This is a genomic window from Pseudoalteromonas arctica, from assembly GCF_012927645.1.
GTDB lineage: Bacteria > Pseudomonadota > Gammaproteobacteria > Enterobacterales > Alteromonadaceae > Pseudoalteromonas > Pseudoalteromonas arctica_A.
This window is the reverse complement of the sequence record NZ_JABBMT010000005.1, coordinates 1-57,671: the sequence shown is the minus strand read 5'-3', so window position 1 is coordinate 57,671 and position 57,671 is coordinate 1. Positions and strand designations below refer to the sequence as shown.

Sequence of the window (57,671 nt, the reverse complement as noted above, 5' to 3'; positions counted from 1 at the left end):
TAACCCCCACTTCTTAACGATAGAAGAAATAGCAGCTTTTAATATTCAGGCACTTTTATGATCCCATATGGAAAGCAATCTATTGACCAAGCAGATATTGATGCGGTACTCAATGTCTTACAATCTGACTGGCTCACGCAAGGTTCTAAAGTACCTGCATTTGAAGATGCTGTTGCTAGTTATTGTAAGGCAGAGCATGGTGTAGCTGTTAATAGTGCAACATCAGCATTACACATAGCTTGTTTAGCGCTTGACGTTGGTAGTAACGATATAGTGTGGACATCCCCTATTTCATTTGTTGCTTCAGCAAACTGCGCTTTGTATTGCGGAGCTAAAATTGATTTTGTTGATATTGACTTAAACACTGGCAATATGTCAGTTTTTGAGCTTGAAAAAAAATTGCTTCTAGCAGAACAAAACAATTGCTTACCTAAGGTAGTGATCCCCGTTCATTTAGCGGGTCAATCATGCGATATGCAAGCCATTCATCAGCTCGCTACTAAATATGATTTTAAAATTATCGAAGATGCCTCTCACGCCATTGGTGCTAAATATTTAGATAAACCTGTTGGTAATTGTGAGTTTTCAGATATTTGCGTATTCAGCTTTCATCCTGTGAAAATCATCACGTCAGCTGAAGGCGGTATGGCGGTTACAAATGATGATAATTTAGCAAAGCATTTAAAACGATTAAGAAGCCATGGGATCACATCAGATAAAAGTGAAATGACCGATGCAAGCCATGGACCTTGGTACTATCAGCAAATCGAGCTTGGCTTTAATTATCGTATGACTGATTTACACGCAGCGTTAGGGCTTAGCCAACTAACTAAAGTTGACGAATTTGTTAAGCAGCGACATCACCTTGCTAAAATATATGATACACATCTTGATTTAAATTTGGTTCGTCCATTACAGAAAATTTATACCTGTTATTCCGCTTATCACCTGTACATAATTCAACTTAATAATAGCGATACAACTCGTCATAAAAACGCTGTAACTCAGCTTCGAGCAGCTGGGATCATTGGCCACGTTCATTATATTCCAATACATTTACAGCCATACTATCAAGCTCTAGGCTTTAAGGTTGGTGATTTCCCTAATGCTGAAAAATATTATCAAGGTGCTATCACCCTTCCTCTTCATCCATCGTTGAAAGAGCAAGAAGTGCATTTTGTACTAAACACTCTACAACAAATCTTAAATTAAAGTTTTCAACTTTTTTGACGATATAAACATATTATTTAATGAACCTTGAGGCAACTATGTTACAAACTCACCCGACTTTCAAACTTGCTTTTATTGGCGGGGGTAACACGTCAGCTGTTGGTTATGTGCACTTTTGCGCAGCTCACATGGATAATAAATTTCAAGTTGTTGCCGGTGCCTTTTGTCGTAATCAAGAAAATAATCAAGCTACAGGTATTCATTGGGGGATCCCAGCAGAACGTGTTTACGATGATTGGAAGCACATGGTCGAAGCTGAAAAGGGTCACATTGATGCTTTTGTAGTGCTCACTCCAACACCGCATCATTTAGAAGTTTTACAGTATTTATTCGAAAAAAAATTACCCGTAATTTGTGAAAAAGCCATGGTTTGTGGACCACGAGAAATTGCAACTCTTCGCCCTTATTATGATCCAAAGAAACAATTTTTAGCTGTTACTTTTAACTACAGTGGCTATGCAATGGTACGTGAGTTAAAGCATTTAATAAATTCAGGAAAGCTGGGAACAATTCAAAAAATTCACTTAGAAATGCCGCAAGAAGGCTTTCGCCGCCCCCCCGATATCGCGGGAAAAACATCACAACCGCAGGCGTGGCGTCTGCGAGATGCTGAAGTACCAACCATTTGCTTAGATTTAGGTGTTCACCTTCATCACCTAAGTAGCTTTTTATTGGGTGAGGAACCAACTCACACATTAGCTGAATTTAGTAACCACTCTCAATATGCTAATTTAGTCGATGACGTACAAATGCTAGTAAAGTATGCCAGTGGCGTCAAAGGCAGCATGTGGATGTCAAAAACGGCTATTGGTCATCGTAACGGTTTACAGATCAGAGTGTATGGAGATACCGGAAGTGCTAAATGGTTACAGCTCAACCCCGATGAGTTAGAACTAAATTTTAATGATGGTAGGCGAGAGATATTAGACCGAGCGGGTCAGTGCGACTACGCCCATCAATTTAGATATAACCGCATGAAACCAGGCCACCCCACTGGTTTTGTAGAAGCATTTGCAAACTTATACAGCGACATCGCTGAAGATTTACAATGTTTTCAACTAGGGCAAGAAAATAACCAACCATACGTATTTGGTTTAGAACACGCCGCAGATGGCTTAAAGTTATTTGCTGCTGCTAAACGTTCGACACAAACACTTGGCTGGGAAAGCGTGTAATACGCTTAATTACAACTCTCTAGATATGCCTGCTTGATACTCGGTTTATGGATTTTACCCATTTCGGTTTTTGGCAGTCTTTTCATCTCAAACAAAATTCGCGGTTGCTGATAGTCAGTAAGTTCTTTGAATAAATGCATTTGCAACTGCATTTTTGCATTCACTGGCGCAGTATCATTACAAACAAAAGATAATAAAATGACTTCTCCAAATTTATCATCACTTACTCCAAAAGCCGCACACTCAGCAATCCAAGGTAAGTAATTAGTTACCAACTCAATATCGCTCGGGTAAACATTGATCCCGCCCGATTTAATAACTTCTTTTGTTCGACCAACATAATAAAGATAATTATCATCATCCAAATAACCAAGGTCACCAGTAAAAAAATAACCATCACTGTCGTAACTCTGCGCAGTTTGCTCTGGTAAGTTATAATATTGTGCAAACGCAGTTGGTGAGCGACAAGCTATTTCACCGATATTACCATTAGACAAAGTATTACGTTCAGCATCACATATTTTTATTTTCAGATTTGGTAAAGGCTTACCTACACTATTGATCGGTACATTCGGCTCGGTTATATCAAAATCACTGATCACCCCCATTTCTGATGCCCCATAACATTCATGGAAACGGCAATTCAAGGCTAATAACAGTGACTTTTTGTCGTCGCTTTCAAGCGTTGCAGAAGATGATACAACACACTTCAAGCTTGTTAACTGCGCTTTTGCTAACTCTGGGATCAAGGCTTTTAGTTGGCTTGAAACAGCAAATAAAAAACTAATCTTATGAGTATTGATTGCATCAAGCCAAGCATTAACTGAGAACTTGGGTAAAATAACTACACTTGCGCCCAACATTAGTGGCATCAGTAAAGAGCGCTGTGCAAGTGAATGGTATAAAGGTGTTGAAACCAACACCACATCGCTTTTATCTAATTGGTAATACTGAGCCGTCGCATCAAATGCGCGAACAATTTTAGTCGCTTGAGTAAATACTATTGGCTTAGGTTGACCAGTAGAACCTGAAGTCATGGTAAGAATATAAGGTAAATTGATATTTTCTACTGGAAACTCATCATATTGCGCCGTGGATGCAGACATTACATTGACCAAATCAATCAAGTTATCACTATTGCCACCTATCGTAATTATATTGTCGGTAGCTAAAACATCATTATTAACAAGTTGTTCAGCCACACTTATCCATGCTATAGCATACTCGCAATCAGCTACTTGTAACGCTTTTGATAAAGCCTGTCCTTTGAGAGTTAGTGGTAATGGCGCAAGCGCAATACCCAGTTTAGCCGCAGCTAATAAACAATATGTAAACTCGAGGTTATTTGGACAAAATAACGCAACTTTATGTCCTTGCTTAATTCCTAACTGAGTCAGGCCAGCAGCTAAAGAATCAACCTTATTTATTAGTTGTTGGTAGTTAATTTGGATCTGTTGATATATACACGCAATTTTCTCAGGTTGAGTAACCGTATGTGATTGAACAAGCTGGTATATATTTTTATTGTGCATTTGGGTCCCACATTACAAAATTAAACTTCTCATCGGCCAAAGGAAATAACTGTTGCGTTACTTTATATTCTTTTGAATGTATTGGTATTGCCACAAATCCCATATAGCGATTTAGCAAATTTACAAATTTGTTGTCTTTGTGGATCACCGCAAGCCAAATAGCATTGGGATGACTCGCTTTACAAAACTCAAGTTGCCATTGTAAGGCGATCATAGCTATGGGCAAGGAAAGATCTTGATTACAAGAAAACCAGCCGCCATATAAATACTTATCTTTATATAAATTATGCCAGATATACAAACTTTGAGATTGCCTACTGCCTTCTCGCTCTGTAATCACAAAGTTAAAACGTGATTGATTAAACCACCATAAATAATGTTCCAATGGCTTAATAGCATTCTGCACAGTCATTCTCACGCTATTGCTAGGTAAGTTTCTAGCCGATAAATAACTATTTATATGGGTATCATCAACTTGGCAAACAACCAAATTATCTGTTAATTCAGTCTTTACTTCGCAGTGCTGCTCAGCAATAGCAAAACAATTTGTTGATATCTTCTCACCGACAAGAGCTTTAGCTATTCGCCGTGCCCCCTCGCCATCAACCGATACTTTTCTTTTGGCTACCAGCAATTGTAATCTTGGTAATTGACTAAGAGCGATATCAATTAACTCTCCTAATCGCAAAAAATCATCAATAGAAACATCATTAATATGGAGGTAGTGACCTAACCACTCCAAGATATCAATATCATTAGTCTGGTTATCCTCAAGAGAAAAAGTAATCGCTGGTGTTTTAGTCGCAGCACATTCATAAAAAGAGGTGCCTAATGCACCCACAAAAAGTGAGGCTCTTTCATAATACTCTTTCAGGCAAGTTACATTCTCTAAAATATTAATATTTGGAAACTCTTGCCCAATAGCATACATAGTATCTTTATTCGTTGCATAGGGACCTACCACTATATCAAAAAGAACATTTGCTTGAATGGCTCTTGGTAATCCATCAAAGATTCTTTTTAGAATAAAAAGATCACCACCGCCACCTAATGAAAATAAAACTCGAACGGGAAGATCTGACTCCGAAGAGTGCTTTTCAACGGTGCGATATGTGGGATCTAAAATACAATAATTCGGGCCTAAAAGACGAACGCAATCAGTCGGTACTAGCGATTCATAACGACTCTTTGTATTCGGTCCTACCCATTTATAATCAATCAAAAAATCGCAAGTATGTTGTCGCTCGTTATCATCAATAACGGTTAAGGTAAAACCGGATTTCTTTATCAACTGCTCGTATTCGTGCGGTAAAGTATAACTATCAACTATTAAATGCGATAAACTATTCTGATGCATATAATTAATTGTTAAAAGTGCGTCCTCTTCATAATTTTGCCAATGAACATCAGCCACTTTAAAATCTGCATACAGCGTTTGGCTAAACTGACATAAATCATCAAGAATTATGTGGACACCTAATTGATGCTGTTTTAATGCAGAAGCCAAATGTTTCATTCGCATTAAATGACCAATGCCATTGTCTTGCTTATTAGTGATACGAATTGCAAACATAATTATTGCTTTGCCATAACCATATCAACAAATCCACTCACATAATTCGTCTTTGGATCAAGCAATTCCTGAGGTTCAATTTTTATACCGAAAGTCAATTCAATCTGCATTACTAATGTCAGAATCTCAAATGAATCCAAAGCTATATCATCCTTGAATGAAAGCTCTAAAATATTATCAATATCAACAGCGCAACCTCTGTCTGTAAAAAACTGATATAAAAAGTTAATAAGTTGATTTTTCATTAATGAGAACCTTTTGGAATACAATACAAAACGGTGCTTAACCCTAAATGTTCATGTACTCGTAAATACATATCGTAATTAGGCTGCAATTGATCAATAAATTGAGGGAGTTCCCATAAATCTTTCGGTTTATGGTAAACACAAATAGCTAGCACAGGCTGTTGGGTTTGAATTAAACTTTTGGCACCTTCAAGAGCAGCTAATTCGGCCCCCTCTATGTCCATTTTTATATAGTTTATATCCATAGCTTGACAAGTTGAGTCTAAATCAACAACAGATACTGAAGAATCATTTATAACTTCACTTTGTATAATATTGCTGGAGCTTGTTTGCCCTTGATTAAAATTAAGTAAATCAACACATTTCCAAACCCCCGAAGGGAATGCTTGAAAAGAAATTTCAGGATTATTTTTCTTTAGCCTGTTTTGTGTATTTGTAAGTGTTTGATAATTATTTGTATCGGGTTCAAATGAGGAAATATGCTCAAGTGTTATAATATTTTTTTTATGAAGTTCTACAAACGCCTCTACTGTATCCCCAGTATAAGCACCACAATCGATAAAACGAATTGGTGATTGAAAATTGAAAGGTATATCATCTGGGAAGTACTCAATTTTTCTATCCGGTTCAGGGTAGTCATCAATAGAAAGGGATGCCCTAAAAGCACACAATTTATCTAATATATTTTTACTTTTATCATCCCCCAAACGCGCTCGTAACCACTTAATACTTGGTAAATTCAACATATCATGATGACTTGTGCGCATCCATAAATGCTCTAGCTGTGCATATTCCTTAAACACTTCTGGGAACTCTCGTGCAGCCTCAAAAAAGCCAAGAACATTATTATAACCGAGCCCTTGTAGGCGCTCTTTGATTTGCCCTCTATTAGAGTTAACTAACGGCGTAACAGCAACAATGACTGTCATATTACGATCAGCTGTATGCTCATCAAAAATAGGTAAACTATACTTCATCTGGCTAACTAAACGTTGATCGATCCACCCATTAACTTGTAGCTTTTGCTTTACTAAAATTCTATAAAAACATTCTCCAAAATGACCAGCTCCGTAAATTAGATAGTTCATTTAATCGCTCCAACGTGATGCCAAGTCAAAGGCATACCTTTTTTAATCGCTTTCGTTGCGAGTCTGCCCGTTATAAATCCTAAATCCTTTGGCATCAGCTCACCTACACCAGGCCTTAGATTGACCACATTCTCTTTGTTCAAAACTTCACCAGCAGCAATATCCCTCACTGCAAATAGGCAACGCCTTGCTTTACTGGGCTCACTAGGGAAATGTACACTGCCAATAGCCAACTCAACTTGCCTGACTCCTTGAACTAAATCTTCAAGTTCATCTGGTGTCATGGAAAAAAAGCTATCAGCCGTTTCATCTTCTTTACTCATCACAAAATGCTTTTCTATAATTGTCCCCCCCATAGCTACAGAGGCGACAGGTATATGGTTACCTAATGTGTGATCCGATAAGCCTATTGGTACTTTAAAAACATCTGCTAAATGAGGGATTGTTTTTAAATTAATGCTTTGCGGGGGAGCTGGGTAGCTACTTGTACATTTCAATATAGCTAAATCTGTTACTCCTGCTTGGTGAGCAACTTTCACAGCTTCGTCAATCTCAGCAAGCGTTGCTCCACCTGTTGACATAATCACCGGCTTTCCAGTCGCAGCAACTTTTCGAATGAGGTCATGATCGATCAACTCTGGAGAAGCTATTTTATATGCAGGTGAATCAAAAGATTCCAATAAATCGACTGCAGAATCATCAAATGGTGAAGAAAAAATAGTGATACCGATTTCATTCGCCAGCTGAATTAAAGGGGCGTGAAAATCCCATGGCATATATGCCCCTTCGTATAAATCATATAAATATTGTCCTTGCCATGGACCTGTTGCTTCAAAATGCGGTAATTTACAATCCATTGTTAAAGTATCTGCGCGGTAAGTTTGTAACTTTATCGCATCAGCTCCGGCCTCTTTAGCAGCTCTAACTAACGCTTTCGCCTGCTCTAAATTTTGACCATGGTTTGCTGACATTTCGGCAATAATATACACAGGATGACCTGGCCCAATTTTTCTACCATCGATGGTAATTTCAGAATTAAACGCCATTTGCGCCCCTTAAATTGCACTGTCAAAAAATCATTAAATCAAAGCAAATTTCATACCTAATTATCTACAATAGCTTACAATTTGATAAACTATATTGATCCAAAAGGATTTTAACTTTTAAGTTATGTGCAAGAGTGTAATGATTTGCTATATTTATCTCAATAATAATTACGATTACCAGTGACCATGTCTGATGTATTAATAATAATTCAAGCACGTATGACATCAACCAGATTGCCTGCCAAAGTGATGTTGCCGCTGTGTGGCAAACCAGTGTTACAAATTATGCTTGAACGCTTACCAAACTGGCACGATCAAATCATTGTCGCAACAACTAATGATGGCACTGAGCAGCCTATCTTGGATTTATGCACACAGCTGAATATTAAAACCTACCAAGGGGATACACAAGACGTACTAAGCCGCTATTATCTGGCTGCTAAACATTATAATGCTCAATCATCTACAACCATAGTTAGGCTAACGAGTGATTGTCCACTGATTGATGAAGAGCTATGTAACAAAGTGATTAATGAAAGAGTGACTCAAACCTATGACATGGTTAATTTAGGTCCTCATAGTGGTTACCCTAGAGGACTTGACTGCTGCGCATTTTCATTTGATTTACTAGAGAATACCCATCTAAAAGCAACATCACCGGACGATCGTGAGCATGTTACGTTAGGCATGGCAAAATTTAATACTATAACGACTCACACATTCAGTGCGTATGAAGATTATAGCCACTTTCGCCTAACACTTGATGAACCAGACGATTACAAAGCAATTACCGCTGTTTATGAGCATTTTTTGAATAAAGTAGATTTTTCCTATAATGATTTAATAAAAACATTAAAGGAAAACCCTCACATCACCGATATAAATAAACATGTAGAGCAAAAATCTACTTAAGTTAGGCATAATAATTGTATGTCATTGAACATTATATTTATGACTACCAAAGAATTAGAGAATATTAAATGAATCCAAAAACAATATTAGTTACCGGTGCAACTGGCTATAAAGGAACTGTACTGGTTCCAAAACTACTGGCTTTAGGCCATCGCGTAATCGCGTTTGACATCCAATGGTTTGGTAATTTTTTGCCCTCTCATGACAACCTCTCAGTCATTAAAGGTGACGTACGCGACACTGATACGATTAACTTAGACGGTGTGGATTCTATTATTCATCTTGCTTCTATCGCAAACGATCCCTGTGGTGATTTAAACCCTAAATTAACATGGGAAGTGAGTGCGTTAGCAACTATGCGCTTAGCCGATAAAGCAAAGCGCTGTGGAATAAAACAGTTTATTTATGCGTCATCGGGTAGCGTATACGGCGTTAAAGATGAAGAGCAAGTAACTGAGGACTTAACGCTTGAGCCTATTTCTGAATACAACAAAACGAAAATGGTTGCAGAGCGTGTACTTCTTAGTTATGCCGACGACATGGCGGTACAAATTGTACGCCCAGCAACTGTATGCGGTTTATCTAAACGAATGCGCTTAGATGTTTCTGTCAATATGCTGACAATGCAAGCTCTAAAAAATGGAAAAATCACAGTGTTTGGCGGCGATCAAGTCAGACCAAATATTCATATTGACGATATTACTGATCTCTATATTTATATGCTGGATAATCCAGAGAAAGTCTCTGGTGTCTTTAATGCAGGGTTTGAAAATATCTCAATTATGGATATAGCAAAAATGGTACAGGCTAAAATAGCATGTGAGATTGAGGTTACTCCTTCAAATGACCCTCGTTGTTACCGTATTAATTCAGATAAGTTACTATCTACCGGTTTTACACCCAATAAAAATGTCGACACAGCCATTACCGAAATTATTACAGCTTACAAACAAGACTTACTTAAAGATGAAGACCATTTTTACAACCTTAAATGGATGCAAAGAGAAGTTTTATGACTAACAACCAATCTGCAACCACTATAGCCAAGGATTCAGTGAAAAACCTGACAACAAACTATGTGAACACCCTAACGGATGTATTAAAACAGTTAGATAGTGAACAAGTTAAGAGTCTTGTTGATACCTTACTTACTATGAAGGCAAATAACGGCACTTTATATTTATGTGGCAATGGCGGCTCAGCAGCAAATGCAATCCACCTTGCAAATGACTTTACATTTGGTATTAGCCCAGAAGGTAATGCATTAAAAGTTGAAGCATTACCAGCAAACAGCTCTGTTTTAACTTGCCTAGGCAATGACATTGGTTATGAAAATATTTTTGCACATCAGCTAAAAGTTAAAGCAAACAGCAATGATATTTTACTTGTTTTATCTGGTAGCGGTAACTCTGAAAATATAATTAGAGCGACTCAACAAGCACTCGACATTGGCATGAAAACAGTGGGCATTTTAGGATTTTCTGGCGGTAAAGTTAAGCCGATGCTTGACCAAGTTTTCCATTTCGAAGTCCAAGATATGCAGATATCAGAAGATACTCAAGTTATTGTCGGGCATATCTTAATGAAAGCTCTATACAATGCATTACGTGAGGCTAATTAATGACCACCATTGTCTACGGAATTACAGCCTCAACAGAAATGTTTATCCGATCAGAATATAATACTGACAATAATATTTTTGCTTGTACAAATGGTGGCGAATCATACAAAGGCACGCCTGCAAAATCATTAGAAGAATTATCAAAACTAGAAAAAAAACAAACGCTCCAAGTAGTAATTTGTTCTGAATTTGTCTTTGATATCTTACAATCTTTAAATAAAATTGGTATTACCACTAATCAATGTTCTTTTTTTAACCACATGAGCGGTAAGCTCATTCCTTGTATACAAATGCAATTTGATATTGATACTAAATCAACGTTATATGCTTTTTATGATCTCTCTTATAATTTGCCCTGCTTTGATGTAACTACTTTTATCGTTTTAGCTGAAATAGAACGAAAAAAACAAAATAAAAAAAATATTCAATTTGTAATTATCCCTAGCCATAGTGACGATACTCCAGGATTAAATGTATATCACGATAACGTTGATGCTAAATGGCGTATCGAAAAGGTTATTAAACCCATGTTTAATTGTCTTGCCTCATGCATAGGTATTGATCAGCCGATTTCGCAAAGTAGCCTTGTATACTATAAAAGCTTGAACCCTAGCATATATCCAAATAACTACTTTCAAAACCCTAGACAAGCAGCTGGAGATTTTAAATTATTAAAATCTTATGCCGAGCAAAATATTAAATTAAGTAACTTAGCACCTCCACAACAAGCTTATACTATTGTTAATGACTTCATAAGACATTACGTGGGCAAAAAAAAGCTAATAACAATTACATTGAGAGAATATTGGGCAAATTCCGAGCACAGAAATAGCAATACAACGGCATGGCTTGATTTTGCATTATCACTAGACCTCAATGAATACTTTCCGCTAATTATTAGAGATACTTATAAAGTAAGTGAGCCCCTTGAAGAAAAATATCAATCGCTTACAACGTATCCCCTTGCAGCTGTAGATTTAAGTATCAGGCTCGCCTTATACCATGAAGCGTATATAAATATGGGTGTTGACAGTGGTCCTCTTTATCCGATTAGCTATCTTGAAGGGGCTCGCTCAATCATTTTTAGATGGTGTTCGAATGATATTCCAAATCTATCAGACAGAACAAATAGCATGCACGGCTTTGAAGTTGGAAAAAATCATTACTTTAATGATAATGAATTTCAAATAAATGCATGGATGGATGATTCATTTGAAAATATTCAAACTCAATTTTCTGTTCTTGAGAATAAAATAAATAAGGCGGCAATCTAAACTATGAATGACTCATCAATTTTAGTTTTAGGAAGCAATTCATTTTCAGGGGCATCATTTTGTGCGCATATGCTTAAAAATGATCAGCAAATTGTTGCTGTTAGTCGCTCATCAGAACCTAATTCAGCATTACTACCATATAGTTGGCAAAAAAATGCAGATAAATTGCAATTTAGCCAACTGGATATAAATCATCATCTGCAAAAAATTATTGATATTGTTAAACAGAAAAAAATTAAAAAAATTTATAACTTTGCTGCACAAAGCATGGTTGGTCAAAGCTGGCAACATCCTGAACATTGGTTTATGACTAACACTGTTTCAACGATCAAGTTACACAATTCTCTCCGACAATTAGATTTCCTTGAAAAATACATCCATATATCAACTCCCGAAGTTTATGGTAGTTGTAACGGATTAGTACCAGAGCATACTAATTATCAACCCAGTACACCATATGCAGTCTCCCGTGCTGCTGCAGATATGAGTCTACATACATTTGCAGATGTTTATGACTTTCCAGTGGTATTTACACGAGCTGCCAATGTTTATGGTGAAGGCCAACAGCTTTATCGCATAATCCCTCGTACTATTTTATATGCCCTACTAGGCAAAAAATTACAGCTGCATGGCGGAGGGCATTCAACACGATCATTTATACATATTGACGATGTATCTTCAGCGACACAACTTATTGGCGAAAAGGGTAAAAATGGTGATATTTACCATATTTCAACAGATCAAATGATCTCTATTCGAGTACTCGTTGAAACAATCTGCAATATGCTTAAGCTCCCATTTGAACAAGTGTGCCAATCGACTGAAGATCGATTAGGAAAAGATGCAGCATATTTATTAGACACAAAAAAAATTCGCTCCGAGCTAAATTGGCAAGACTCTATTTCATTAGAAAACGGCTTAGAACGTACAATTTATTGGATGAAGCAAAATTTAGATGTACTCGCCAAGCAAGAACATGACTATATTCACAAACCTTGAGGCAATCATGATAGGACAAGAAATAGATTTACTAAAAAATTACCCTAAGTCTAAGCGTGATCTTTCTGGTAGATTAGAAGCCAAAAGTGAAGCAGTTAGAGCAATAGCGCGCCAATTTGACAAGGAATTCTTTGATGCTGATAGAGAGCACGGCTATGGTGGTTTTAACTATCATTCAAGATTTTGGCAGCCAGTCGTGCCTGACTTTATTACGCACTTTGGCCTACAAGAAAATAGCAGTTTATTAGACGTAGGCTGTGCAAAAGGATTTATGCTTTATGATATTTTACAACAGCTACCAACAATGACATTAAGTGGAATAGATATATCCCATTACGCATTAGACAATGCCAAACAGGAAGTAAAGCACTTATTACAACAAGGTTGCGCTACTAAATTACCTTTCGAAGACAATAGTTTTGATACTGTCATATCAATTAACACTATTCATAATTTAGACCTTAATAAATGTGCAAAAGCACTGCAAGAAATAGAGCGAGTTTCTAAAGCTAACGCATTTATTACTGTTGATGCATATAGAAATGAACAAGAAAAAGAACGTATGGAAGCCTGGAATCTAACAGCCAAAACAATGATGCATGTTGATCAGTGGAAAGAGTTTTTCAAAGATACAGGCTACACTGGCGATTTTTATTGGTTTATACCCTAATGAAAAAACTTGATGCATATTTCGAATCATTAAGAATTCGAAAAATAGAAGAAATGATAGCCTTACGCTACCCTGAGCAAGAAATGAGATGCCCGACACATCTGTCAATAGGTCAAGAGCTAGTACCTGTCGTTGTTTCTAATTTTTTATCTAAAGATGATAAGGCTTTCAGTTCACATAGAGCACATGCCCACTATCTAGCCAAAGGCGGATCATTAAAGAAAATGATAGCTGAATTATATGGCAAGGCGACAGGCTGCACAGGTGGCAGAGGTGGCTCTATGCACTTAACAGACTTGGATTGCGGTTTTATAGCTAGCACTGCAATTGTGGGTAATAGTATACCACTGGCGGTTGGCAGTGCGCTAAGTCAAAAACTACAAAATAGCAATTTTTTGACCGTAAGTTATTTTGGTGACGGTGCAACGGAAGAAGGCGCTTTTTACGAGTCGTTAAATTTTGCAGCAGTTAAATCTCTTCCTATATTATTCATATGTGAGAATAACCGCTATTCAGTGTATAGCCCATTAGAAGTTCGCCAGCCGGTTAATAGAAGCATTACGGATTTATCGCAATCAATTGGAGTTGAAAGCTTTCACGCTGATGGAAATCTTTTAATACCACTAACCCATGCCGTTGAGAGTGCTATTGAATATATTAGAAAGAATAATGCCCCAGCACTCTTAGAGCTTGATACATATCGTCACAGAGAGCATTGCGGTCCTAATTTTGATGATGACTTAAACTACAGAGCCGCAGGTGAAGTCAAAACATGGCTTGAAAAAGATCCGTTAAAATTATTATTCGCGGAACTATCAGCAGATCAACATTTCGAGAAAACTCATAACGAAATGATTATCAAAATAAAAAATGAAATAGAAGATGCTTTTCTTTTTGCTGAAAATAGCCCTTTTCCAAATCCACAGTTAAACGAAGAGTTTCTTTATGCAAAATAAAACAACAACATTCGCTGAAGAAATAAACCAAGCACAGCACTGTGCCATGGCTGAAGACGATAACATGATTTGTATGGGATTAGGTATTAATGATCCAAAAGCTATTTTTGGTACAACTACAGGCTTACAATCAAAGTTTGGCTCAGACCGTGTCTTTGATATGCCAACATCTGAAAATGCAATGACGGGTGTGGGGATTGGCGCAGCTATTACTGGCACACGTGTATTAATGACCCATCAACGAGTCGATTTTTTCTTGCTTGCCATGGACCAACTTGTAAATAATGCCGCTAAGTGGCACTACATGTTTAATGGGCAAATGACTGTACCTTTAACAATACGTTTAATCATAGGTAGGGGTTGGGGTCAAGGACCCACTCATCAACAAAGCTTGCAATCATGGTTTGCACATATCCCTGGACTTAAAGTTGTTACTCCAAGCTTAACTGATAATGTAGGACAGCTACTTTATCAAAGTATAATGGATAATAATCCAACTATTTTCCTTGAACATCGATGGCTGCATAACCAAAACATCGACAAAGAAACGTGCGTCGATTACAACTCAAACATGCAAACAACGAGAGTCATCAAAGAAGGTGAAGATGTCACTATCATCGCTAATAGCTATATGCTCCTAGAAGCCATACACTGCCACAACTTCCTAAAAAAACAAGGTGTTAACTGCGAGGTAATTGAGGTATCTGAACCGACAAATATTGATTGGCAAACTATTTATAACTCGGTCAATAAGACTCAAACCTGCATATGCACTGATATAGGACATAACTCATTTTCTGTCTCTAGTGAAATTTCAGCAAAAATATATGAAGCATGCTTTACTTCCTTAAAAAAACCAATAAAACGAATAGCACTCCCCTCTTACCCTGAACCTACGAGCTTTGGATTAACAAAAAAATACTACAAAACCAGAACTGAGATTACTAAAGCTGTATCTGAACTCCTTGATAGGGAAATATTTATGACCGAAGATGTAGAATTTCCTCACGATGTTCCTGGTAACTGGTTTAAAGGCCCGTTTTAATGAATCGAGTATTAATTACAGGAATAAATAGTGGTATTGGGCAAGCACTTGCTGAGCGCTTAAGCCAAAATACGATTATTCACGGTACTTATCGAGGGCGAAAATCAAACTTAGATTTTGCTGAACTAACAAAAGTTGATTTTAGCTCACAAAAAAACGTTGACGATTGGTGCCATAAAACGAACTTTTCAATATATGATAGTATAATTTTTGTTCATGGCACACTCGAGCCAATCGGTTCTCTATCAGATTGCTCTTATGACGATTGGGAAAATGCATATAGAATTAATTACTTATCTATAGTGCAAGTGTTAAGTTCAGCAGTTCTAAAAATGAAATCAAACTGCAAAATCCTGACCTTTGCTGGCGGAGGCGTCAATAGCGCCCCGACGAAGTTCAACTCTTATATAAATGCGAAAGTAGCATTAATAAAAATGACTGAAGTTTTAGCTGCTGAATATCCCGATTTAATCTTTCTAAATGTTGGTCCTGGCTGGGTAGATACACCTATTCACCAACAAACACTCCACGCAAAAGAAATAGTGCCGGAAGCATATAAGGAAACAGCCAGAAGATATGAGGAAAATGACTTTGTGTCTATGCAACTGGTCATCGACTCCTTAATTTTTCTTCTTGATAATGCAAATAGTAAGTTTAGTGGACGAAACTATAGCATTGCATCCAAAGAAATTTTTCATGAGGATTTTTTGGAGTCTCTTGAAAACCCAAATATCTACAAATTGCGTAGACTCAATAAAGAGCATACATAAATGAAACTAACGGATTATATTGCATCTTACCTTGCTCAATTAGATATCAAGCATGTATTTGTTCTGCAAGGCGGTGCTGCTTTACATTTAATTGACTCAATTGAAAAACACCCTTCGCTTTCAGCTATTGCAATGCAACATGAGCAATCATGTGCGATGGCTGCTGATAGTTATGCAAAAACACACCATGTACTAGGCGTGACTATAGCCACATCAGGCCCAGGCGCTACAAATTTATTAACAGGTATCGCAAGCTCCTACTTTGACTCTGTAGCTACTTTACATATAACTGGAAATGTAGCTTCATTTAGGCAATCGCATAAATTAGGGGTTCGCCAATATGGTTTCCAAGAAACCGATATTGTTTCTATGGCAAAGCCAATAACAAAGTACGCAATACAATTAAAAAGACCTAATGACATTATCACTGTATTACCTGAAGCTATAAAAGCAGCATTAAGTGGCCGGCCAGGGCCTGTGTTAATAGATATTCCTGATGACTTTCAGCGAGAGATATTAGATATAAAAAAAATACCATTTGAAGCTTTTAATCAATCAACTGTAAACCATAAAGTAATTCAAGAAAACATATTTAATAACTTCATAGTGTCATTAAAACAAGCGAAAAAACCTTTATTTATTCTTGGTGCTGGGTGCCATAACTCAGCAGAACGGTTAATTTCACTTGCAACAAAACTAAAAATCCCCTTTCTATCAACTTGGCCGCTCAAAGGGATTGCAAATCATGATGACGAGCTAAATCTAGGGAATTTTGGAACTCATTCTTTACGTGGGAATAATATCGTTTTACAAAATTGTGATTTTATAATTTCTATTGGGTGCAGACTAGATTCAAAAGCCACAGCAAAATTAGATACTTTTGCACGTGAAGCTAAAATCGCAATGGTGGATATTGACCATAATGAAATAGAGAAATTTGCCCAATTAGGCAAAGTAATCAACTATCAATTTCCTGTATCTGTTCAAGTTTTTTTAGATGCTTTTTCACTGCATTGTGAAGATTTAATTGAAATATTTAAAAATAACGATGTGTGGCTAAATTATATTACGGATGTCACACAAGAGTTTAACTACATACCTGAATATAATTACGGTGGTGTAAACCCATATTTAGCTGTTGAGTTGTTTAGTGGTGCTTTCTGTGATGACCAAAATATATGTGTGGATACAGGTACTTGCTTACCTTTAACTCTTGTCTACGGTAAAGAGAAAAAAGGCCAGCAGTATATTTCTTCATATAATAATACCCCCATGGGCTATGCTTTACCTGCATCGATTGGTGTTGCCCTAGCAAAAGAAAAAGAAGTATTTTGTATAGTTGGCGATGGTGGTTTGCAAATGAATATCCAAGAACTTTCAACGTTAAATCACTTGAAACTTCCAGTCATTATTATTGTATTTAACAATAGTGGTCATTGTATGATAAAACAAACCCAAGATGATTGGCTAGACTCAAATTATTTTTCTGCTGATTGTAATAATGGCTTGCCTCACATAAATTTTTCTGAAGTTGCTAAAGCTTATGGGATCGACTCTGAAAAAGTTGAAAATAATGAGCAATTAAAATTATTAGTAGAACGTTTACACCTTCGCATGGATCAAGAAGGGCCAAAGCTTATCGAATTAGTAATTAACCCAAACTTTAGATATGAACCGATTATCAAGTATGGCAATCCATTAGAGAATATGAGCCCTGAACTTGCTTACATAAAACAAAAAAAAGCTATGCTTATACCCAGTTTGAAGGAAAATCTATAATGATAAACTTACACCAAGAGCTGGTTATGCTAGCTAGGAATACACAATCACACGTACAATCAAGCAGTGATTACCAGCTTCTTAACAAAAAACTATCAAAAGTAATTGCCAGCGCTTATAACACGACATCAACACCAACATTTTTATTAACGGATAATATTACATTTTCTCTTCCGTATTACGATATGGGCAATATTAATACGACTCATTTGTTTGGTATTGATGAGCTAATCATTTTAAGCTTTTACTTGAAAAATAAAAATAACTATAAGAATGTGTTAGATCTTGGCGCTAATATCGGTCTGCATTCAATAGTGCTGAGCTTATTAGATTATCAAGTTACATGTTTTGAAGCTGACCCTGAAACATTCCGCGTTTTAAAACAAAACCTAGAATTAAATAATTGTAAAAAGATTAAGCCAATAAATGAAGCCGCGGCAAGTTTTGATGGCAAAGCTGAATTTACACGAGTATGTGGAAACTTAACTGGAAGTCATTTGAGCGGCGCAAAAAGTAATCCCTATGGAGAGCTAGATAAATTTGAAGTTAAAGTTAATAACATAGGTAATATAGCTAAAGAATTTGACTTAATTAAAATTGATATTGAAGGTCAAGAAGCAGATGTATTAACTTCAATTTCTTCGGAGGACGCTTTAAAAATTGATTTTATGATGGAAATTAATGGCGAAAAAAATGCAAAAACTATTTTCGACTACAGTTTACAAGTCGGCTTAAATATTTTTCTTCAAAAAAATGATTGGAAAAAAGTGAACTCTCTTGCCGAATTACCCCTAAGTCATAGAGAAGGTAGTGTTTTCCTTTCTAGTAAAAATAAGATGCCTTGGTAAAATATGAATATTCCAACTTATTTTAAAGCAGGTGTATTAATAGATATAGAGCAGCCCCTTCAACTACTCGATTTAAAAATACCGTATTTGAAAGATAATCAAGTTCTGGTGAAAATGCATATGGCTGGCTTGTGTAGAAGCCAGCTGATGGAGAGTAAAGGCCTTAGAGGAGAAGACAAGTATTTGCCCCACTTAATGGGTCATGAAGGTGTAGGTGAAGTAATAGCAGTTGGCAATAGTGTTACCAAGGTTAAACAAGGAAATCGTGTCGTTCTTGGTTGGCTAAAAGGCAGTGGAATCGATTCCGGTGGGACACATCTAATTAGCAAAGAGGGTCAAATTATCAATGCAGGTCCAGTTACGACTTTTTCAGAGTACTCTGTTATATCTGAGAATAGAGTAACCATTTGCCCTGAAGGTATTTCAAATGAGTTAGCTGTTTTACTCGGTTGCGCCCTCCCCACAGGAGCCGGTATGGTTCTTAACCAGATACAACCACACTCTAATAGTAATGTGATATTAATCGGACTAGGTGGTATAGGCATAAGTGCACTATTAATGCTTAAACATTTCAGACCAAAAAAAATCATAGTTGTAGATATTGAACAATCTAAATGTGACTTAGCACTACAACTAGGCGCCGATGAAGCTTATTTATATGAAGAAGCAAGCCTAGCTTTACTCAAAGAGCAACACCCTAACGGCTTTGATTATGCTATTGAGAGTGCTGGACTATGTGAAACCATAGAATTCGCTTTTAATAATATACATAACAGCGGTAAATGCTATTTTGCCTCACATCCAAAAACTGGCGATTTTATAAAGTTAGATCCTCATCAACTAATTTGTGGAAAGCAAATTTTTGGAACTTGGGGAGGTAATTGTAATCCAGACAAAGATTTAAAATCGATTGCAGATATTATTCAAAAACTTGAAATATCTATTAATTCTTTGATAAGCCATCGCTATTCTTTGAATCAAATCAATGAAGCAATATCGGCGCTCGAACGAAGAGAAATTACCAGAGCCATCATTACTTTTGAGAATATTGAAGTATGAATAAGCAAGTCCTTGTTCAAGGAAATTTTGACATTTTACACCCTGGCCACATTCGCTTACTTCGTTTTGCAAAAGAGTGTGGTGATAAACTAATTGTTGCTGTTAACAGCGACAAATCTATGGGGTTAAAGAGTCGGGTAAACGAACAACATCGCCTAGAGATGGTTCAATCCCTCGAATGTGTGAATGAAGCATTTTTATCAGATTTAACTCCAGCAGAAACCGTAAAGAGCCTCAAGCCTCATATTGTCGTGAAAGGTAAAGAGTTTGAAAGTAGGCACAATCCTGAGCATGCTCTTGTTGAAATGTACGGAGGAAAGCTTATTTTTGGCTCTGGTGAGTTCGAATCTAATTCCGAACAATATATTACAAGAACAATAAGCCATGGTCATAACTTTGATTACAAAAAATGCCAAAGTTATGCAACAAGGCATCAGTTTGATTATCAATCAATCAACACGGTATTTTCTCAATTTAGTGAAAACCGTGTTGCTGTAATTGGCGAAATAATCGTCGATGAATATATCCAAGGTACTGCGGTAGGCTTATCTCAGGAGGATCCTACCATAGTGATGACACCAGATAGAACGGATACATTTTTAGGCGGAGCAGCAATTACAGCAGGTCATATAAAAGGGCTAGGAGCTAATCAAGTTACGCTTTTCTCGGTACTTGGCAAAGATGATAAAGCTGATTACGTAAAAAATCATATTAACGCATACAATATTGATACTATACTTTTCGATGATGGCAGTCGCCCTACACCATTAAAATCACGATATAGAGCTGGGAATAAAACACTTCTAAGGGTCAATCAAGTTCGACAGCATAAAATTTCTAAAGAAATTCAAACCGATTTATACTTGCAACTTGAAAGTAGTATTAACAACTTCGATTTACTGGTATTTTCTGATTTTAATTATGGATTATTACCTCAAACTCTGGTCGATAAAGTCATTGCTTTATGCAAAGAAAACAATGTACGTGTTGTCGCAGACAGCCAAACCTCTTCTCAAGTTGGTGACATTGCCCGTTATAAAGATATGATGCTAATAACACCAACAGAAAAAGAAGTCCGTGTTGCTCTGAATAACATTGATGATGGTCTACCTATTTTAGCGCAAAAACTGTGTGAAAAAGCTAATCCGATGTCGTTGGTTATTACCCTTGCGGGAGAAGGTATTTTTATCCATCTACCAGATCAAAATGGCCAATGGGAAAATGATATGCTTCCTGCGATTAACCGTAATGCGGTTGATCCTGCGGGAGCTGGTGATTGCTTCTTAGCTGCCAGTAGCCTTGCTTTGTGCTCAGGTGCAACACCGTGGCAGGCATTTTATATTGCAAGTATTGCAGCCGCTTGCCAAGTAGATACACTAGGAAATCAGCCACTGTCTTTTAACACGCTCCAGCAACGAGTACTGGAGTCATTCAAAAATATATGAAAGCGATATTGCTAGCAGCAGGATTAGGCACTCGGTTAAAACCTTTGACTAATACAATTCCAAAATGTTTAGTGCCTATTAATGGCAAGCCTTTATTGGCTTATTGGTTAGAAAAACTCGATAAACTTGGTGTCAGCGACATACTCATTAATGTACATTATTTCGCTGAACAAGTTGAAGAATTTGTATCAACATCCGAATATCGTAATAAAATAACACTCGTTAGAGAGACTAAATTACTCGGTACTGGCGGAACTTTGATTAGTAATAAAGGGTTTTGGCGAAGTAGTCCCACAATAGTCATTCATGCTGATAACTATTGTGAAGATAACCTCACTCGTTTTTTAGAAGTCCATAACAAAAGGCCGAAAAAATGTGATGCAACTCTTCTACTATTCGAAACACAAACACCTTCCCAATGTGGTATCGTTGAATTAGATTCATCGGGTGTGATACACAGTTTTCATGAAAAAGTATCTAACCCACCAAGTAATCTAGCAAGCGGTGCATTGTTTTTATTCTCCGAAGGAGTGTATGAAAAATACTTTGCACACTTTAAACAGAAAAACTTCTATGAGATAAGCCTCGACATGGTGCCTTTATTAGTGGGCAGTCTTTATAGCTATAAAACCCCCCTGAGATATATCGATATTGGCACACCCGAAGCTTATAATAAACTCCAAACTGAGTTGCTTGCTATCAACAAACCTGCTTAATAGTAAGATAAATAAAAACTAGGATATAATGTGAAGTTATCAGAACAACTTAACAATAGCATAGTAAGTTATGCAAACCTTCCTGCACTTTTTGTTGATAATAAGTTCATTACCTATAAAAAACTTGCAAATTACGCTAAGAATATTAACACGAGTGCAATCAGTGAAGCTGAGCAAATTGGTATTTTAAGTTACCGAGATACTCACTATTATAGCGCTGTACTTGCCTGTGCTTTGGATTCACGAACATTTATACCGCTTGGAGTAAAACTCCCAATAGCAAGATTGCTCTCTATCATAGAGCAAAGCAATTTACAGTATGTTTTATACAGTACAAAATATCTATCAATTAGCCAGCAATTAAAAAGCGCTCTCCCCAATATATTATTTTTATGCCTTGAGGATTTAGTTTATAAAGACACTGTACCAACTGAACAATTACAAACTCGCTACCGCCCCTCCTGTATTGCTTATATTTTATTTACTTCTGGCTCAACAGGCGCACCAAAAGGCGTACCTATTACTCAAGCAAACCTTGAGTGTTATGTTCGCACTATGTGTGAACATTTACCGCTAACCAACACTGATAAGGTAAGCCAAGTATTTGATCCTACGTTTGATCTTAGCATGCATGATATTTTTGTTACTTGGCTGCAAGGTGCTTGTCTTTATGTCTTACCTGAAGCAGCTTTATTTGCTCCTGGTAAATTCATCAGACAACACGGGCTTACAGTGTGGTTTAGTGTACCTTCTACTGTATCAATTATGGCTAAATTAGGCATGCTCAAAAGTGATGCCTATCCAAGCCTCCGTGTGAGCCAGTTTTGTGGCGAAGCATTACCACGAACACTAGCTGCTCAGTGGCAAAAAGCAGCACCAAACAGTCAGATTATTAATCTTTATGGGCCAACTGAAGCAACAATTGCCTGTAGTCGATATGTGTTTGATTGTAACGATAGTAGCGGTAGTAATTTCATCCCTCTGGGTAAGGCTTTAAAATATATGGACTTTAAAATTGATCCGCAAGGTGAATTATTAATTTCAGGTCCACAAGTATTTTCTGGTTATTTGAATGATAGTATTAAAACTCAGCAATGCTTACTTACAACAAATAATATTACCTATTATCGTAGTGGTGATCTGGTAAAGTGTGATGATAAGGGGATATTCCATTATATCAGCCGTGTAGATGACCAGGTTAAAATTCAGGGATACCGTGTTGAGTTATCTGAAGTAAATACATTAGCACAAGACTTTTTATCAAACCCTTTAGTACACACTATCGCAACTCCGAGGCAACAACCTCAAAGTTTGACTTTATTTATTTGTAATCCAGCCGATAAAGAAGTTGAACAAACACTGATTGATTACTTAAAGCAACAGCTGCCACTTTATATGGTGCCCAAAAAGATTATATGGATCGATTCCATGCCACTAAATAGTAATGGTAAAATTGATAAAAGCGCCCTACATACCATGATGGAGAAATAATGAGCTTAACAAATTCGATTGAACAAGCTATCAATAATAAATTAATAGAAAAGCATGGTCAGGACATACTCATATCATTAGATAAAAAAAATAGTTTAATAAGTTTAGGTCTTTTAGACTCGCTTGATTTTATTAGTATGTTAATGGAAATAGAAAACAGCTTAAACCTTGATATTGATTTCGAAGAAGCTGACCCTGTGCAATTTACATCTTACAGTGGCCTAATAAAGCTACTTAGTGAGTCTACTAATGCCTAACAAAGTGAATTGGCAAGAAATATATAATACGGAATATGTGAATGCCCCTGAGTGTTGGAAAACATGCGGTGGCTACTGTTGTAAAAATTTTTACGGAGAGCATTTTAATATCCTAGACAAAAGTGGTGTATCTTTACCTCTTCTCGAAAATGAGTATGAGTACTATAAATCTATTGGTGGTATTAAAAATATTACTACACCAGCTAAAAAGCGTACATTTACGCTTTCAAACGGTAAAAGCTTCAGTATCTATTTGCTCTCTTGCCAATGTGGTGGTTTATGCGAACCCCATGGACACAGACCCTTAGTTTGCAGAATATATCCCTATTTCCCTATAGTAGATGCGTTTGGTACTGTTATTGATTTTGAGTACTCCGCTTTAATGGATCTTTTTTACCGTGATCCAGATAATAACCATAAATGTACGCTAGTTAGAGAGCAAGCCATAAAGTTGAAACGTGAACTTACAGTTTCTATGAAACCATTGTTACGTGATCCTGAAGTTGTGTTTATCTTTAGATGTTTAAAGGAACTTGTAGACCGCCTCAAAGAAAAAATGGGGGGCTTCATTGATACCTTAGATGAATCACAGAAAAAAAAGTTTATTGCTAAATATGAATGGATGATTCTATCAGGCAAGCCGTGGAAAGATCCCGCTTTTTCAAAAAGAATTGATACTATCTACGACGAAGTTAAAGCAGCTTTCGGTAATGAGGACTTTTTGTGAGAAGTATCAGCCAAGAACAAATTATCGCAACATTACATTCAGTTGGTATCAACATGAATGACAGTGTGTTTATACACTCTTCATTATTTACACTTGGCGCTATAGAAAATCACTCAGTAAAAGAAGTGCCTAAGGCGCTCCTAAACTGCTTTAAAACTGCAGTTGGTGATAACGGTAATATATTTATGCCAGCGTTTAATTATCAATTTCCACGCAGTCGCAAAGAAGATTTACGCTCACAAAAATGTGTCTTAGGGTATTGGCCTGAGTGGTTTAGACAACAAAAAAATGTAGTACGCTCTGGACACCCTTTGTTCTCTATATGCGGTTTAGGCCCTGATGCGGCAAAAATTTGTTTACCCAAAAAGCCTGAATATTATGCCTTTGCAGAGCACTCAACGTTTAGTAGGTTAATAGAACAAGATACAGTGCTTGTACTGCAAGGCATTGGTCTTAGAGTCGCCACGGTGATTGTTCAAATAGAAGCAATGTTAGGTTTGAACTATCGTTTTAATAAGCCCTTTACCGGTGTGACAACACTCACAAATGGAGAAGAAGCAAACGGTACTTTTTACCACTTTTGCTTCCCTATAAATAATGCCTATAGGGAAGACTATTCCAAATTAGAAGCTGCATTATTAAAATCAGGGGTTATGAAACAAGCCCAACTTGGAAGATCATTTATCTATACAATAAAAATGAAAGAACTTTATCATTTTGTAAAAGACTTTGTTGCTGATAACCAATTTGCATTGCTCAACTGTAACCCATCTGAACTATATCGTTTTGATAATGGAAAAGAAGTCTCTTATTCTGTCGATAAATAATTGTTTATATCGTTATATGCGGCAACAAGTACATCAGCTTGTCGCCATTGTTTACCGCCTGATCTGCCTGAAATAATTATATTATCGACACTGTTTTTTAATGTATCAAAATTAGCTTGATTATTTTTTTCAAATTCTAAAGTTGGCACAGGAAAAGTGCCATGTATGACCTGTTTAATATGACTGATACATGTAGCATCTTGGCCGACAACTTGCATTTTCTTTAATGTATTCACAATTTCATCCACGTCATACTGCTCCACCTCTTCTGGCCTGCATAATATTTCTGCCGACAAGTTCGCATGCTGACTTTTAGTGCTGAGGTTAGGGTATAACGTCAACCTAAATATATCCGTTTGATGATCCCACACCCATAAATAATGCGATTTTTGGTCAAGTAAAAGCAAGTCAAAATTCAGATGAAATACAATAGCAGTTCTAAGTTCTGGCTTGTTATAAATTAAAGGTAAGCCTAATGCTTTTAAAGCAATAAATGGAGGGGCACTCCAAAATAACAACTGACAATCAAGGACTTCTGTTTTATTAATAAGCTTCACTCCCGTGATCTGCCGCCCATTAGTTTCTATCTTCTCTATTGATGAAGAAAGTACAATCTCAACTCCAGCGCTTTTAAGTTTAGTTACTAAATACTCAACCCAAGCCTCAATCCCTTTATTTTCTAATGGATAAAAGTAATTTGGGGTTTTAGAGTTGTCTTTAGTTTGTCGTTCATGAAAATGCGCTAGCGTTTGATATCCAATTTTAGCGTCAAAAATAGGGATATTTTTCAGTGCATTTGCAACATCTGGTTCAAAAGCAAGTATGCGAGTAAAGCCAAACAGTCCTGCAGCGACCGTTAATGTATTTAAATCTGTATGTTTACCATAGAGCTTATACAGAATTGGTTTGATTATATGCTGGGTAAACGTCTTACCTAATGTTTCTTCGCAATAAGGGAGTATAAGCGAACTGCCACTAGAAGAGGTTGCTTGAATAAGCTCAGCACAACCTTGATAATACTCTTCGCTTGGCAGTTTGTGACTATCTGGAAACGGAGAGTTTAAATCCCATTCACCGGCGAAGTAATTACCTGATTGCAGTTTTTCTATTACGTGCCAATAGTAATCACGATTTTCTAGCTCGCCAAATAACAGAGTATCAAGCGCTTCTATGCCCGTTGCGTTCGGTATATGTGATCCCATATCATAATATGCACCTAACTCATCTTTTATAGAACAAAATAATCCCCCAACACGCTCACTTTGCTCAATTATTGTAACTTTTTTAAAAGACTGTTTGAGTAGTAATGCCGCCATTAAACCACATACCCCACCACCAACAACGATAGCTGAATTTCGCATAATAATTCTCCAGAAACTAGTAAGTAGTAGCTATATGATAACCACTCATGATTACGTAATTTGAGCAATAGGTGATTTATATGCAACGATACTTCTTTGTGCAGAAGTGATCTTATCGTTCTGATCATAAGAAACATCATACGATTGCTGCGTTATTGCAAATTTACTGAATAGTTCGCAAACATCTGCTTTAGAAGCAAAAAATAGGCCATCAATGTCAGAGAAATAATCCGGCGAAAATTGTCGCGCAAACCCATCATGCTGATATCCTGAGTTTATAAATGCAGGATGAGTATCAGCATACATAATAGAAAATATACAACCGCCTGGTTTTAACACTCGGTAAGATTCACTAAGGGCAACTAAAATATCTGAGCGAGGAACACAGTTTAAAGCGCTTCTGTCTATCACTAAGTCGAACGAATTATCTTGCCAAGGTAACTGAGTAAAATGACCATTAACTAAATCAGCTTTAAGTTGTAACCTTGTTAGACGCTCTTGAGCAAAATCTAAAGCAACTGAAGATATATCAATACCAGCAACATCAACTCCCTCTTCAGCCATAAAAACGATATTATTTCCAGCACCACAGCCTAACTCTAATGCGCTTAAACTTGAATTAGTGTGCCTTAATCGCATCACCAATGATACGATTGCATCATAAGGGTATTTATTTAATTGCCTGCCCTGCTGATAAATATTCTGCCAATTACCCATTTCACTTCATGACCAAGAGTGTTTGTTGCTCTAGCTTGTCAATTGCAGACGCCATATCTAAAACACTGCATCCATATTTATCCGCAATATCAATAGAGTCGTGCTCTCCATCACTATAATTTAATAACATCTTAATGTGATTAAGCTCATCGAGTTGGCTTACACGCTCTTTACTAAAAAAACTTAACGTTGGATACAACCCTTTACTACCTAAGTTAGGTTCACCAAAAGGTAGTGTATTCTCAAAAGTCGCAGCTTGTTCAAACGCCAAAAATATTTTCTCTAATTGATCAATACTATCAAGCAGTGGTTTTATTCCCATAAACGCTTTAGTATCAAGGGAAGTATGATACTGGTGGTAGCCAGAATGAAAACTACGGCTGACACAGCACACTGGCAATTGAAAGCCGGGAGAATTATATTGCCTTTCATCAGAACCACTTAAAGGACTAAATTGTATGTTTTCATGGTTATAATCATGTTGATTTAGATGATATAAAAGTTTATCTAGCATACCATTATCATTCCGACTATGTTTAAAAACTAATTTTTCAGGTTCTCCACCCATACAATTAATAACCAGTCCAGAAACCATGTTTGCAGTAAAATGCTCCCCCATTAAATGAAGCAATCCTAAACTACCTATTGTTTCAGGGTGTAATGCAAAACGGTAGGAGTAACGACGTTTTGGCCATTTTTTAATACGATTAAATAAGCCTAAAAGAACTAAAGGGCCGCTCAGCTCATTATTCGCCATTGATGGATGACATAGATATGAACTTAGTAATACTTCTTGTTTTGATTCACCATTTAAAACTGATTGGGCGATATCCAACGAACCATCTACAAACTGACTCTTAATTACAGCTTTGTATGTTCCCTCTTTAAGTTGTTCACGTATTTCATGAGCGATACAAAAACCCCAACGCTTTTTATAGTAGCTAGTAACATAAGGGATTGCCGTTGGCTGCTCAGGTAGGCTATATAAGTGCTTTTGAAGCTCTTCAAGGCTAAGCTCTATTTCTACAGATTCTGAGTAATTAACGACCTCAATATTCAATCGCTGCATATCAGCAATTTTCTCTCCATCAGGCCCTAATAAATAAGCATCTTCACAATGCCACTCCTTAGGTACAGTCCAATCAAATATTTTTTCACCAGAAGCAATAGAAGAAATATTAAGTGGCATATACCGCGAGAGAATACTATAACTTTGTCGTAAGCCTGGACCTGTTATAGAACGAAGAATAGGGAAAAGCTCATCAAATAACTCACTGTAGAAAGCCTCTGATTCTTGGTAATCTGTCACTATTATTCCTTTCCTAAGTCACATTTTTCATCATAGTGGATTTTATAATCAGCCATTATCTCTTGGATATAACATTTCCATAACTTATTTAGCTGTTTATATTTTTCTAAACAAAATACTTCGTCTTCATATTGATACAAAAGCGTAATCATCGGGCAGTGATAATATAACAGTGAGCCTTTTATAATGTGAAAAATGTGCCCAAGAGTAGTGCCTTTTAACGAATAAACATATCTTGCTTGACGCTGTAGCTGTTTCGCCGCAGTGGCACGTTCAGTAATATTCTCATCAATAATTGATAATAAATGTTCACAGATCTCTTCAAGCTTATCAATAGCAATGAACCTATCTTCAACATCATCGATTGGCAATTCTGTAAAAAAATCATTCTTTATATTGCTTATAGCCAGATCTTTATCTATCTCTCTTTCTATATCTATCAAATGTTCTACCGCTGTCGGAATAGCCCCTTGAAGCTTGGCACCATGACCAACATTAATACAGCTTGTTACTTTATAATGTGCTAACAATTTCTCCAATTGCACATGAGCCACAAAAAACAAATCATTTGTTATTACACTCTCACTTAGGTTCCCTTTCAACACTCTTCCATCGAACTCTAAGCATGTATACCCTAGCGTATCATCATCGTTATTTACTTTATAGATGCTATCTTTACTATGATGAGAACCAGATAACTGTTTGCCGTTATCAACACCAAACAGATAAATATTACGAAACCCCATGTGTAAAAAAAATGAAAGAGCTGCATTTGCCACAACAGGGTTGCAAAAAGGAATTAGCGGCAAGCCTTGATATATATGGGTAAGACATAAAACTTCCATTAAACATGTCCCCGCCTCATTACCTTTTCCCGCTATTCCTGCCCATTTATAACGTTTATTAGTATCGGGATATAAGGTATTCAGACCCAACAAATTCACTTTTTTATATTCATCAGCAGGGAAAATATCACCAAAAATTTTGTAGTTCGAATATGGCCGTTCAACTAATACGTGGAAGTCAACTGGGATACCCTTATTATATAATGACGCTATGGCCGTTCCCGCAGCAATTACGATCCCTTTTTGATGGTTATTTTTTAAAAAAACTTCAGCCTCATCCAGTGATGGACCATTACCAACGATAAATATAGGCGTATCAAAGTCCATTTCCTGGGTCGTCTTCGTTAGTAACGCAGCTTTATTTCGAATATGGTGGATACAATGGGCTAGACCTGTTATTGCATCGTTATAGAAACCATGACCAAACTGAAAACGAAAGTAATCATTACTCCATTGCTTAATTAAATCGTTTAATTCAACCCCAGGTGTATGTTGATAACAAAAGCTACGAACTAAGGAAAACGCCCCGATATCTTCAGCTATTTTTTCAATATCCGTTATAAAGGATTCATGATCTACACCTAAGTGAAAAAATAGACATCCCCCATCAGTATTGACTTTATTTATAACTTCAAACCAATCAGTGCAAAATAAACTCGCAAAAAATTGTTCAAAATCTGGTTCAACTAAAAAGGTATAATCAAATTGAGTTTGCTCCAAAAGAAGCGGAACATGATAACCGAGTCCGATACCAAAAATAATAGCAGAAGGAAACGAAGAGGGTAATTTACCTAGTCGAGGCTTATCTTCAGCCCTAACATTTTTCATAAATTGAGTTAATTTGGTCATGTATCGAATATGAATACGAGTATCATCATCGTTTTCTGGATAGCCCGTGTAATCAGTAAAACTGAACGCGGGGTTTGAAGTTTGCATATGTATTTGTTTTTTAGTTTGGGCCATTGGGTCTTGTGAATAAAGTAAAGTACTTCCACCACTTGGTATAAAATTACCATGCCCGGACTCTGTAACATGTAAGCAAAAGTCATCTTTGGTTTTAAAGTTTTTTATTGCTATTGCTATATCAGGGAAAAATTCAGCAAAACACTCAAAATTCTTTTCAAATCGCTCATTTGCTTCTGTAGAAAAAATCGCCTCTCTTTCTTGATGTTTAATAGTTTTTTCAAGTTTTTCTGAGATGTGCTCAAGCTCGTTATTAATATCTATATTCTTTATCATGTCGGTTACCTACTTGATATTTTTATACACATTTATTTTTTTTTGCGTATTAATATGAACACCAAGTTCTTTTGCAGCCTGCTGTTTTTTGAGGCTTATTTCTAATACCGTAGTATTCAATTTGATTGAAAAATCCGATAAAAATAACACATCGTTTTCGCTGAGATTCTCAGGTGAGGCAAAGAGTGCTTTCAATGTTCTATCAATTGATAGTAACTTACTTTGAGCTGACTCTATATCACCTTCAGCTAAATATTGATTAATTACAGACAAATCGGGGGCTAACTGAGACAATAAACTAGCCGACATTAGCATCTATACCATTTTCACTAAGTGTTTTTTCTCGAACGTCGTGAGGAATAGCATCCCAAGCAGACTTTATTTCTTTCAATAAATTAGATACTTCTTCAACAATTGCAGGATCATTTTTTATTGTTGCATCAACTAAGCGATCTATCATATAAGAATAAAGTGCATATAAATTATCAGTCACTTCACCACCAACTTTAAAATCTAAACAGCCCCTTAAGGCTTCAATAATAGCAGTCGCTTTAGATAAATGTTCGGCCTTCGCTTCCATATGTTTTCTTTCAATAGCAACTTTAGACATCACCATTTTTTCAATCGCACCCGCCATTAACATTTGAATTATTTCATAGCGATCAGCACCGGCAACACGGGTCTTGAGTGCTTCTTTCTGATAATTTTTTACTTTGGCGTTATACATATTAAAACCCTTTTAAATCAAAATTCATTTATGATTTGTTTCTTGTAAATCCAGGTAAGCTCGCAAGCTGCGCTCCTAAGTACTGTTGTGTTGATTGCATTTGCGCCAGTAACACATCTAAACCCGCATATTGCTTTCTAAGCCTACTTTCTAATTCGGTCATTCTAAATTCATGCTTTAGCACATCATCTTCTAAATCAGTGACCTGTGTATTTAAATTATCTTCTCTTTGCTTTAAAATGCCTTTTGAACTTACGTAATTATCTAAAAAAGATTCGAACTGTTTAGCAACACCATTTTCACCAGCAAAAGCCTTTCCGATATCATCAAAATTTTCATCCATTGCTGTATTTAAACTGCGGACTAAAGTTGATTTTTCTAGATAACCTTTCTTATCAACACCCAAGCCAATATCGAAAATACTTGTGAAAGGCCCTGCATCCGTTAAATTTGTAGAAAGCATATTGACCATTTGCGAGCTCAAAGTACGAATGGTTGCATCGCTATTTAAAGGTTTACCGACTCTCGATTGCAGACCTAACTGCCCTATAGCATTGTTATAATTAGCAATAAATTCATCAATTAATGTTGTAACGCTCTCACGGTCATAGCTAACAGCCAACTTTGCCGTCTCTCCATCAACGCTTTGTCGTTTAGCGGTGATCGTCATATCTTGTACAGCATCTTTAAACGTATTGGTGTCATTGGTAATCTCAATACCATCAACTTTAATTACTGCGCTTTTTGCTTTATTTTCATCTGCTATACCAATACCACCGCTATTAGGAGCTCCACCATTAGCATCAGTGGATACATTATCAAGCTCAGCATTATCATTGGTGATTACCAAGTCATTATTAGCGCCACTTACACTTGAAGTAAGAACCAACTTTGACTCTGTACCAGTATTTATTATATTTGCTGTTACACCAAAATTATCATCCGAGTCATTAATTGCGTCACGCAAATCAGCTAATGTCGCACCTGCATCGAGAGTTAGGTCAAAGCTTTTGTCTCCAGCAGCAAATGACAAGGTGCCTCCAGAAGCAGTAACCACATCATCCGTTGCCGTAAACAAACCAGCATTTGATGTCGCGCGACTGCCTTGAGCAAGTGCTAAAACTTCAATTTTAAAATTACCAGGCGTAATATCTTTTGTCGGTGTAACAGCAATTAAATCGCCGTCGTCACTAGTAGGTTGGCTAATATTGGCTATGCGTTTATTGAAATTATCAGGATCTGCTAGCTTTTTTATTGTGTCTTGTAGCTTGGATAACGCAGACTTTATCTCTCCTATTGAAGATAATTCAACTTCTAACGACTTATCCTTTTTTGCAAAAGCATTCATTTTTGGAACATTTTCGGCATCAACAGTTGCTTTAATGATACTTTCGAGATCCAGCCCAGATCCAATACCTGCAGATGTTATAAGTGGCATACTTCTCTCCTACTATCTGTTCCAAAAAATATCATACGGTTTGATTTAGTAACAAACCTTTGCTAGTAAGTTTATCGGCAAATTCATCTAAAGCTTTAGCAACTTCTCTAAACTCTTCAGTTGGAATTTCACGAATAACTTCTTCGCTTGTTTTATCAAACACTTTGATTATTGGCGGATCGCCCTGCTCATCAAATTCAAACTTCAAATTTGTTGCCGTCACAGGTATATATTTATTTAATTTCTCTAAGTTTTCTTTCACTTCGTCGATCAATGCTTTTCTTTCACTTTCAGAATCAAGTTGCTGACTATCATCAACAAGTGCGGGCTCTCTACCAGCAATTTTTGTACCAGCTTGTTCAACAGTTGCTTTTTTACTTGCTTCGTTTAACTCATTTTTATTTGTAAAAGATGAATTAGCGGTGACGTTTTCACTCGATTTAATTATTCCACCTAAGTCAGCCATAGTAGCTCTCCTTCAAAATACAAACAAAGTATAAGTCATTACCGAGACAATATCTCAATAATGACCTAATTAACCGTCTAGCCTAGTAACGATAATGCTACTTGTGGACGCTGGTTTGCTTGACTCAAAATAGATTGGCTTGCTTGTTGTAATATTTGTGATTTAGTCAAATTAGCTGTTTCGGCAGCAAAGTCAGTATCTTTGATACGAGACTGTGCAGCAGATAAGTTTTCTGAGATATTAGATTGATTTCGAATCGTTGATTGAAAACGATTTTGCACAGCACCGAGTTCTGCACGTTTTTTATCAACTACCGCAATCATTGCATCCATACCAGCAAACACTGCTTGTGCATTCGCTTGTGATGAAACACTTATCCCATCTGCGGTAAACGTTGTAGAGAACGAGTAATCATTAGCAGCACCTGAGATATCACTTATACCATCAGCCAAAGCGGAAAGCGTGTCACCACCAATTGATGCTGCAATCCCCGCAATACCTGAAAGTGTAAATCCGTTATTAACTTCAATAGAGTAACCACTACCATCTGTTTGCGTCGTGTCGGTACCTACATCTTTCATGCTAAAACCGATTGTTTGCACTGCATCAGCCCCGACTTGAAACTTAGCATCATAAGTGCCATCAAGTAAGTTTTGCCCTGCGAATGTAGTATCTTTAGCTACACGATTTACTTCTTCTGATAATGAACGAATCTCTTCTTGGATCGCTAAACGATCTTCATCAGTATTCGAACCATTTGACGCTTGTTGCGCAAGCGTTCGAACACGTTGAAACATTGATGTTACTTCATCAAGAGCGCCCTCAGCAGTTTGAGCTAAAGAAATACCATCATTGGCATTACGATTTCCTTGATTTAAACCGTTAACCTGAGAAGTTAAACGATTCGATATTTGCATGCCTGCAGCATCGTCTTTCGCGCTATTTATACGAAAACCTGATGATAGGCGTTGAAAGGATGTATCGAGCGAGTTACCAGATTTCATCAACTGGCGTTGTGCGTTCAATGAACTCACATTAGTATTTACATATAAAGCCATAATAGCCTCCGCTTTATCATTTTAAATAGAATAACAACGGGATACCCCTACCCTGTTATTACTCCAGACTGAGAGTCCTAGATTTTTAGTTCTCTAAGTCAGTTATCGTCAGATAAAACGGAAACTTTAGCTTTATTTATAAATTTATTTAACTTTTATTTAATTTTAACCCTGTAACAAGCTTAATGCTGCTTGAGGCCTTTGATTTGCTTGACCTAATATTGTTTGGCTCGCTTGTTGTAAAATTTGGTTTTTAGTTAAGTTAGCTGTCTCCATTGCAAAATCAGCATCTTTAATTCTTGATTTAGCAGAGGCTAAATTCTCAGATATATTTGCTTGGTTACGAATGGTTGACTGAAAACGGTTTTGTACCGCACCTAATTCAGCTCGTTTTTTATCAACAACAGCAATTAATGCATCCATACCAGCAAACACTGCTTGCGCATTAGCTTGTGATGAAACAGTAATTCCATCAGCCGTAAATATATCAGCAAAAGTAATTGCTGTAGCAGCAACCCCGCCTATAGAGCTGATGCCAGCAGCTAATACACCGTAACCATTCCCACTAACAGCACTTGCAATACCCGCAATTCCTGAAAGCGTAAAACCATCATTACCCACAATTGAGTTAGGAGTTCCGGCACTATTTTCACCTACTGACTGCATACTAAAGCCAATCGTTTGCACAGCATCAGCACCAACCTGAAAACTTGCCGAATAACTTCCATCTAATAAGTTTTGACCACCAAATGTGGTATCGGCTGCAACTCGATTAACCTCTGCAGATAATTGGCGGATCTCTTCTTGGATAGCTAGGCGATCTTCATCGGTATTAGAACCATTCGAAGCTTGTTGTGAGAGTGTTCTTATTCGTTGGAATGAATTAGTAATCTCTTCCAACGCACCTTCAGCTGTCTGCGCTAGAGAAATACCGTCATTAGCATTACGATTACCTTGGTTTAAGCCTAAAATTTGCGATTGTAAACGATCCGATATTTGCAAACCAGCGGCATCATCAGCAGCACTATTTATACGTAGCCCTGATGATAAACGTTTAAATGACGTATCTAAGTCATTTCCCGTATTTGATAGCTGACGCTGTGCATTTAACGCACTAACATTAGTATTTACATATAAAGCCATAATAAACTCTCTTCTTATCTGTCAAATTAAAGCCATTCTTGTAATGAATGGTGTTTTGACAAAGTGACTCGTTACAGTGGCAAACTAAAGTTGGCCTGGGGCAAAAAACTGCCACTTTGCAGGTTAATTTAAAAACTTAATAAGTATTCAGCAATCTTTAGGCCAACTTTATAGATAGAGTGCATTGAATTATAAAAAACGAGGAAAGGGCCTATAAGGCCCTTTGAAGATAAGTTTGAGAGTGGGTATGTATAACACTTACTATTGGCATAGTTTGTGCTTTAACAATTATGTTCTTACAAATGTTAGAACAATACAGGATTTTTAAGCACCTCCGCTTTATCAATCCGTTTCAGCGCCTTTGTTAATACCCCATTAGACAAAGGCGCTACATTCTCAGTCAATTAATTGACGTCGCTTCACAATTAATAAATCAGTTGTTAACCTAGAAGACTTAATGCAGCCTGTGGACGCTGATTAGCCTGACTAAGAATTGTTTGGCTAGCCTGTTGTAGAATCTGCATTTTTGTTAAGTTTGCTGTTTCTTGTGCAAAGTCAGTATCTTTAATACGCGATTGCGCCGCACTTAAATTCTCAGAGATATTCGATTGATTACGGATCGTAGATTGAAAACGATTTTGCACAGCACCTAGCTCTGCACGTTTTTTATCAACCACGGCAATCATTGCATCCATACCTGCAAATACTGCTTGTGCATTCGCTTGTGATGAAACACTTATCCCATCTGCGGTAAACGTTGTAGAGAACGAGTAATCATTAGCAGCACCTGAGATATCACTTATACCATCAGCCAAAGCGGAAAGCGTGTCACCACCAATTGATGCTGCAATCCCCGCAACACCTGAAAGCGTAAATCCGTTATTAACTTCAATAGAGTAACCACTACCATCTGTTTGCGTCGTGTCGGTACCTACATCTTTCATGCTAAAACCGATTGTTTGCACTGCATCAGCCCCTACTTGAAACTTAGCATCATAAGTACCATCAAGTAAGTTTTGCCCACCAAAAGTAGTATCAGCAGCAACACGATTCACCTCTTCAGATAGTGAACGGATTTCTTCCTGAATTGCTAAACGGTCTTCATCAGTATTTGAGCCGTTAGCTGCTTGCTGTGATAATGTTCTGATACGTTGGAACATTGATGTTACTTCGTCTAATGCACCCTCAGCTGTTTGTGCTAGTGAAATACCATCGTTCGCGTTACGGTTACCTTGGTTCAAACCGTTAATTTGTGATGTTAAACGGTCAGAAATTTGTAGACCAGCCGCATCATCTTTCGCACTGTTAATACGAAAACCTGACGATAAACGTTGAAATGATGTATCCAGTGCATTACCAGAATTGTTTAATTGTCTTTGTGCGTTTAATGCACTAACATTTGTATTTACATATAAAGCCATGATTATCTCTCCCGAAGTAAACTTATCATTTACTCTCAAACTTACTTAGATTAAGCAGTGGTTGTTATTTACAACGCTTTGCTTGGTTAATTAAGTTATCGGTCTGCTCGAAAAATCCTTTAGCTTTTTTTTAAGTTTTTTTAATTATTTTATTATCTTATTGTTATTAATTAACTTTTAGCGACATAAAACAATTATCACACATCGAAAACAACGCAATGCGGTTAACTAAAGATGTTCTAGTGCAGTATCAGCTAAGTAATTAAATAATAAAGGTAAGAGTCTTAGAAGGTGGGAAAATAGCAGAGTAAGGCAATGTTTTGCCTTACTCTTGGTGTTCTTATAGCTTACTTATAAGTAATCAAACAATGAGAGTTTAGCTAAGCGGCCAAAAGTTGCCTGTGAAGCTTGCAGTGCCGTTTCTTGCTTAGTGAGCTCTGTGATTGCTTCTGCCATATCAAGTTCAACTAAATCTGCTCGCGATGATTTATTATTCACATCAAGATCACTATTCGATTGGGTGATTTTTTCAGTGGTATTTAATCGTCCCCCTAACCCTGCTTGAGTTAAAGATACAGTATTTTTACTGTTATCAATTTGGATCATCGCAGCCGCGAGTACTTGATCATAATCGTCTTGACTCAATGTTGGGTCGGTGAGTCCTGCGATTAAGTCACTTAGCGTATTTAACACGTTTTCTTTTTGCGGAGCCTCAAGTGTGAAATCAACTTGCCCATTTGCAACTGGGTTCATACTAATTTCCATACCAGCGACTTTAAGAGTTGAACCATCAAAAGTGCCTGACTCAATAACATTGCCGCCTTGCTCAACTGAATATGAATTTGGGCTGCCGGCGGTTGTAATAATATTAAACGTGTTTGCTCCAGCTGCAGCGCTAGGATCTGCGTTATAGTTGGCTTTATGAAATGCATCAAATTGTGCTTGCTCTCGTACATATACTTGAGCGCTGGTGATGCCACCTGATGCAACACCATCATTAGAGGCAACATTTAAACGCGCATTGACCTTTTCGAAGGTATCAAAGCCGTTATCACTTGATTTTATCTCCACACCTTCGGCTACTTTAATCTTGTGCTGACCTTGGTCACCGCCATACACATATTTGCCAGTTGATGAATCCAGAGAATAAGTTTGCGTGTTATCCTGATAGCCTGAAAATATATACTTCCCATCTTCAGTCTTAGCATTCATTAAATCAAGCACACTACTTTGTATCGATTTAAGTTCCTCTGCAATGCCTTCGCGATCTATATCCGTATAAACCCCATTACCTGCTTGAATTGCCAATGTATAAGCTTTTTCAAGTGAGCCTTTAATATTTTCCAGCACACTATCTTGAGTCTTTAAACGGCTCGTTATCATAGTAATATTTTTACTATACTGTTCATTTGCTTGAATACGGTCGGTATACAATAATGCCCGTGCTGTTGCCGATGGGTCATCAGCTGCGGTCAATACTCGCTTCTGAGTATTAACTTGCTCTTGCGCTTTATTAACATTCTGTTGGTTATTCAAAATAGAGTTTAAGCTATTTTGATACATTTGGTTATTTGATAAACGCATAATTACCTCGCCGCACTAAGTAAAGTGTCGAAAATTGTACGAGCAGCTGAAAGTACTTGTGCCGAAGCTGCGTAAGACTGCTGAAAACGTAATAAATTGGCCGCTTCTTCATCTAAATTCACTCCTGACAGTGACTCATACCACGCCTCTGACTGCTGGGCTAATGCATCAAATGCAGCGCCATTAGTCATAGCTTGATTAGTTACCACCCCAATATCAGTGACTAGCCCTGCATAAGCTTGATTAAATGTTTTATGGTTATCAGCCGATGCGGTTGTAGTCACATTTTGCCGCACTAACTCACCACTTTGCAGTCCTGCCAACAATAAGCCATTGCGGTTATCATCAAATCCGCCTTCGTTGAACTCCAAAGTAAAGCTATCACCTATAGCTGGTGTGCCCTCAATATTAAAATCAAAACCATAGCTATCATAAGGCGCGCCCGCTTGAGCGAGTATGTTCTCAGCAGGAGGAGTGATGGTAAATGTTGCGGTGCCACTTCCATCCGTAAGCGTATATTCATTCGCATTTGCAGTTTTAACAATACTAATATCACCATTGGCCAAACCTGGTGGGCTGGTTGCTGAAAACCCGCCACTCGTTACACTGCTTACTACACCTGCAGATATATTGGCATTACCAGTATTATTGATATCATCAGCTGTACGAATAGGTGATGCCAATGCCAATGCTTCAGGCCTATCTGTGGCGAGTGTCAAACTTGATGCCGCCTGTGCATTTAATTTTACTGAAAATTGATCGCCCACAGCGCCACCACCCGACACATTTAATTGTAAGCCAAACGATTCTCCACCAGTGACAGTCGATGAATCAATAACCCCTGCGACAATATCAGCAGTTGAAGGTGCACCCAATGGCTCTCCTTTATTATCAACAGGCTGTATTTCAACAGTTGTGCCACTGGTATAAGTAACAATAAAGTCACTAGCAGGCATTTCGCTGCCTTTGCCCGGCTCTAAGGTAGCCGTCATACTCGAATTACCCGTATTGGCTTGATAGGCATAAGCTCCCACAGTCGGAATAGCAAAAATATCCCCACCGAGTTCACCATTGCCATCCATACCTAAACGATTTTGCTGATTAAACGCATCCGCAATCGCAAGTCCCATTTGCCCAAGTTGATTTTGCGCAGGGACTAATATGTCATCACGAAACGCCAGCAAACCACCTATTTTGCCTTTTAATTTACTCGCATCCACCTCAAGCGGCACGGCTTTGCCGCCATCTATATCAAGGTGTAATTCTTTAAAATTAGGATCTGGATCACCTGTCATCGAAAATAAATTAAAGGCACCATCTTGCATGACTAATGATTCACCAGTGCCCATGAAAACAAGCTTTTCGCCATTAGGGCCATCCAGTGTTTCTACATCTATTAACTCAGATAACTTGCGAATAGCTAAATCTCGCTCGTTATACATAGTGCTTGAATCTGCTTCGTTACGGGTGCCATTTACGGTCGCTATTTGCTTATTCAAGCTGCTAATATTTTGAATTAAAGTATTGGCTTCATCCGAGAAAATCTCGAGTTGCTCGTTTACAATATTTTTCTGATCAAAAACGATACCTGAGAGCCTATCCATTTGATCGAGTAAATTTTGTGCATCAGTCATCACTAAAGAACGTGCAACTGTTGAAGATGGCTGATTTAAACTTTCTTGAATATTGTTAAAAAAAGAATTAACACTGGTAGACAAGCTATTTGATTCTTCAGAAAACAGAGTATCAACCCGACTTGCCTCAGTAACAAATTGATCAAAAAAGGTTTTATTTGAGGTATCACGATTGAGTTGCTTTTGTGCAAACTCATTTAATAAACGATAGGTTTCTCCACGACCGACTTGGTTATCAATCATGGTCATATGCTCTGTACGCTCGCGTACATAACCCACCGTATTCACATTGGCAATGTTCTTACTGGTGGTTTGCAGTAACTCAGAGTTAGCACGAACTCCTGAGCTTGCAATGTCAAATAAGTTAAATGACATGTTAATTTACTCCTTGGCGAACCAATGATGTCGCCAATGTTTTAAGCTCTGTGTGGTTTAACACTTGCTTAATTTTGTCAGCGTAATTGGGATCTGTGGCATAACCAGCTTTTTGAAGTGAATCTAAAAAGGCTGCTGGTTTTGCAGTATTTTGTAGCGCTTCTTGGTAGCGTGGGTTTTCTGTCAAAAACTGCACAAAGTCGTTCACACTGTCTTTAATAGAGTCGTATGCACGAAAACTAGCTTGTTTTTTAACAGGTGTGCCTTGCTCAAATTCGAGTGTCACTTTATTGGCTTTCTCGCCTTGCCAGCTTCTATCTGATTTGATATTGAACAAGTTAAAGCTGCTATTACCGTCACTTTTATTAATAATATGCTTGCCCCAACCAGTTTCGAGTGCCGCTTGGGCAACCATTACTGCGGGGTTCAAACCTATTTTTTCAGCCGCCGTTTTCGCATGCTCCCAAACACTACTAATAAAATCTTCTGCATTTTCAAACTGCGGTTTTTGTTGGGTCTTTTGGCTATCACTAACAGCGGATGCCTCTTTCGCCATATCGCTACTGTTACCACTGGCACGACGATCACTGCTAAAATTATCAGCTGTGCGAAGTACAGAACTTGGAGTAAAGCCTTTTGCGTCAGGAGAAAGCTGTTGCACAATAAGATCCGCTAATCCCAATGAGCCTTTTGAAGAGAGATCAACAGACAGTTGCTGGTCGTGCATTTCTTCAAAAAACTTTACGCCGCTGGAATTGAACGGGCTGTCTTTATCTTCAAAGGCCTCATTTGCCTTGCGCATGCTTTTAAGCAGCATCTGTGTAAATATAGATTCAAATTGTGCCGCTGCTTTTTTTAATGCTTCTTTTGATGCTTCTGGCGAGGCATCACTTTTTAAGGCATCTTGGCGTAAAGTATTAAGATTGCCTAAATCAAAGAAGTTTTGTTTATCGAGATGATTAGTATCCATCAGCAATTTGACACAGTGATTAATAATGAAATTAACAATGCAATATTTACGCCAACAAGATATTACTATATAGGGTCTTTCATAATTAAATTACCACAAGTTGACCGCTGATGGCCCCTGCTTCTTTTAATGCTTCAAGAATTGCCATTAAGTCACCGGGCGCTGCGCCAACTTCGTTAATTGCGCGTACTAAATCGTCAAGACTAACACCGGGGTTAAATACAAAGGCTCGAGAATCATCTTCGTTAACATCAATTATACTTTGATTCGTAACGGCCGTTTCCCCTTCACTTAATGCGTTAGGCTGAGATACATTTTGCTGTTCCGCAATCGTAACAGTCAAGCCACCATGGGTAATTGCCGCTGCCTGTAACTTTACATTTTTACCTATTACTATAGTGCCTGTGCGTGAATTAACGATAATTTTAGCCGAGGTATCGGCAGGTTTAAATTCTAAATTTTCAAGCGTTGATAAATAAGCAACACGCTGTGATGCATCACGCGGAGCAATCACACGAATTGAGGCTGCATCAAGGGCGTGTGCACTATCAGGACCAACCAACTCATTAATGGTTTGCTCTAAACGTTTCGCCGTTGTAAAGTCAGGACGATTTAAGTTAAAAGTAATATAATCGCCTTGCATAAATGGGCTTTTAATTGTCCGTTCAACCGTTGCTCCATTTGGAATGCGTCCCACTGTAGGCGTGTTCATTACGACTCTGCTACCATCTGCTCCTTCAACACCTAATCCGCCGACAATTAAGCTACCTTGCGCAATGGCATAAGTATTCCCATCAACCCCCTTCAAAAAGGTTTGTAATAATGTTCCACCACGTAAGCTACCCGCGCTACCAATAGAGGAAACGGTAATATCAATAGTTTGCCCTGGCTTTCTAAATGCAGGTAACTCGGCATGCACAGCAACCGCTGCTACATTTTTAATTTTGGGTTTTAAATTCGCAGCCATGGTTATACCAAAACTATTTAGCATGGCTTTAAAACTTTGCTCAGTAAAACGACTTTGCTCACCGGTGCCAGGTAAACCTACCACGAGACCATAACCAACCAGCTGGTTTGAGCGAACGCCTTCAACCATTGAAACATCTTTGATACGTTCAGCGCTAGCACTAAAATGCCAAGCTAATAAACATATACACAGCAACGCTTTCAAGCTATTCATATCAACATCCTTTAAAAAGGGAACAGAGAGCTAGTGAAGAATCGAGTTAACCATCCTGCCGTTTGAGTCTCTTGCATTTGCCCTTTACCAGAATACTGGATCCGAGCGTTAGCGATTCTGTTAGAGGTCACCGTATTATCTGCCGTAACATCTTGCGGGCGAACAAGTCCTTCAAGACGAATAAACTCTTCACCGGTGTTTAAGGTTAGCCATTTTTCACCACGGATCACTAAATTACCATTAGGTAATACCCGCATAACGTTCACAGAAATATCACCAAATAAACTATTAGATTGATTTGATTTAGTATCCCCTTTAAATTTTGCACCACTGCCAACACCAAACTGAATGCTATCGCCACCAATATTAACTGGTAGTGCGCCTAACCCAATGACAGGATCTAAGCTGGCATCACTTTGTTTATCCGTTTCAGTTTTCGCAGCTTTTGATGATTGCGTCGATTCTTGTAGTTTAACTGTAATAATATCTCCAGTACGCAAGGCTTTTTTATCTGAATATAAATCGTTTGACAAATTGCTATCAAATAATGAGCCTGTTGGCACAACTTGCTCTGCGGCAGGCTCTGGGTACATAGGAGCATAGTATGGATCATCTTGAACCACGCTGTGGTTTTGGGTTGTCATACAGCCACTCAAAATAAATGCACCTGTTAATACTATAGATAAATTACGCATAACCTTGCTCCGAATTAATTAAAGTTGCTGACTGATATAACTCATCATTTCATCAACCGCTGAAATCACTTTTGAATTCATTTCATAGATCCGTTGAGTTTCAATCAGGTTAACTAATTCTTCAGTTACATTTACGTTAGAAGTTTCAAGTGCACCTTGCACAACAGTACCGAGCCCTTCTAAACCTGGGTTCCCTTGCACTGGTGCGCCACTGACTGCAGTTTCGGTATATAAATTTTGGCCTACCGGCTCTAGCCCTGATGGGTTGATAAAGTCACTGATCGTTAACTGACCTATCACCACATTCTCTGGCTGCCCTGAGATACGTACTGATACCTCACCATCTTGTGATACAGTAATAGACTGCGCATCATCAGGTACATTCATTTCTGGCTGTACGGGAAAACCAGCACCGGCAGTAACAATACGACCATCTTCATCCGTGGTAAATTGGCCATTTCGAGAGTAAGCGATATTACCATCGGGCTGTAAAACTTCAAAAAAACCTGGCCCCGATATCATCCAATCCAATGAGTTTTCAGTGGTTAACATATTACCTTGAGAAAAGTTCTTCTGATTAGCAACTACTTTGGTACCAGCACCGAGCATTAACCCTGAAGGCATTTCAGTATCTTGTGATGAACGCCCCCCAGGCTGATTAATATTTTGATAAAGTAAATCTTCAAACACAGCACGACTTTTCTTATAACCAACAGTACTGGCATTGGCTAAATTATTTGAGATAACCGAAATATCGGTTTGTTGAGCATCAAGCCCCGTTTTACTTATCCACAATGCAGGATTCATATTAATGTCCTCTCAATAAAGTTAAACAATACGCAGCAATTGAGTTTGACGTTCGTCAATTTCTTCAGCCGTTTTCATTAACTTAACTTGTAATTCAAATTGGCGTTGATGGCTTATCATATCCACCATCTCGTGTACCGGATTCACATTTGACATTTCCAAAGTGCCACTCATCACTTTCACATCATTAGAGATGTTACAAAATCCACATATATCATTATCCAGTAATTCAGGTTTTGGTCGAAATAAACCATCATTGCCTTTTTCAAGCTCAGAATTATTTGCCTTAATTACCTTCAAACGGTCAACAACTTCTAAAAAGTTAGCAGGTGCACCTTGCGGGCGAACTTGGATTGAACCATCGTCACTAAATTCTATTTTTTCCACTGGAACTGGCAAAATAATCGGCCCACCTTCGCCAATAACTTGACGCCCAGAACTGGTGATCAAAGCGCCTTCAGGGGTGATATTCAACGTGCCAACTTTAGTATATGCCTCATTACCTGAAGCATCTTGCACTGTAAGCCACCCTTTATCGCTCATAGCAATATCAAGATCACGTCCAGTCTGCACTATACCGCCAGAAGTCATATTAGAGCCTGGCCGCTCCTGCATGGTAAAAACACGTGTCGGTAAGCCTTCACCAAAAGCTTGCATTGAGCGCGCTTGCGCAAAGTCAGCTTTAAAGCCTGTGGTATTGGCATTTGCTAAATTATTTGCTTTAAGCGCTAGGCCCCGCAAACTTTGCTTAGCTCCTGACGCTGCAATGTAGACCATCTTGTCCATAACATCGACTCACGTTAAAAATCTATAACGTGATAAATGCAAGATAAGTGCCACAATAAAATGGCGTAATAAGTTACAAGAATAATCAAGCACAAACAAAAAAGGCTGCTAATAAATAGCAGCCTAGGTGTCGGATTGTAAAAAATATTAAAACGAGGTTAGCGGATCTGCAAAATAGCTTGCTGTAGTGTTGAATTCACTTCAAGTGCACGCGAGTTAGCTTGGAAGTTACGCTGTGCGCTGATCAAATCAACAAGCTCATTGGTTAAGTTCACGTTTGATTGCTCTAATGCTGATGAGCTGATTTTACCAAATGCGCCTGAATTTGCTTCACCCGCTACAGGGTCACCTGACGTTAAACTTTTTTTCCATGACGTATTGCCTACTTGTTGTAACCCCTGTGAATTGGGAAAACGGACTAACGCAACTTGTCCTAAATAATTAGAATCACCATTACTATAAGAAGCAACAATTTTTCCATCAACACCAATGTCTATATTTGCCAATCGTCCTACAGCAGCGCCATCTTGAGATAATACTTTATTTTCAAACTTGCCTGCATGCTGGGTCGGTATTTTTGAAGATGTACCTGCTTCGTCGCGCCAATTGATAGTTACATTATTAGGAAAGCTAGCACCATTACCTAAAAGCCCTGTCATATTAGTGCCATCTAACACAACAGGGTTAAATGTATTCCCTGTATTTGCGGCTCCATTGGTATTAAGTGGTAAGCCGTTCGCATCAAACTGAAATGTTGAAATTGGGTTAAATGGTCCAGTAGCGCCTTGCGAGCTACCATCAGGATTGAATGCTTGACCGTCTAACGTGGCATAGGTTTGCCACTCATTAGCATTACCTGTAACAGCTGCATCTGTTTTCACAAAATACAATTGCATAGTATGCGGCTCACCTAGCGAATCATAAACATTGGTGGAGGTAGAGTGAGTATATGACCCTGATTGCGTTGGATCAAATGGTGTAATAGTCGGTGCATCTTTGGTCGAATCCAATCTAAATGACGAATATACACTTGTGGTAGCGCGCGGGGAACCTGAAGAATCAGGAATTTGAATCGCCCCAGAGGAGGTTAAACTTACTGATGTTGCATCTCCACTGACTTCATCAACAGGAAAACCTTGTAAATAATTACCTTGTGAGTCAACGATAAAGTTATCTTTATCTAATTTAAATGCCCCTGCACGAGTAAATGTTTTATCTTGTGAGCCTAACTCATTGCTAAGAGCAAAGTATCCTTCACCCCCTATAGCAAGATCGAGTGAATTTTTAGTACCTAATGTTGAACCTTGATGAAACTGCTGTGCTACAGATGCTGTTTGCACACCATCACCATTTTTAGTTTTACCCGAAGTAAAAACCGATGATGCATACACATCAGCAAATTCAGCTCTCGATTCTTTAAAACCGAAGGTATTTACATTAGCGATGTTATTAGCAGTAACATCCAAATCTTTTTGTGCGGCAGCAATGCCGGTTAATGCAATATTAAAACTCATAATTCACCTCTAACCTATAAAATTTAGCCAATAGGCTAAAAAATAAATAAAATTTATCACGCAATTTCTGCGACATCAGACAGCTTAACCGCCCCTTCTTTAGTGTTAATAATAATACCGTTAGCGCCATTAATATTGACGCTATCAATATTTTTATAAGAGGCCATGGGTAAACTAGTAAATTCTTCACCCATACTGCCCTCTGCTTTAATATTGTATTCTCCTGGCGGAAGTCTCTCACCCGCATCATTTTTTCCATCCCAGTTAAAACGTAAGCCACCAGCAGGTTTATCACCTAACTCTATTGTTCTCACTAGTTGTCCGGAAGCATCTGTAATACTGAGCTTTAAATCTTTAACGGGATTTTCAACAGCAATCATGCCCGAGGCATCATCACTGCTGTTAAGATCTAATGTATCTGATTCAACTAAAGCTTTTTTACCTACCAGAGTTGATGCTTGCAACGCTGAGTTAGAGGTCATTGAAGCAGCTAAAGACTCAAACTTTGAATTTAAATTTGAGATACCTTCTGCCATGGTAAAGTTCGTCATTTGTGCAATCATTTGGTCGTTATCAGCAGGTTTGCTGGGATCTTGAAACGACAGTTGCTGCGTTAATAATGAAAAGAAATCCTCTTGTGTTAAGGCATCACTTTTCTTTTCATTTGTAACTTGTTTATCCTGCCCTCGAAGCGAATCTATATAGCTTGACGATGCAGTATTTATGTCGTTACTCATAATCTAACCCTCAATTACCGCTGCCCAAGCAACAGTGTTTTACTTAACATTTGCTTAGCTGCATCAGCAACTTGCACATTGGTTTGATAAGAGCGTGAGGCAGAAATCATATTAGCCATTTCTTCAACGACATTAACGTTAGGTTTGTAGATATAACCATTTTCATCCGCACTGGGGTGATTTGGGTTATATTCAATTTGCAGTGGTTTATTACTCTCTACAATGCCTAGTACTTTAACGCCAACAGACGACCCCTGTGTATTACCAGTTGATTCTGATGCCTTCATCAGCTCAGCTGCAAAAACAGGATGACGCGCTCGATAAGTTTTGTCTTGGCTTGAGCTAATGCTATTAGCATTTGAAATATTACTCGCGGTTGTGTTCAAACGCACATTTTGTGCGCTCATACCACTACCTGAAATATCAAAAACGTTATATAAACTCATGCTTAGGCTCCTTGACTACCGAGGGCTTTTTTAAGGCCTTTAATTTTACTACTCATAAATTGCAGGCTTGCCTGATACTCTAATGAGTTCTTTGTATACAAGTTCCGTTCCACTTGTATATCAACCGAGTTCCCATCACCTGTATCTGCTTGATTTGGCGTGCGAAACATTTCACTATTACCAACATAACGACTGCCACCGGCAATGTGGTTTGGGTTCGTTGTTACCATGTTATTGCCGCCTTGTTGGTGGCTTTTTGCCGCTTTCAATGCTGTGGCAAAGTCGATATCTTTCGCTTTATAGCCCGGCGTATCAGCATTAGCGATATTGGTTGCTAATAACTCAGCACGTTGCGAACGGATCAACATTGCATGAGGATGAACTCCAAATGCTTTATCAAAACTGATAGCCATAACCATCTCCAAAAAATTGACTTAAAGTGCTTAATGCAAAAGGTGAGCCAACTAGATTAGGGTTTTATGATGAGCTTAATTTGTTGATTAAAAAAACGATGTGGAAACACATCGTTTATAGGGGGGACTGAGTCAAATTTTTAATAAAATTTGAAAAATATTGGTATTAGCAGCCTATACGAGTGAACTATTTCTTTTGATAAATAATACCTGGATTACAACGTACCATGTCAAATTCTTCACTTAATCCTGACATAGACTCTGATGCGCCTAAAAATAAATACCCTTTAGGGTTAAGTGCTTGAGCAAACTGAGCAATAATTTTAGCTTTCACCTCTGGAGCAAAATAAATCAGCACGTTACGGCAAAAAATAATATCAAATTTACCCATTAGCGCGTATGAGTCTAATAAATTAAGGTGTCGAAAACTCACTAATTTTTTTATTGAGTCGTTAACTTGCGCCATCCCATTGCCGCTATCTTTGAAGAACTTCTTTCTGCGCTCTACCGACAGCCCTCTAGCTAAAGCAAGAGAATCATATTCTGCATGTTTACACATATCCAACATGGTATTAGAAATATCGGTGCCGATGATCTGCGCACCCATTTTTAATACACCCGGTTGTTTAGCTTGAAACTCAGCGACCGACATGGCAATAGAATATGGCTCTTGTCCTGAGGAGCTTGCCGCTGACCAAATTTTCAATGGTCGACGCAACTCTTTATGCTCTAGGAATAACTTACTTTGTAATAGTTCAAACGGGTATTGATCCCGAAACCATAACGTTTCATTGGTCGTCATAGCATCAACAACTGCGGCACGTAACTGCCGTTCATGCGGACTCAATGTTTTACTGACCAATTGTGACAATGACTCAACATTAAAACGAACCATTAACGGAGCAAGCCTGCTTTTGACTAAATAAAGCTTATTATCTCCCAAAACAATACCACATTGTTGCTCTAAAAAAGAGCGAAACTGATCGTACTCGCTTTGCTGTAAATGCTTATTTTCCAAAGTAACACCGCCTTTTCAAATTAGTCACAATGAACCCATTTCTTCACTGCTGTAGCTAACTCATCCGGATTAAACTTAGCAATAAAGTCATCAGCACCCACTTTTTCAATCATCGCTTGATTGAACACACCACTGAGTGATGTATGCAAAATAACATGTAGTGGGGCTAACTTTGGATCTGCTTTTATTTCAGCGGTAAGAGTATAGCCGTCCATTTCAGGCATTTCTACATCTGAAATCAACAAACCAACACGTTCAGTAATATCATGTTTGCAATCAAGTTCTGCTATTTCACGAAGGCGAATTAATGCTTCTTTCCCGTTTTTAGCAAGCTCTGTCTGCACGCCTAACGGCTCTAAAGCACGCTTTACTTGATTACGAGCAACAGCTGAGTCATCGGCAATAAATACGATGCGCTCACCTAAGTCTTTTTGAATTTCACCATCATCAGCTATTGCTGCACTGACTTCAGTATTTACCGGGCAAATTTCATTTAATATTTTTTCTACATCGAGAATTTCGACTAACTCATTTTCAATTTCTGTCACTGCTGTTAAATACGAATACCTGCCAGCCCCAGACGGTGGCGGCATTATTTTTTCCCAATTCATATTTACAATTCGCTCAACACCGCCAACCAAAAAACCTTGCACGGAACGGTTATATTCAGCAATGATGATAAAACTATCTTTAATATTCTCGATCGCAGGGCCACCTACAGCCATTGATAAATCAATAACAGAAATAGTTTGTCCACGTATGTGTGCGACACCTCTTACATAGGCATCCGACTTAGGCATATTTGTTAAAGGAGGGCATTGCAGTACTTCTCTCACTTTAAACACATTAATACCAAAGCGCTGCCGCCCTCTTAGCTTGAACAATAATAATTCAAGACGGTTTTGCCCAACCAATTGAGTACGTTGGTTAACTGAGTCTAAAATGCCTGCCATTTCAATCTCCTGAAGAAAGCGAATAAGAACGGAACAATAATTGCTTTCTTTCTGTAAAGCTACATAACTACACGGGAACGTCTGTTTATTGACGCTAAATATTTATACCCTGTTTTCAACCATAAGCATAGTCGAAACATTATGAGTTTGTTAAAAAAAAGCCGAAGATACAGTGTTTTTTATTTTCTTGCTAGCTTATACCTAGTTACTCCACTGTATGCGCAAACATATAGCAAAGAACAATTGCAAGAACTTGCTGTATCCCATGTCTATGATCAATTAGACCAAAATACTGCTGATGATAAAGAACTCAACGCCTTAACATTAGATAGCCGGATCCCAGATCGTGGCTGCAACACCGATCTTGTATTTAATATTCCTACCGAACCGCCGTTTAATCGCCAAATAACCGTACAAATAAAATGTGATGACATCAATGGCTGGAGTCAATATGTTCATGTACGTATGATTGAACTATCCCCTGTGATCGTTGCGAGTGAAAATCTAAGCCGGGGCGAAGTTATAGAACCCCATCATTTACGTTTGATTATGAAACCAAAGCATTTCGTAAGAGCACAGTACCTACAAGATGAAGAGCTATTAATTGGTAGCCGCAGCAAACGTAATATTCGCAGTGGTTACCCTGTTGCTTTAAATCAAATCTGTATGGTCTGCAAAGGGGACAATGTCACTATTTTTGCAATAATTCGAGGATTGAAAATAAAAACTTCCGGTTTAGCCCTAGAAGATGGTACTTTAGGGGAGCAGGTAAAGGTTAAAAATGCAAAGTCAGGGAAAGTTTTAAATGCCCGTGTTGATGGTGTTGAGTCTGTACAGGTAATTATTTAAATTTTCGTATTTGTGCTAAAGTTTCTAACATGGTTGCCGATAACAAAGCAAGTGTTGGATAATGTATAGGTTAAAATCATGGTAAGCCAAGTAAATAAAGGTCAACAACAGGCTAATGTGTTGGCCAATGCTAAACAGCAAAAAGTTGATTTACAAAACAATAATGCTAATACTACGCAAGCAGCTACGCCAAAAGCGACTGCTGACTTAGTAAGCTTAACGCCACAAGCGCAACAATTAAAATCTCTGCAAGATAAAGCACAGCAATCTTCTGGTTTTGATAGCAATAAAGTAGCTGAGCTAAAAAAAGCAATTACTGAAGGTAAATATCAAATCGATGCTGAAAAGCTAGCTAAGAATATCGCTGCATTTGAGTTTGATGTGTATGGCTGATCACACCAGTTTGATCAGCTCTAAACTTGTTATGCAGTTAAATTGCTTAACATCCCTTGCTGATATTTTAGAAGAAGAATTAACTGCTATAGCCTCCCGTCGTGGCGAGGGTCTTAAAGATATCGCGAAACAAAAACTTGCCTTTTTGAGTCAAATTCAAACGTTAGATAAAGAGCTCAAAGCCTTATTTGCAGATAATGATATTGAATCTGAGGCTGTAACAAGCTTAACGAGTGATGTGCATAAGTTATTAGAGTTATGTAAAAAAAAGAATGACGTTAATGCTCATGCTGCCCACCATGCACAATTAACTGTCAAACAATTAAAAGATATCTTAATTGGCGTGCCAACCTCTACAACATATGACCAAGGTGGTAGTGTTATCCATGGTAACAGTAAGATCGTCCATAACTTAAAAGCATAGTTGGTTCCTCCTTTTAGTTTTAAAAATTCCCTTTGTTTATTTTTCTTTTCCTTTCCCCTATTTAAAATTATCTCGCAAGTAATAAGGCGCAGGAAAACCCACGCCTTATACCTTTTGCTTAACAATAATTAACTATCAATTTGATTATTGCCGCTTTCTATTAATTTTTTAATCATTTCCTCTGATTGATTTTGCACATCAAGCGCTGGCTCTGCTGTTGCTTTCTGATCGGCGGTAAACACTAGGCTATTACTATCACTGACAGGATCAAGTGCAAGTAGACTTTCTTGCTCATTATCAGCTAGAAGATCTGCTGTTGTTAATTTGCTCAGTTGTGGTGTTAATTCCGACTCAGCGGACACATGGCTAATTTTACTTAAATCAACACCTTCATCGGTTGATAATAATTCAGTACTATTATCACTGCCACTGAATTCCGCGCTAGGTTCAACAACTGCGGAGCTAACATCCTTTCCGTTTATCTCAAGATCATTACCATTGATATCGACCACTCGTACATTGCCGAGTGAATCAGTAATACTAAAACGAGCATCATCTAAACCAAGGCCGAGTAAGTCAAACAAGTTTACATCAACAATACCGATCTCCCAGGTGCCATTATTTACAATAGCCCCACCATCACTTAATAGTGTGATCCCCAGTGCCAGCGCATTATCGAGCCTAACAATAGTACCGTCCTCTGCATCTGTAACACCATCAAAACCTGTAATTACCAAACCTAGCCCTAACAATGAGTTAACATCTAGATTTGTAAGTGTTGGTGGGATAGTATCGATTTCAAGACCTGTCATCTCAGAGGTAACTGTAATATTCCCAGCAGTATCTGACACTGTTGCACTAACAGTATAACTGCCATCAAGCAAAGTATCGTTAGGAGAAATACTCCAACTACCATCACCTTGAGTGGTCGTTATTACTGATGTTTGCGCTATACCATTATCAAATATCACCGTGACTGTACGCCCTGCTTCACTCGATGTGCCGCTGATTTCAGGTGTCGCATCATTGGTTAATATCAGTCCACTCGTAATGGCAATCGTCGGATCAACCGTGTCAATAACTCCTGATTCTTGTACTGTGGTGGCATTACCGTATTCATCCTGCACGGTCACATCCACAGTATAACCACCCGCTGCAAGTGCTGTATTTGGTTCAATCGACCAGTTACCGTTACTCGTAGTTGTAGTTGTAACTGTTTGCGTGTTACCTGCCGCATCAGTAAACAATACAGTAACTTGGCTATTGACAGGTGCACCTGTTACTGTGCCGGTGATTTGAGGTGTTAAGTCATTTGTGTCACTGATCACATCAATAACAATAACAGGTGCCGTTAAATCTAATGTTAGTGTCGCGGTATTGCTACCTTGATTACCTGCACTATCATTAACAGAGGCGGTAATTGCGACACTCCCTTCTGCCAGTGTTTGATTTGATGCAACACTCCATACACCACCTATTTGTACTGTTGTAGTAACAGTATCCGTAGTGCCAACGCTATCGACCAACACCACAGTAACAATTGCACCTACACCAGCATCAGTACTGCCCGATATAGTCGGTGTCGCATCGCCACTTGTACCCGGATCCACAATAGTAATTATAGGCGCTGTTGTATCAATTAAACCTGCAACACTGGTATTTGCCGTAAGTCCAGCTTCAGTGACAACTGCACTAACTGTGTAGCCCCCTTCACTAAGGGCTTGGGTAATTGAAATACTCCATAAGCCATCAACGACGGTAGTATTGTAGATTTGTGTTTGGGCTGCACTATCCGTTACTGTAACAACGACTGCACTGCCATTGACAGCGTCACTACTACCACTAAGATTGGGAGTTGTGTCATTGGTATCTGCAGGAGCAACAATTGCAATGCTTGGTACACTGGTATTCAATAATCCAGTTTCCGACGTTGAGATTGTTGAATTACCCGCTAAATCGCTAATGGTTGCTACTACTGTGATTGCACCATCAGCTAAGGTATCTGTGACATCGATTGTCCAACTACCATCAGCTTGCACTTGCGCTGTGTAAGTATAACTAGTATTGCTATCAGTTACACTTACACTGACCTGAGTACCTGCTGGCTCATTACTTAAACCACTGAGTTGAGGCGTGGCTACATTTATAGTCCCTATAGAATCAACCGAAATAGTTGGCGCACTGGTATCGATCACAGCCGTTGTTGAAGCTGTTGTAGTCAGGGCAGCACTATCGGTCACTGACGCTGTTACTGTGAATGTGCCATCAGGTAAAACTGCTGCCGTGGCTTGCCAATTACCATTACTATCTATAGTAGCAATTAAGTTTTGAGTATCACCATTACTATCCACCACCATAATAGAAACGGTACTTCCTTGTGGCTCATTTGAATTACCACTAATGGTTGGCGTATTATCATTTGACAATGATAATGGCGCTATGGTTAACTCCGGCGCTTCTGTATCTATGCTTAGGTTCGCTGTTTGATTGACGCTATTACCTGCACTATCACTCACAGTCGCATTAATATTATAATCGCCATCAGCAAGAGCCGTTGTGGTGACTTGCCATAAGCCAGAGCCATTTACTAAGGCTGTTAGTGTTTGGCCATCAATAGTTACAGTTACCATTGCTCCTAATTCATTACTTGTACCGCTAATCGTTGGAGTCGCATCACTAGTAATTAATAAAGGATTTATAGTAAGTGTTGGCGCGGTAGTATCAATTATACCACTGGCCGTCTGCTCGGTTAGATTACCAACACCATCGCGCACACTCGCTTTCACTGTATATTGTCCATCACCTAAGTCTTGCGGTACATTTACTGACCAGCTGCCATTCGCTTGCACTGTCGCGCTAAAGGTTTGTGTTGCAACCCCTTGCCCTGTGACCACCAATGTTACTTGCGCACCTTCACCTAAATCAGTGGTTCCGCTAATCACTGGAGTACTATCCATCGTCAGTGCTGGGGTAGATAGCGTAAGTTCAGGCGCTGTATTATCAAAGTCTAAGGTACTGATGGTGGTGGTATTACCCGCAGCATCGGTTGCTGAAGCTTCAACATAAGCGAGTGTTAGCAATGATACAGAGAGATTCAATACGCTCCAGTCACCATTAGCATCAACAGTGGCGGTATAAGGTAAGCCTACAACGCCTCCCACCAAGTGATTTGTAATTGTTACTACGCTACCCTCAGGCAAATCAGAAGTTCCTGACAAGGACACCAAATTACCCAGTAAAAATGATGGGACGATTACCAGTTCAGGTGGCGTTATATCTATTTCCCCGCCGGTTTTACTGTCTTCACCTTGATTGCCTGCCATATCAGTAATTGTTGCTTTAACAGAGTAAACACCTTCCGCTAATGGTGTGTTTGCTGCTGCTTGCCAATCACCTTGCGCATCCGTAGTAACGGTTACAATCTGCTCAATACCATTTGCATCAGTAAAGGTAACCTCAACAGTGGCATTCGCTTCATCTGATGTACCTGTAATCAATGGTGTTGTATCTTGTGTTAATACCAAGCTACTTTGATCAATCGTGATCTCAGGATTAATACTGTCTATAACGGCATTGGCAATTTGTTGCCCAGCATTACCAGCAGTATCAGTGACCACAGCAGTGACTGTATACGCACCCTCTGCAATGGCTTGAGATGCTTCTACTTGCCATGTTAAATCAGCTGCAAGTGTGGTATTGACTGTATGACTTATACCTTGTGCATCGGTAAAGGTAACAGCAACAGTGTTCCCCGCAACAGCATCTAACGCTGCTCCTGATACCACAGGTGTTTTATCTGCTGTGATGCTTAGTGGATCAACCAACACTGTAGGAGGCGTTAAATCTATTACGCCTGTTGTTTGGGCTGAATTGCTGTTACCAGCAATATCAGCAATAGTTGCTGCAACGCTGTAATTTCCTTCTGCAAGTTCAGTTGCAAGCGCAACAGACCATGCACCATTAGCTTTAACCGTTGCCTGCACCGATTGCTCGGTGCCAGCACTGTCTGTGACCAACAATGTAACGATAGTGCCTTGTGCGGCGTCTGATGTGCCACTAATTACTGGCGTGGTATCATTGGTAATAGTCGGTGTATTAACAGCTAATGTTGGGGCTGTTAAATCTATTGCTAAGCTAGTATTTGAAGATCTAGTTAAACCGTCTTCACTGACACTAGCATTCACCGTGTAGCTGCCCTCAGCTAAAGCATCGATAACATCAATAGTCCATTGCCCAGCCGCAGCTTGCGTAGTTAATGTTTGTATAACAACACCCGAGGCAATAATTTCAATCGTCACATCAGTGCCATCTCTGGCGTCTGTAGTACCATATATGGTCGGTGTTGTATCCAATGTAGGTTGTAAACTCGCAATGGAGATAGTCGGCGCATTGGTATCCAGTGTTGCGTTACCTGATGCCGATGCTTGATTGCCAGCAGCATCACTCACATTGGCGGTGATAGTAATTGCGCCATCGCTCAGTGTATCATTAACTTGTACCGACCAACTTCCATTAGCTTGTACAACTGCACTCAATTGATAAGTGTTTGAATCATCAATAACATTAACAGTTACCGTTGCACCGATTTCATCACTACTGCCTGAAATAACCGGTGTCGCATCGTTAAATGTACCTAACCCGTCTAAAGTTAAAGTAGGGTCTAATGTATCAACAGTACCAGTGCCTTGCACTGTGCCAATATTATTAGCTGCATCTGTAATTGTGACCGTAACAGTGTAAGCACCATCAGCAATATCAGCGACTGGACTTGCTGAATAACTTCCATCGACTTGCACTTGGGCTGTAAATTGTTGACTATCACCATTAGTGTCAACCAACACAATGACCACTTCACTGCCTTGCGGTTCTGTTGAAGTTCCTGAAATTGTCGGTGTTGGATCATTAGTGATACCTGGAGCCGCTAACGTCAATACAGGCGCAATAGTATCAATCGACAGCGTAGCCGCTGCTGTTTGTAAGTTACCCGCATCATCGCTAATACTCACTTCAACAGGGTAATCGCCATCATTCAATGCCGTTGGGATGGCTACCTGCCAAGTACCATCATTTGCTACCGTCGCTTGCAGAGTTTGTCCGTCTACCACAACCGATACTTCTCCACCAATCTCATCGCTACTGCCAGTGATAGTTGGTGTTGCATTAGCCGTTGCTTGTAAGTTGTCTATCACTAAACTTGGTGCGACACTATCTACCACGCCAGTGGTTTGTTCCGTCGTTAAATTACCAACACCATCACGCACAGACGCGGTGACGGTATAAGTTCCCTCTGCAATAGCTTGTGGCACAGACACTGACCAGGTTTGATCTGCTTGAACAACTGCGGTAAATGTTTGGCTAACATTATCACTATCAACCACGGTCAAATTAATCACAGTGCCTTGACCCATATCAGTATCACCTGAGATAACCGGCGTTGTATCGTTGCTCAACGCGTCAACACTGACCGTTAAATCAGGAGCTGTATTATCAAAATCAAGCGTACTCACCGTGCTTGTGTTACCTGCAGCATCAGTGGCACTGGCAGTAACATAGGCCAAGTTTAGCAAGGGCACTGTTAAATTAAGAACTTGCCAATTACCATCTTCATCTGTTGTAGCTGTGTAACTAGCGCCAAGTAATCCCCCAACTAAATGTTCAGTAATTGTCACCGTGCTACCGGCAGGTAAATCAGAATCCCCAGACAACGACACTAAATTACCTAGTAGAAATGATGGAATAATTCTCAGTTCTGGGCCTATAGTATCCACCACGCCGTTGTCACTGGCACTGCCTGTGTTACCCGCTGCATCGGTGAGACTGGCAGTCACTGTGTATGCGCCATCAATTAACGGTTGCGTGGCCTCGGCACTCCAATTACCACTGG

The 57,671-nt window shown here is 38.5% G+C and carries 54 protein-coding genes (1 of these 54 running past the window's edge); 24 read left to right on the top strand and 30 right to left on the bottom strand.

Annotated elements, in window-relative coordinates; all coding sequences use genetic code 11:
- The 3 genes in view from pseB to HHO47_RS04750 are tightly spaced (at most 38 nt apart) and all read left to right on the top strand, a layout consistent with a single transcriptional unit that may run on beyond the window.
- Positions 1-61, top strand: the final stretch of a protein-coding gene (gene pseB / locus HHO47_RS04760) for a UDP-N-acetylglucosamine 4,6-dehydratase (inverting) (protein WP_169019249.1). 941 nt of this gene lie to the left of the window's left edge; 61 of the gene's 1,002 nt are visible here — the last part of the coding sequence; the start codon falls outside the window, past its left edge; it ends in the stop codon at positions 59-61.
- Positions 58-1,212 carry a UDP-4-amino-4,6-dideoxy-N-acetyl-beta-L-altrosamine transaminase gene (gene pseC, locus HHO47_RS04755; RefSeq protein WP_169019248.1) on the top strand — a complete coding sequence of 385 codons (1,155 nt, stop codon included), beginning with the start codon at positions 58-60 and terminating at the stop codon, positions 1,210-1,212. The genes pseB and pseC overlap by 4 nt, the downstream gene beginning before the upstream one ends.
- 38 nt (positions 1,213-1,250) lie before the next feature.
- Positions 1,251-2,405, top strand: coding sequence for a Gfo/Idh/MocA family protein (locus tag HHO47_RS04750; RefSeq protein ID WP_348981636.1), 1,155 nt, complete (start codon positions 1,251-1,253; stop codon positions 2,403-2,405).
- A 5-nt stretch (positions 2,406-2,410) separates the two neighbouring features.
- Here HHO47_RS04750 and HHO47_RS04745 read toward each other — a convergent pair whose 3' ends face one another.
- From HHO47_RS04745 to pseI, 5 genes are read right to left on the bottom strand one after another with little or no spacing between them, the layout of a single operon-like run.
- Positions 2,411-3,937, bottom strand: coding sequence for a class I adenylate-forming enzyme family protein (locus tag HHO47_RS04745; protein WP_169019246.1), 1,527 nt, complete (start codon positions 3,935-3,937; stop codon positions 2,411-2,413).
- A complete protein-coding gene (locus HHO47_RS04740; RefSeq protein WP_169019245.1) occupies positions 3,927-5,510 on the bottom strand; it encodes a hypothetical protein in 1,584 nt (527 codons plus the stop codon). The genes HHO47_RS04745 and HHO47_RS04740 overlap by 11 nt, the downstream gene beginning before the upstream one ends.
- 2 nt (positions 5,511-5,512) lie before the next feature.
- Positions 5,513-5,755, bottom strand: coding sequence for an acyl carrier protein (locus HHO47_RS04735; RefSeq protein ID WP_076923517.1), 243 nt, complete (start codon positions 5,753-5,755; stop codon positions 5,513-5,515).
- A complete protein-coding gene (locus tag HHO47_RS04730; RefSeq protein WP_169019244.1) occupies positions 5,755-6,843 on the bottom strand; it encodes an FkbM family methyltransferase in 1,089 nt (362 codons plus the stop codon). The genes HHO47_RS04735 and HHO47_RS04730 overlap by 1 nt, the downstream gene beginning before the upstream one ends.
- Positions 6,840-7,889 carry a pseudaminic acid synthase gene (pseI, locus tag HHO47_RS04725; RefSeq protein ID WP_169019243.1) on the bottom strand — a complete coding sequence of 350 codons (1,050 nt, stop codon included), beginning with the start codon at positions 7,887-7,889 and terminating at the stop codon, positions 6,840-6,842. The genes HHO47_RS04730 and pseI overlap by 4 nt, the downstream gene beginning before the upstream one ends.
- Before the next feature lie 186 nt (positions 7,890-8,075).
- On the opposite strand from pseI, the gene HHO47_RS04720 reads away from it, so the two are divergent.
- The 18 genes from HHO47_RS04720 to HHO47_RS04635 all read left to right on the top strand — a co-directional run bounded on the left by HHO47_RS04720 (position 8,076) and on the right by HHO47_RS04635 (position 25,285).
- Complete coding sequence (locus tag HHO47_RS04720) at positions 8,076-8,801, top strand: cytidylyltransferase domain-containing protein (RefSeq protein ID WP_076923520.1); 726 nt, start codon at positions 8,076-8,078, stop codon at positions 8,799-8,801.
- A 68-nt stretch (positions 8,802-8,869) separates the two neighbouring features.
- The gene (locus HHO47_RS04715; protein ID WP_145239453.1) at positions 8,870-9,817 is read left to right on the top strand and encodes an NAD-dependent epimerase/dehydratase family protein; all 948 of its coding nucleotides are present in this window, start codon (positions 8,870-8,872) and stop codon (positions 9,815-9,817) included.
- Complete coding sequence (locus HHO47_RS04710) at positions 9,814-10,422, top strand: SIS domain-containing protein (protein WP_076923522.1); 609 nt, start codon at positions 9,814-9,816, stop codon at positions 10,420-10,422. Before HHO47_RS04715 ends, HHO47_RS04710 begins: the two co-directional genes overlap by 4 nt.
- Positions 10,422-11,696: a hypothetical protein gene (locus HHO47_RS04705; RefSeq protein ID WP_169019242.1), complete on the top strand. Its 1,275-nt coding sequence runs from the start codon at positions 10,422-10,424 to the stop codon at positions 11,694-11,696. The genes HHO47_RS04710 and HHO47_RS04705 overlap by 1 nt, the downstream gene beginning before the upstream one ends.
- 3 nt (positions 11,697-11,699) lie before the next feature.
- A complete protein-coding gene (locus HHO47_RS04700) occupies positions 11,700-12,695 on the top strand; it encodes a GDP-mannose 4,6-dehydratase (protein WP_169019241.1) in 996 nt (331 codons plus the stop codon).
- Positions 12,673-13,365 (top strand): class I SAM-dependent methyltransferase, encoded by a 693-nt coding sequence (locus HHO47_RS04695; protein ID WP_248290928.1) that lies wholly within the window; start codon positions 12,673-12,675, stop codon positions 13,363-13,365. The genes HHO47_RS04700 and HHO47_RS04695 overlap by 23 nt, the downstream gene beginning before the upstream one ends.
- Positions 13,365-14,321: a thiamine pyrophosphate-dependent dehydrogenase E1 component subunit alpha gene (locus tag HHO47_RS04690; RefSeq protein WP_169019240.1), complete on the top strand. Its 957-nt coding sequence runs from the start codon at positions 13,365-13,367 to the stop codon at positions 14,319-14,321. Before HHO47_RS04695 ends, HHO47_RS04690 begins: the two co-directional genes overlap by 1 nt.
- The gene (locus tag HHO47_RS04685; protein WP_169019239.1) at positions 14,311-15,366 is read left to right on the top strand and encodes an alpha-ketoacid dehydrogenase subunit beta; all 1,056 of its coding nucleotides are present in this window, start codon (positions 14,311-14,313) and stop codon (positions 15,364-15,366) included. The genes HHO47_RS04690 and HHO47_RS04685 overlap by 11 nt, the downstream gene beginning before the upstream one ends.
- Entirely contained in the window at positions 15,366-16,136 is a 771-nt protein-coding gene (locus tag HHO47_RS04680) for an SDR family oxidoreductase (RefSeq protein ID WP_145239465.1), read from the top strand. Before HHO47_RS04685 ends, HHO47_RS04680 begins: the two co-directional genes overlap by 1 nt.
- Positions 16,137-17,915 (top strand): thiamine pyrophosphate-binding protein, encoded by a 1,779-nt coding sequence (locus tag HHO47_RS04675; RefSeq protein WP_076923528.1) that lies wholly within the window; start codon positions 16,137-16,139, stop codon positions 17,913-17,915.
- Entirely contained in the window at positions 17,915-18,763 is an 849-nt protein-coding gene (locus HHO47_RS04670; RefSeq protein ID WP_145239468.1) for an FkbM family methyltransferase, read from the top strand. Before HHO47_RS04675 ends, HHO47_RS04670 begins: the two co-directional genes overlap by 1 nt.
- 3 nt (positions 18,764-18,766) lie before the next feature.
- On the top strand, positions 18,767-19,822 hold the full coding sequence (locus HHO47_RS04665) for an alcohol dehydrogenase catalytic domain-containing protein (protein ID WP_145239471.1): 1,056 nt from the start codon (positions 18,767-18,769) through the stop codon (positions 19,820-19,822).
- The gene (locus tag HHO47_RS04660) at positions 19,819-21,267 is read left to right on the top strand and encodes a PfkB family carbohydrate kinase (protein ID WP_169019238.1); all 1,449 of its coding nucleotides are present in this window, start codon (positions 19,819-19,821) and stop codon (positions 21,265-21,267) included. The genes HHO47_RS04665 and HHO47_RS04660 overlap by 4 nt, the downstream gene beginning before the upstream one ends.
- Positions 21,264-21,983: a nucleotidyltransferase family protein gene (locus tag HHO47_RS04655; RefSeq protein WP_169019237.1), complete on the top strand. Its 720-nt coding sequence runs from the start codon at positions 21,264-21,266 to the stop codon at positions 21,981-21,983. Before HHO47_RS04660 ends, HHO47_RS04655 begins: the two co-directional genes overlap by 4 nt.
- Positions 21,984-22,013: 30 nt before the next feature.
- Positions 22,014-23,474: an AMP-binding protein gene (locus HHO47_RS04650; protein ID WP_169019236.1), complete on the top strand. Its 1,461-nt coding sequence runs from the start codon at positions 22,014-22,016 to the stop codon at positions 23,472-23,474.
- The gene (locus tag HHO47_RS04645; protein WP_145239482.1) at positions 23,474-23,731 is read left to right on the top strand and encodes a hypothetical protein; all 258 of its coding nucleotides are present in this window, start codon (positions 23,474-23,476) and stop codon (positions 23,729-23,731) included. The genes HHO47_RS04650 and HHO47_RS04645 overlap by 1 nt, the downstream gene beginning before the upstream one ends.
- On the top strand, positions 23,724-24,458 hold the full coding sequence (locus HHO47_RS04640; protein ID WP_058559738.1) for a hypothetical protein: 735 nt from the start codon (positions 23,724-23,726) through the stop codon (positions 24,456-24,458). Before HHO47_RS04645 ends, HHO47_RS04640 begins: the two co-directional genes overlap by 8 nt.
- Entirely contained in the window at positions 24,455-25,285 is an 831-nt protein-coding gene (locus tag HHO47_RS04635) for an AAC(3) family N-acetyltransferase (protein ID WP_169019235.1), read from the top strand. The genes HHO47_RS04640 and HHO47_RS04635 overlap by 4 nt, the downstream gene beginning before the upstream one ends.
- On the opposite strand, the gene HHO47_RS04630 is transcribed toward HHO47_RS04635, so the two are convergent.
- The 24 genes from HHO47_RS04630 to HHO47_RS04515 all read right to left on the bottom strand — a co-directional run bounded on the left by HHO47_RS04630 (position 25,267) and on the right by HHO47_RS04515 (position 50,121).
- Positions 25,267-26,646, bottom strand: coding sequence for an FAD-dependent oxidoreductase (locus tag HHO47_RS04630; protein ID WP_169019234.1), 1,380 nt, complete (start codon positions 26,644-26,646; stop codon positions 25,267-25,269). The two genes, HHO47_RS04635 and HHO47_RS04630, sit on opposite strands and share 19 nt — an antisense overlap.
- A 51-nt stretch (positions 26,647-26,697) precedes the next feature.
- Entirely contained in the window at positions 26,698-27,363 is a 666-nt protein-coding gene (locus tag HHO47_RS04625) for a class I SAM-dependent methyltransferase (protein ID WP_169019233.1), read from the bottom strand.
- Between the two features lies 1 nt (position 27,364).
- The gene (locus tag HHO47_RS04620) at positions 27,365-28,672 is read right to left on the bottom strand and encodes a DUF4910 domain-containing protein (RefSeq protein ID WP_169019232.1); all 1,308 of its coding nucleotides are present in this window, start codon (positions 28,670-28,672) and stop codon (positions 27,365-27,367) included.
- A gap of 2 nt (positions 28,673-28,674) precedes the next feature.
- A complete protein-coding gene (locus tag HHO47_RS04615) occupies positions 28,675-30,756 on the bottom strand; it encodes a motility associated factor glycosyltransferase family protein (RefSeq protein ID WP_169019231.1) in 2,082 nt (693 codons plus the stop codon).
- A gap of 9 nt (positions 30,757-30,765) precedes the next feature.
- Positions 30,766-31,065 carry a hypothetical protein gene (locus HHO47_RS04610; RefSeq protein WP_169019230.1) on the bottom strand — a complete coding sequence of 100 codons (300 nt, stop codon included), beginning with the start codon at positions 31,063-31,065 and terminating at the stop codon, positions 30,766-30,768.
- Complete coding sequence (fliS, locus tag HHO47_RS04605) at positions 31,055-31,483, bottom strand: flagellar export chaperone FliS (RefSeq protein WP_149981556.1); 429 nt, start codon at positions 31,481-31,483, stop codon at positions 31,055-31,057. The genes HHO47_RS04610 and fliS overlap by 11 nt, the downstream gene beginning before the upstream one ends.
- Positions 31,484-31,511: 28 nt before the next feature.
- Complete coding sequence (gene fliD / locus HHO47_RS04600; protein WP_169019229.1) at positions 31,512-32,921, bottom strand: flagellar filament capping protein FliD; 1,410 nt, start codon at positions 32,919-32,921, stop codon at positions 31,512-31,514.
- 31 nt (positions 32,922-32,952) lie between these two features.
- The gene (locus HHO47_RS04595; protein WP_211183613.1) at positions 32,953-33,387 is read right to left on the bottom strand and encodes a flagellar protein FlaG; all 435 of its coding nucleotides are present in this window, start codon (positions 33,385-33,387) and stop codon (positions 32,953-32,955) included.
- Between the two features lie 77 nt (positions 33,388-33,464).
- Positions 33,465-34,445 (bottom strand): flagellin, encoded by a 981-nt coding sequence (locus HHO47_RS04590; RefSeq protein ID WP_169019228.1) that lies wholly within the window; start codon positions 34,443-34,445, stop codon positions 33,465-33,467.
- A 165-nt stretch (positions 34,446-34,610) separates the two neighbouring features.
- On the bottom strand, positions 34,611-35,588 hold the full coding sequence (locus tag HHO47_RS04585) for a flagellin (RefSeq protein ID WP_169019227.1): 978 nt from the start codon (positions 35,586-35,588) through the stop codon (positions 34,611-34,613).
- 440 nt (positions 35,589-36,028) lie between these two features.
- Complete coding sequence (locus HHO47_RS04580) at positions 36,029-37,009, bottom strand: flagellin (RefSeq protein WP_169019226.1); 981 nt, start codon at positions 37,007-37,009, stop codon at positions 36,029-36,031.
- Positions 37,010-37,360: 351 nt separating this feature from the next.
- Positions 37,361-38,593 (bottom strand): flagellar hook-associated protein FlgL, encoded by a 1,233-nt coding sequence (gene flgL / locus HHO47_RS04575; protein WP_169019225.1) that lies wholly within the window; start codon positions 38,591-38,593, stop codon positions 37,361-37,363.
- Positions 38,594-38,595: 2 nt separating this feature from the next.
- Entirely contained in the window at positions 38,596-40,602 is a 2,007-nt protein-coding gene (flgK, locus tag HHO47_RS04570; RefSeq protein ID WP_169019224.1) for a flagellar hook-associated protein FlgK, read from the bottom strand.
- Position 40,603: 1 nt separating this feature from the next.
- Entirely contained in the window at positions 40,604-41,572 is a 969-nt protein-coding gene (flgJ, locus tag HHO47_RS04565) for a flagellar assembly peptidoglycan hydrolase FlgJ (RefSeq protein ID WP_169019223.1), read from the bottom strand.
- Positions 41,573-41,657: 85 nt separating this feature from the next.
- A complete protein-coding gene (locus HHO47_RS04560) occupies positions 41,658-42,752 on the bottom strand; it encodes a flagellar basal body P-ring protein FlgI (protein ID WP_169019222.1) in 1,095 nt (364 codons plus the stop codon).
- A gap of 11 nt (positions 42,753-42,763) precedes the next feature.
- Positions 42,764-43,447 carry a flagellar basal body L-ring protein FlgH gene (flgH, locus tag HHO47_RS04555; protein WP_169019221.1) on the bottom strand — a complete coding sequence of 228 codons (684 nt, stop codon included), beginning with the start codon at positions 43,445-43,447 and terminating at the stop codon, positions 42,764-42,766.
- 18 nt (positions 43,448-43,465) lie between these two features.
- A complete protein-coding gene (flgG, locus tag HHO47_RS04550) occupies positions 43,466-44,254 on the bottom strand; it encodes a flagellar basal-body rod protein FlgG (protein WP_145239534.1) in 789 nt (262 codons plus the stop codon).
- A gap of 21 nt (positions 44,255-44,275) precedes the next feature.
- Positions 44,276-45,040 carry a flagellar basal body rod protein FlgF gene (locus HHO47_RS04545; RefSeq protein ID WP_169019220.1) on the bottom strand — a complete coding sequence of 255 codons (765 nt, stop codon included), beginning with the start codon at positions 45,038-45,040 and terminating at the stop codon, positions 44,276-44,278.
- Positions 45,041-45,198: 158 nt separating this feature from the next.
- Positions 45,199-46,554 (bottom strand): flagellar hook protein FlgE, encoded by a 1,356-nt coding sequence (gene flgE, locus HHO47_RS04540; protein WP_169019219.1) that lies wholly within the window; start codon positions 46,552-46,554, stop codon positions 45,199-45,201.
- A 56-nt stretch (positions 46,555-46,610) separates the two neighbouring features.
- Positions 46,611-47,291, bottom strand: coding sequence for a flagellar hook assembly protein FlgD (locus HHO47_RS04535; protein WP_169019218.1), 681 nt, complete (start codon positions 47,289-47,291; stop codon positions 46,611-46,613).
- Between the two features lie 14 nt (positions 47,292-47,305).
- Complete coding sequence (flgC, locus tag HHO47_RS04530; RefSeq protein WP_149981585.1) at positions 47,306-47,737, bottom strand: flagellar basal body rod protein FlgC; 432 nt, start codon at positions 47,735-47,737, stop codon at positions 47,306-47,308.
- 2 nt (positions 47,738-47,739) lie between these two features.
- Positions 47,740-48,150: a flagellar basal body rod protein FlgB gene (flgB, locus tag HHO47_RS04525; RefSeq protein ID WP_169019217.1), complete on the bottom strand. Its 411-nt coding sequence runs from the start codon at positions 48,148-48,150 to the stop codon at positions 47,740-47,742.
- Between the two features lie 187 nt (positions 48,151-48,337).
- Positions 48,338-49,168, bottom strand: coding sequence for a CheR family methyltransferase (locus HHO47_RS04520; protein ID WP_169019216.1), 831 nt, complete (start codon positions 49,166-49,168; stop codon positions 48,338-48,340).
- 20 nt (positions 49,169-49,188) lie between these two features.
- Positions 49,189-50,121, bottom strand: coding sequence for a chemotaxis protein (locus tag HHO47_RS04515; RefSeq protein ID WP_169019215.1), 933 nt, complete (start codon positions 50,119-50,121; stop codon positions 49,189-49,191).
- Positions 50,122-50,262: 141 nt separating this feature from the next.
- Between HHO47_RS04515 and flgA the strand changes: the two genes are divergently transcribed.
- The 3 genes from flgA (at position 50,263) to flgN (ending at position 51,787) form a co-directional block, all read left to right on the top strand.
- Entirely contained in the window at positions 50,263-50,970 is a 708-nt protein-coding gene (gene flgA / locus HHO47_RS04510) for a flagellar basal body P-ring formation chaperone FlgA (protein WP_169019214.1), read from the top strand.
- A gap of 78 nt (positions 50,971-51,048) precedes the next feature.
- Entirely contained in the window at positions 51,049-51,363 is a 315-nt protein-coding gene (gene flgM, locus HHO47_RS04505; RefSeq protein WP_169019213.1) for a flagellar biosynthesis anti-sigma factor FlgM, read from the top strand.
- Positions 51,356-51,787 carry a flagellar protein FlgN gene (gene flgN, locus HHO47_RS04500; RefSeq protein ID WP_169019212.1) on the top strand — a complete coding sequence of 144 codons (432 nt, stop codon included), beginning with the start codon at positions 51,356-51,358 and terminating at the stop codon, positions 51,785-51,787. The genes flgM and flgN overlap by 8 nt, the downstream gene beginning before the upstream one ends.
- A 128-nt stretch (positions 51,788-51,915) precedes the next feature.
- On the opposite strand, the gene HHO47_RS04495 is transcribed toward flgN, so the two are convergent.
- Entirely contained in the window at positions 51,916-57,615 is a 5,700-nt protein-coding gene (locus HHO47_RS04495) for an Ig-like domain-containing protein (RefSeq protein WP_211183612.1), read from the bottom strand.
- Between the last annotated feature and the right edge of the window lie 56 nt (positions 57,616-57,671).

What these genes read in the sequence shown, in the direction of transcription:
- pseC (WP_169019248.1), top strand. Translation starts at nt 58, where the DNA reads ATGATCCCATATGGAAAGCAATCTATTGACCAAGCAGATATTGATGCG.
- HHO47_RS04750 (WP_348981636.1), top strand. Translation starts at nt 1,251, where the DNA reads ATGAACCTTGAGGCAACTATGTTACAAACTCACCCGACTTTCAAACTT.
- HHO47_RS04745 (WP_169019246.1), bottom strand. Translation starts at nt 3,937, where the DNA reads ATGCACAATAAAAATATATACCAGCTTGTTCAATCACATACGGTTACT.
- HHO47_RS04740 (WP_169019245.1), bottom strand. Translation starts at nt 5,510, where the DNA reads ATGTTTGCAATTCGTATCACTAATAAGCAAGACAATGGCATTGGTCAT.
- HHO47_RS04735 (WP_076923517.1), bottom strand. Translation starts at nt 5,755, where the DNA reads ATGAAAAATCAACTTATTAACTTTTTATATCAGTTTTTTACAGACAGA.
- HHO47_RS04730 (WP_169019244.1), bottom strand. Translation starts at nt 6,843, where the DNA reads ATGAACTATCTAATTTACGGAGCTGGTCATTTTGGAGAATGTTTTTAT.
- pseI (WP_169019243.1), bottom strand. Translation starts at nt 7,889, where the DNA reads ATGGCGTTTAATTCTGAAATTACCATCGATGGTAGAAAAATTGGGCCA.
- HHO47_RS04720 (WP_076923520.1), top strand. Translation starts at nt 8,076, where the DNA reads ATGTCTGATGTATTAATAATAATTCAAGCACGTATGACATCAACCAGA.
- HHO47_RS04715 (WP_145239453.1), top strand. Translation starts at nt 8,870, where the DNA reads ATGAATCCAAAAACAATATTAGTTACCGGTGCAACTGGCTATAAAGGA.
- HHO47_RS04710 (WP_076923522.1), top strand. Translation starts at nt 9,814, where the DNA reads ATGACTAACAACCAATCTGCAACCACTATAGCCAAGGATTCAGTGAAA.
- HHO47_RS04705 (WP_169019242.1), top strand. Translation starts at nt 10,422, where the DNA reads ATGACCACCATTGTCTACGGAATTACAGCCTCAACAGAAATGTTTATC.
- HHO47_RS04700 (WP_169019241.1), top strand. Translation starts at nt 11,700, where the DNA reads ATGAATGACTCATCAATTTTAGTTTTAGGAAGCAATTCATTTTCAGGG.
- HHO47_RS04695 (WP_248290928.1), top strand. Translation starts at nt 12,673, where the DNA reads ATGACTATATTCACAAACCTTGAGGCAATCATGATAGGACAAGAAATA.
- HHO47_RS04690 (WP_169019240.1), top strand. Translation starts at nt 13,365, where the DNA reads ATGAAAAAACTTGATGCATATTTCGAATCATTAAGAATTCGAAAAATA.
- HHO47_RS04685 (WP_169019239.1), top strand. Translation starts at nt 14,311, where the DNA reads ATGCAAAATAAAACAACAACATTCGCTGAAGAAATAAACCAAGCACAG.
- HHO47_RS04680 (WP_145239465.1), top strand. Translation starts at nt 15,366, where the DNA reads ATGAATCGAGTATTAATTACAGGAATAAATAGTGGTATTGGGCAAGCA.
- HHO47_RS04675 (WP_076923528.1), top strand. Translation starts at nt 16,137, where the DNA reads ATGAAACTAACGGATTATATTGCATCTTACCTTGCTCAATTAGATATC.
- HHO47_RS04670 (WP_145239468.1), top strand. Translation starts at nt 17,915, where the DNA reads ATGATAAACTTACACCAAGAGCTGGTTATGCTAGCTAGGAATACACAA.
- HHO47_RS04665 (WP_145239471.1), top strand. Translation starts at nt 18,767, where the DNA reads ATGAATATTCCAACTTATTTTAAAGCAGGTGTATTAATAGATATAGAG.
- HHO47_RS04660 (WP_169019238.1), top strand. Translation starts at nt 19,819, where the DNA reads ATGAATAAGCAAGTCCTTGTTCAAGGAAATTTTGACATTTTACACCCT.
- HHO47_RS04655 (WP_169019237.1), top strand. Translation starts at nt 21,264, where the DNA reads ATGAAAGCGATATTGCTAGCAGCAGGATTAGGCACTCGGTTAAAACCT.
- HHO47_RS04645 (WP_145239482.1), top strand. Translation starts at nt 23,474, where the DNA reads ATGAGCTTAACAAATTCGATTGAACAAGCTATCAATAATAAATTAATA.
- HHO47_RS04640 (WP_058559738.1), top strand. Translation starts at nt 23,724, where the DNA reads ATGCCTAACAAAGTGAATTGGCAAGAAATATATAATACGGAATATGTG.
- HHO47_RS04630 (WP_169019234.1), bottom strand. Translation starts at nt 26,646, where the DNA reads ATGCGAAATTCAGCTATCGTTGTTGGTGGTGGGGTATGTGGTTTAATG.
- HHO47_RS04625 (WP_169019233.1), bottom strand. Translation starts at nt 27,363, where the DNA reads ATGGGTAATTGGCAGAATATTTATCAGCAGGGCAGGCAATTAAATAAA.
- HHO47_RS04615 (WP_169019231.1), bottom strand. Translation starts at nt 30,756, where the DNA reads ATGATAAAGAATATAGATATTAATAACGAGCTTGAGCACATCTCAGAA.
- HHO47_RS04610 (WP_169019230.1), bottom strand. Translation starts at nt 31,065, where the DNA reads ATGTCGGCTAGTTTATTGTCTCAGTTAGCCCCCGATTTGTCTGTAATT.
- fliS (WP_149981556.1), bottom strand. Translation starts at nt 31,483, where the DNA reads ATGTATAACGCCAAAGTAAAAAATTATCAGAAAGAAGCACTCAAGACC.
- fliD (WP_169019229.1), bottom strand. Translation starts at nt 32,921, where the DNA reads ATGCCACTTATAACATCTGCAGGTATTGGATCTGGGCTGGATCTCGAA.
- HHO47_RS04595 (WP_211183613.1), bottom strand. Translation starts at nt 33,387, where the DNA reads ATGGCTGACTTAGGTGGAATAATTAAATCGAGTGAAAACGTCACCGCT.
- HHO47_RS04590 (WP_169019228.1), bottom strand. Translation starts at nt 34,445, where the DNA reads ATGGCTTTATATGTAAATACTAATGTGAGTTCATTGAACGCACAACGC.
- HHO47_RS04585 (WP_169019227.1), bottom strand. Translation starts at nt 35,588, where the DNA reads ATGGCTTTATATGTAAATACTAATGTTAGTGCGTTAAATGCACAGCGT.
- HHO47_RS04580 (WP_169019226.1), bottom strand. Translation starts at nt 37,009, where the DNA reads ATGGCTTTATATGTAAATACAAATGTTAGTGCATTAAACGCACAAAGA.
- flgL (WP_169019225.1), bottom strand. Translation starts at nt 38,593, where the DNA reads ATGCGTTTATCAAATAACCAAATGTATCAAAATAGCTTAAACTCTATT.
- flgK (WP_169019224.1), bottom strand. Translation starts at nt 40,602, where the DNA reads ATGTCATTTAACTTATTTGACATTGCAAGCTCAGGAGTTCGTGCTAAC.
- flgJ (WP_169019223.1), bottom strand. Translation starts at nt 41,572, where the DNA reads ATGGATACTAATCATCTCGATAAACAAAACTTCTTTGATTTAGGCAAT.
- HHO47_RS04560 (WP_169019222.1), bottom strand. Translation starts at nt 42,752, where the DNA reads ATGAATAGCTTGAAAGCGTTGCTGTGTATATGTTTATTAGCTTGGCAT.
- flgH (WP_169019221.1), bottom strand. Translation starts at nt 43,447, where the DNA reads ATGCGTAATTTATCTATAGTATTAACAGGTGCATTTATTTTGAGTGGC.
- flgG (WP_145239534.1), bottom strand. Translation starts at nt 44,254, where the DNA reads ATGAATCCTGCATTGTGGATAAGTAAAACGGGGCTTGATGCTCAACAA.
- HHO47_RS04545 (WP_169019220.1), bottom strand. Translation starts at nt 45,040, where the DNA reads ATGGACAAGATGGTCTACATTGCAGCGTCAGGAGCTAAGCAAAGTTTG.
- flgE (WP_169019219.1), bottom strand. Translation starts at nt 46,554, where the DNA reads ATGAGTTTTAATATTGCATTAACCGGCATTGCTGCCGCACAAAAAGAT.
- HHO47_RS04535 (WP_169019218.1), bottom strand. Translation starts at nt 47,291, where the DNA reads ATGAGTAACGACATAAATACTGCATCGTCAAGCTATATAGATTCGCTT.
- flgC (WP_149981585.1), bottom strand. Translation starts at nt 47,737, where the DNA reads ATGAGTTTATATAACGTTTTTGATATTTCAGGTAGTGGTATGAGCGCA.
- flgB (WP_169019217.1), bottom strand. Translation starts at nt 48,150, where the DNA reads ATGGCTATCAGTTTTGATAAAGCATTTGGAGTTCATCCTCATGCAATG.
- HHO47_RS04515 (WP_169019215.1), bottom strand. Translation starts at nt 50,121, where the DNA reads ATGGCAGGCATTTTAGACTCAGTTAACCAACGTACTCAATTGGTTGGG.
- flgA (WP_169019214.1), top strand. Translation starts at nt 50,263, where the DNA reads ATGAGTTTGTTAAAAAAAAGCCGAAGATACAGTGTTTTTTATTTTCTT.
- flgM (WP_169019213.1), top strand. Translation starts at nt 51,049, where the DNA reads ATGGTAAGCCAAGTAAATAAAGGTCAACAACAGGCTAATGTGTTGGCC.
- flgN (WP_169019212.1), top strand. Translation starts at nt 51,356, where the DNA reads ATGGCTGATCACACCAGTTTGATCAGCTCTAAACTTGTTATGCAGTTA.